Source organism: Kitasatospora sp. NPDC004669, assembly GCF_040609455.1.
Taxonomy (GTDB): Bacteria; Actinomycetota; Actinomycetes; order Streptomycetales; family Streptomycetaceae; genus Kitasatospora.
Genome location: NZ_JBEXKB010000035.1, coordinates 1 through 56533 on the forward strand (window position 1 = coordinate 1; position 56533 = coordinate 56533).

General features: G+C 73.4%; 52 protein-coding genes, 1 pseudogene and 1 riboswitch. Of the genes and pseudogenes, 30 read left to right on the top strand and 23 right to left on the bottom strand.

The window, feature by feature from the left end; translation table 11 throughout:
• Positions 1 to 402: 402 nt before the first annotated feature.
• The 6 genes from ABZW30_RS26375 to ABZW30_RS26400 all read right to left on the bottom strand — a co-directional run bounded on the left by ABZW30_RS26375 (position 403) and on the right by ABZW30_RS26400 (position 7849).
• A complete protein-coding gene (locus ABZW30_RS26375; RefSeq protein ID WP_355673672.1) occupies positions 403 to 1611 on the bottom strand; it encodes a 4-hydroxybenzoate 3-monooxygenase in 1209 nt (402 codons plus the stop codon).
• A gap of 136 nt (positions 1612 to 1747) precedes the next feature.
• On the bottom strand, positions 1748 to 2491 hold the full coding sequence (locus tag ABZW30_RS26380) for a dienelactone hydrolase family protein (protein ID WP_355673673.1): 744 nt from the start codon (positions 2489 to 2491) through the stop codon (positions 1748 to 1750).
• Positions 2492 to 2863: 372 nt separating this feature from the next.
• A complete protein-coding gene (locus ABZW30_RS26385) occupies positions 2864 to 3880 on the bottom strand; it encodes a 2Fe-2S iron-sulfur cluster binding domain-containing protein (protein WP_355673674.1) in 1017 nt (338 codons plus the stop codon).
• Entirely contained in the window at positions 3877 to 5547 is a 1671-nt protein-coding gene (hcp, locus tag ABZW30_RS26390; RefSeq protein ID WP_355673675.1) for a hydroxylamine reductase, read from the bottom strand. The genes ABZW30_RS26385 and hcp overlap by 4 nt, the downstream gene beginning before the upstream one ends.
• Before the next feature lie 341 nt (positions 5548 to 5888).
• Positions 5889 to 6827: a hypothetical protein gene (locus ABZW30_RS26395; RefSeq protein ID WP_355673676.1), complete on the bottom strand. Its 939-nt coding sequence runs from the start codon at positions 6825 to 6827 to the stop codon at positions 5889 to 5891.
• A 110-nt stretch (positions 6828 to 6937) separates the two neighbouring features.
• A complete protein-coding gene (locus tag ABZW30_RS26400; protein ID WP_355673677.1) occupies positions 6938 to 7849 on the bottom strand; it encodes a LysR substrate-binding domain-containing protein in 912 nt (303 codons plus the stop codon).
• A gap of 158 nt (positions 7850 to 8007) precedes the next feature.
• Here ABZW30_RS26400 and ABZW30_RS26405 point away from each other — a divergent pair, with 158 nt between their 5' ends.
• The 3 genes from ABZW30_RS26405 (at position 8008) to ABZW30_RS26415 (ending at position 10898) form a co-directional block, all read left to right on the top strand.
• Positions 8008 to 9318 (top strand): amidohydrolase family protein, encoded by a 1311-nt coding sequence (locus ABZW30_RS26405; RefSeq protein ID WP_355673678.1) that lies wholly within the window; start codon positions 8008 to 8010, stop codon positions 9316 to 9318.
• Between the two features lie 527 nt (positions 9319 to 9845).
• Complete coding sequence (locus ABZW30_RS26410; protein WP_355673679.1) at positions 9846 to 10265, top strand: PASTA domain-containing protein; 420 nt, start codon at positions 9846 to 9848, stop codon at positions 10263 to 10265.
• A 9-nt stretch (positions 10266 to 10274) separates the two neighbouring features.
• On the top strand, positions 10275 to 10898 hold the full coding sequence (locus ABZW30_RS26415; protein WP_355673680.1) for a TetR/AcrR family transcriptional regulator: 624 nt from the start codon (positions 10275 to 10277) through the stop codon (positions 10896 to 10898).
• Positions 10899 to 10957: 59 nt separating this feature from the next.
• Here the strand turns inward: ABZW30_RS26415 and ABZW30_RS26420 are convergent, their stop codons facing one another.
• The 3 genes from ABZW30_RS26420 to ABZW30_RS26430 form a co-directional block, all read right to left on the bottom strand.
• Complete coding sequence (locus tag ABZW30_RS26420; RefSeq protein WP_355673681.1) at positions 10958 to 12280, bottom strand: divalent metal cation transporter; 1323 nt, start codon at positions 12278 to 12280, stop codon at positions 10958 to 10960.
• Entirely contained in the window at positions 12277 to 13644 is a 1368-nt protein-coding gene (locus ABZW30_RS26425; protein WP_355673682.1) for a CBS domain-containing protein, read from the bottom strand. Before ABZW30_RS26425 ends, ABZW30_RS26420 begins: the two co-directional genes overlap by 4 nt.
• Positions 13645 to 13952: 308 nt before the next feature.
• A riboswitch (M-box (ykoK) riboswitch) is annotated at positions 13953 to 14131 on the bottom strand.
• 255 nt (positions 14132 to 14386) lie between these two features.
• Positions 14387 to 14554 (bottom strand): hypothetical protein, encoded by a 168-nt coding sequence (locus ABZW30_RS26430; protein WP_355673683.1) that lies wholly within the window; start codon positions 14552 to 14554, stop codon positions 14387 to 14389.
• A 417-nt stretch (positions 14555 to 14971) separates the two neighbouring features.
• On the opposite strand from ABZW30_RS26430, the gene ABZW30_RS26435 reads away from it, so the two are divergent.
• The 3 genes from ABZW30_RS26435 (at position 14972) to ABZW30_RS26445 (ending at position 18909) form a co-directional block, all read left to right on the top strand.
• A complete protein-coding gene (locus tag ABZW30_RS26435) occupies positions 14972 to 17053 on the top strand; it encodes an alpha-galactosidase (protein ID WP_355673684.1) in 2082 nt (693 codons plus the stop codon).
• A gap of 145 nt (positions 17054 to 17198) precedes the next feature.
• Entirely contained in the window at positions 17199 to 18242 is a 1044-nt protein-coding gene (locus tag ABZW30_RS26440; protein ID WP_355673685.1) for a homoserine dehydrogenase, read from the top strand.
• An 82-nt stretch (positions 18243 to 18324) separates the two neighbouring features.
• Positions 18325 to 18909, top strand: coding sequence for a hypothetical protein (locus tag ABZW30_RS26445; RefSeq protein ID WP_355673686.1), 585 nt, complete (start codon positions 18325 to 18327; stop codon positions 18907 to 18909).
• Between the two features lie 41 nt (positions 18910 to 18950).
• Here the strand turns inward: ABZW30_RS26445 and ABZW30_RS26450 are convergent, their stop codons facing one another.
• Complete coding sequence (locus ABZW30_RS26450; protein WP_355673687.1) at positions 18951 to 19364, bottom strand: nuclear transport factor 2 family protein; 414 nt, start codon at positions 19362 to 19364, stop codon at positions 18951 to 18953.
• A 224-nt stretch (positions 19365 to 19588) separates the two neighbouring features.
• Between ABZW30_RS26450 and ABZW30_RS26455 the strand changes: the two genes are divergently transcribed.
• Positions 19589 to 21535 carry a cellulase family glycosylhydrolase gene (locus tag ABZW30_RS26455; protein WP_355673688.1) on the top strand — a complete coding sequence of 649 codons (1947 nt, stop codon included), beginning with the start codon at positions 19589 to 19591 and terminating at the stop codon, positions 21533 to 21535.
• Between the two features lie 159 nt (positions 21536 to 21694).
• Here the strand turns inward: ABZW30_RS26455 and ABZW30_RS26460 are convergent, their stop codons facing one another.
• The 3 genes from ABZW30_RS26460 to ABZW30_RS26470 form a co-directional block, all read right to left on the bottom strand.
• Entirely contained in the window at positions 21695 to 22894 is a 1200-nt protein-coding gene (locus tag ABZW30_RS26460; protein WP_355673689.1) for an FAD-dependent oxidoreductase, read from the bottom strand.
• Positions 22891 to 23088: a ferredoxin gene (locus ABZW30_RS26465; RefSeq protein WP_355673690.1), complete on the bottom strand. Its 198-nt coding sequence runs from the start codon at positions 23086 to 23088 to the stop codon at positions 22891 to 22893. The genes ABZW30_RS26460 and ABZW30_RS26465 overlap by 4 nt, the downstream gene beginning before the upstream one ends.
• A gap of 116 nt (positions 23089 to 23204) precedes the next feature.
• Entirely contained in the window at positions 23205 to 24404 is a 1200-nt protein-coding gene (locus tag ABZW30_RS26470) for a cytochrome P450 (protein WP_355673691.1), read from the bottom strand.
• A 238-nt stretch (positions 24405 to 24642) separates the two neighbouring features.
• On the opposite strand from ABZW30_RS26470, the gene ABZW30_RS26475 reads away from it, so the two are divergent.
• On the top strand, positions 24643 to 25167 hold the full coding sequence (locus tag ABZW30_RS26475; protein ID WP_355673692.1) for a MarR family transcriptional regulator: 525 nt from the start codon (positions 24643 to 24645) through the stop codon (positions 25165 to 25167).
• A 31-nt stretch (positions 25168 to 25198) separates the two neighbouring features.
• On the top strand, positions 25199 to 26698 hold the full coding sequence (locus tag ABZW30_RS26480; protein ID WP_355673693.1) for a PTS transporter subunit EIIC: 1500 nt from the start codon (positions 25199 to 25201) through the stop codon (positions 26696 to 26698).
• A gap of 231 nt (positions 26699 to 26929) precedes the next feature.
• Here the strand turns inward: ABZW30_RS26480 and ABZW30_RS26485 are convergent, their stop codons facing one another.
• On the bottom strand, positions 26930 to 27178 hold the full coding sequence (locus ABZW30_RS26485; protein WP_355673694.1) for a hypothetical protein: 249 nt from the start codon (positions 27176 to 27178) through the stop codon (positions 26930 to 26932).
• A gap of 100 nt (positions 27179 to 27278) precedes the next feature.
• On the opposite strand from ABZW30_RS26485, the gene ABZW30_RS26490 reads away from it, so the two are divergent.
• Positions 27279 to 27632 (top strand): antibiotic biosynthesis monooxygenase, encoded by a 354-nt coding sequence (locus ABZW30_RS26490; protein ID WP_355673695.1) that lies wholly within the window; start codon positions 27279 to 27281, stop codon positions 27630 to 27632.
• 87 nt (positions 27633 to 27719) lie between these two features.
• Here ABZW30_RS26490 and ABZW30_RS26495 read toward each other — a convergent pair whose 3' ends face one another.
• Positions 27720 to 29081: a helix-turn-helix transcriptional regulator gene (locus ABZW30_RS26495; protein WP_355673696.1), complete on the bottom strand. Its 1362-nt coding sequence runs from the start codon at positions 29079 to 29081 to the stop codon at positions 27720 to 27722.
• A 193-nt stretch (positions 29082 to 29274) separates the two neighbouring features.
• Between ABZW30_RS26495 and ABZW30_RS26500 the strand changes: the two genes are divergently transcribed.
• The 5 genes from ABZW30_RS26500 (at position 29275) to ABZW30_RS26520 (ending at position 33650) form a co-directional block, all read left to right on the top strand.
• Positions 29275 to 30003, top strand: coding sequence for a DUF4232 domain-containing protein (locus ABZW30_RS26500; RefSeq protein WP_355673697.1), 729 nt, complete (start codon positions 29275 to 29277; stop codon positions 30001 to 30003).
• Between the two features lie 70 nt (positions 30004 to 30073).
• The gene (locus ABZW30_RS26505; protein WP_355673698.1) at positions 30074 to 30202 is read left to right on the top strand and encodes a hypothetical protein; all 129 of its coding nucleotides are present in this window, start codon (positions 30074 to 30076) and stop codon (positions 30200 to 30202) included.
• A 295-nt stretch (positions 30203 to 30497) separates the two neighbouring features.
• The gene (locus ABZW30_RS26510) at positions 30498 to 31259 is read left to right on the top strand and encodes a DUF4232 domain-containing protein (protein WP_355673699.1); all 762 of its coding nucleotides are present in this window, start codon (positions 30498 to 30500) and stop codon (positions 31257 to 31259) included.
• Positions 31260 to 31579: 320 nt separating this feature from the next.
• A complete protein-coding gene (locus ABZW30_RS26515; RefSeq protein WP_355673700.1) occupies positions 31580 to 32401 on the top strand; it encodes an alpha/beta hydrolase in 822 nt (273 codons plus the stop codon).
• A 157-nt stretch (positions 32402 to 32558) separates the two neighbouring features.
• A complete protein-coding gene (locus tag ABZW30_RS26520; RefSeq protein ID WP_355673701.1) occupies positions 32559 to 33650 on the top strand; it encodes a vWA domain-containing protein in 1092 nt (363 codons plus the stop codon).
• Positions 33651 to 33797: 147 nt separating this feature from the next.
• Here ABZW30_RS26520 and ABZW30_RS26525 read toward each other — a convergent pair whose 3' ends face one another.
• Positions 33798 to 34370, bottom strand: a complete 573-nt coding sequence (locus ABZW30_RS26525; protein WP_355673702.1) for a helix-turn-helix domain-containing protein — start codon at positions 34368 to 34370, stop codon at positions 33798 to 33800.
• 120 nt (positions 34371 to 34490) lie between these two features.
• Here ABZW30_RS26525 and ABZW30_RS26530 point away from each other — a divergent pair, with 120 nt between their 5' ends.
• Together ABZW30_RS26530 and ABZW30_RS26535 are read left to right on the top strand one after the other, a co-directional pair.
• A complete protein-coding gene (locus ABZW30_RS26530) occupies positions 34491 to 34946 on the top strand; it encodes a nuclear transport factor 2 family protein (RefSeq protein ID WP_355673703.1) in 456 nt (151 codons plus the stop codon).
• 144 nt (positions 34947 to 35090) lie between these two features.
• On the top strand, positions 35091 to 36101 hold the full coding sequence (locus tag ABZW30_RS26535) for a zinc-binding alcohol dehydrogenase family protein (RefSeq protein ID WP_355673748.1): 1011 nt from the start codon (positions 35091 to 35093) through the stop codon (positions 36099 to 36101).
• 150 nt (positions 36102 to 36251) lie between these two features.
• Here the strand turns inward: ABZW30_RS26535 and ABZW30_RS26540 are convergent.
• From ABZW30_RS26540 to ABZW30_RS26550, 3 genes and pseudogenes are all read right to left on the bottom strand, one after another.
• Positions 36252 to 36833, bottom strand: a pseudogene (locus ABZW30_RS26540) (HAD-IA family hydrolase); the annotation flags it as partial.
• Positions 36834 to 36853: 20 nt separating this feature from the next.
• Positions 36854 to 37282, bottom strand: a complete 429-nt coding sequence (locus ABZW30_RS26545) for a hypothetical protein (protein WP_355673704.1) — start codon at positions 37280 to 37282, stop codon at positions 36854 to 36856.
• A 99-nt stretch (positions 37283 to 37381) separates the two neighbouring features.
• A complete protein-coding gene (locus ABZW30_RS26550; protein ID WP_355673705.1) occupies positions 37382 to 38374 on the bottom strand; it encodes an Lrp/AsnC family transcriptional regulator in 993 nt (330 codons plus the stop codon).
• Between the two features lie 138 nt (positions 38375 to 38512).
• Between ABZW30_RS26550 and ABZW30_RS26555 the strand changes: the two genes are divergently transcribed.
• From ABZW30_RS26555 to ABZW30_RS26585, 7 genes are all read left to right on the top strand, one after another.
• Entirely contained in the window at positions 38513 to 39982 is a 1470-nt protein-coding gene (locus tag ABZW30_RS26555) for an FAD-dependent monooxygenase (RefSeq protein ID WP_355673706.1), read from the top strand.
• Positions 39983 to 40248: 266 nt separating this feature from the next.
• On the top strand, positions 40249 to 41214 hold the full coding sequence (locus ABZW30_RS26560; RefSeq protein ID WP_355673707.1) for an alpha/beta hydrolase-fold protein: 966 nt from the start codon (positions 40249 to 40251) through the stop codon (positions 41212 to 41214).
• A 286-nt stretch (positions 41215 to 41500) separates the two neighbouring features.
• Entirely contained in the window at positions 41501 to 42478 is a 978-nt protein-coding gene (locus ABZW30_RS26565) for a DUF4129 domain-containing protein (RefSeq protein WP_355673708.1), read from the top strand.
• Positions 42479 to 42498: 20 nt separating this feature from the next.
• Positions 42499 to 43038 (top strand): hypothetical protein, encoded by a 540-nt coding sequence (locus ABZW30_RS26570; protein WP_355673709.1) that lies wholly within the window; start codon positions 42499 to 42501, stop codon positions 43036 to 43038.
• 110 nt (positions 43039 to 43148) lie between these two features.
• Entirely contained in the window at positions 43149 to 44219 is a 1071-nt protein-coding gene (locus ABZW30_RS26575) for a MoxR family ATPase (RefSeq protein WP_355673710.1), read from the top strand.
• Positions 44216 to 45604, top strand: a complete 1389-nt coding sequence (locus ABZW30_RS26580; RefSeq protein WP_355673711.1) for a DUF58 domain-containing protein — start codon at positions 44216 to 44218, stop codon at positions 45602 to 45604. The genes ABZW30_RS26575 and ABZW30_RS26580 overlap by 4 nt, the downstream gene beginning before the upstream one ends.
• On the top strand, positions 45601 to 46254 hold the full coding sequence (locus ABZW30_RS26585; RefSeq protein ID WP_355673712.1) for a hypothetical protein: 654 nt from the start codon (positions 45601 to 45603) through the stop codon (positions 46252 to 46254). Before ABZW30_RS26580 ends, ABZW30_RS26585 begins: the two co-directional genes overlap by 4 nt.
• A 59-nt stretch (positions 46255 to 46313) precedes the next feature.
• Here ABZW30_RS26585 and ABZW30_RS26590 read toward each other — a convergent pair whose 3' ends face one another.
• Together ABZW30_RS26590 and ABZW30_RS26595 are read right to left on the bottom strand one after the other, a co-directional pair.
• Complete coding sequence (locus ABZW30_RS26590) at positions 46314 to 46709, bottom strand: hypothetical protein (RefSeq protein ID WP_355673713.1); 396 nt, start codon at positions 46707 to 46709, stop codon at positions 46314 to 46316.
• Positions 46710 to 47025: 316 nt separating this feature from the next.
• Entirely contained in the window at positions 47026 to 47607 is a 582-nt protein-coding gene (locus ABZW30_RS26595; RefSeq protein WP_355673714.1) for a TetR/AcrR family transcriptional regulator, read from the bottom strand.
• A gap of 129 nt (positions 47608 to 47736) precedes the next feature.
• Here ABZW30_RS26595 and ABZW30_RS26600 point away from each other — a divergent pair, with 129 nt between their 5' ends.
• The 5 genes from ABZW30_RS26600 (at position 47737) to ABZW30_RS26620 (ending at position 53678) form a co-directional block, all read left to right on the top strand.
• On the top strand, positions 47737 to 48609 hold the full coding sequence (locus ABZW30_RS26600; RefSeq protein WP_355673715.1) for a carboxymuconolactone decarboxylase family protein: 873 nt from the start codon (positions 47737 to 47739) through the stop codon (positions 48607 to 48609).
• Between the two features lie 165 nt (positions 48610 to 48774).
• On the top strand, positions 48775 to 49668 hold the full coding sequence (locus tag ABZW30_RS26605) for a DUF1906 domain-containing protein (protein WP_355673716.1): 894 nt from the start codon (positions 48775 to 48777) through the stop codon (positions 49666 to 49668).
• A 208-nt stretch (positions 49669 to 49876) separates the two neighbouring features.
• Positions 49877 to 50644, top strand: coding sequence for a DUF4185 domain-containing protein (locus ABZW30_RS26610; RefSeq protein ID WP_355673717.1), 768 nt, complete (start codon positions 49877 to 49879; stop codon positions 50642 to 50644).
• 194 nt (positions 50645 to 50838) lie between these two features.
• On the top strand, positions 50839 to 52782 hold the full coding sequence (locus tag ABZW30_RS26615) for a protein kinase (protein ID WP_355673718.1): 1944 nt from the start codon (positions 50839 to 50841) through the stop codon (positions 52780 to 52782).
• A 50-nt stretch (positions 52783 to 52832) separates the two neighbouring features.
• A complete protein-coding gene (locus ABZW30_RS26620; protein ID WP_355673719.1) occupies positions 52833 to 53678 on the top strand; it encodes a hypothetical protein in 846 nt (281 codons plus the stop codon).
• A 22-nt stretch (positions 53679 to 53700) separates the two neighbouring features.
• Here ABZW30_RS26620 and ABZW30_RS26625 read toward each other — a convergent pair whose 3' ends face one another.
• A complete protein-coding gene (locus tag ABZW30_RS26625; protein WP_355673720.1) occupies positions 53701 to 54012 on the bottom strand; it encodes an aldo/keto reductase in 312 nt (103 codons plus the stop codon).
• 236 nt (positions 54013 to 54248) lie between these two features.
• The gene (locus tag ABZW30_RS26630) at positions 54249 to 55211 is read right to left on the bottom strand and encodes a chlorophyllase (protein WP_355673721.1); all 963 of its coding nucleotides are present in this window, start codon (positions 55209 to 55211) and stop codon (positions 54249 to 54251) included.
• A 206-nt stretch (positions 55212 to 55417) separates the two neighbouring features.
• Here ABZW30_RS26630 and ABZW30_RS26635 point away from each other — a divergent pair, with 206 nt between their 5' ends.
• Complete coding sequence (locus tag ABZW30_RS26635; protein WP_355673749.1) at positions 55418 to 56005, top strand: TetR/AcrR family transcriptional regulator; 588 nt, start codon at positions 55418 to 55420, stop codon at positions 56003 to 56005.
• Positions 56006 to 56533 lie beyond the last annotated feature (528 nt).

The window sequence follows — 56533 nt, forward strand, 5'->3', positions numbered from 1 at the left end:
GCGGGGGGGGGGGGGGGGGGGCGGGGGGGGGGGGGGGCCCCCCGCCCCGCCCCCCCGCCCCCCCCCGACCGTCGCAGCCGCGGGGGCGGCGCCGTGCCGGGCCAGCAGCGCGCACAGGCCGCGCAGTGCCAACGGGTCCGGAGGCCGGACCTCGAAGGCGAGGTGCGATTCGTGCCGGTGTTCGCGCTCGTGCGCGGCGAGGCCGGCCTCGCCGCGTCCGTGCCGTTCGGCGAGGCGGCGGCGGACCACGACGCCGGGCAGCAGGAGCGGGAGCAGGGTCGCGGTGTCGTGTTGCCGGACGAATGCGGCGGTCGCGCGCAGGTGGGTCGCGTCGTCCGGAGGTGTCGCCGTCACGGTGGGGGCGTCCTTCGAGGCTGGGGGTGAGGCGCGGGGCCGGGACGGTCAGATGCCGACGTAGTTCTCGGCGAACCAGTCCTGGTGGATGCGCGAGGTGCGCAGCGATTCGATGCGCGAGCGCCGCAGGGATTCGTGGAAGAACGATTCCTCGTCCGATCCGAGCGGGGCGTGCAGCAGTTGGATCATCCAGTGCGAGAACTCCTGGGCACGCCAGATGTGGGCGAGACAGCGCCGGGAGTACTGGTCGAGCGCCGTGGGGTCGCCGTGGGCGAGGTCGTCGATCAGGGACTCGGCGAGGAGTTCCGCTTCCAGGACGGCGAGGTTGGCGCCCTTCGCGGCGGCCGGGGCGGGCAGGCTGGCGGCGTCGCCGGCGAGCAGGAGCGAACCGTGGCGCAGCGGTTCCATGACGTCGGACTGCAGGTCGATGACGGAGCGTTGGAGGATCCGGCCCTGGTGCAGCGGACCGTGGTCGGCGGTGCGCATGCGCAGTCCGAGTTCGTCCCAGATCCGTTCCTGGGACCAGGCGTCGGCGGCGGTGCCGCGCTCCCACTGCAGGTAGTAGCGGGTGACCTCCGGGGTGCGGGCCATGTGTCCGGCGAAGCCGCGCCGGTGCAGGGCGTAGCCGACGGCGTCCAGGCTCGGTGGTGCCTCGGCGAGCAGGCCGAGCCAGCTGACGCCGTGGTCGCGGTGGTGGCGGCGGGCGGTGGCGGGCAGGGAGTGCCGGGCCGCGCCGTGGCGGCCGTCGCAGCCGGCCACGTACCGGGACTGCCAGCGGCCGGGGCGGCCGTCGGCGTCGCGGACGGTCACCGCAGGGCGGGTGCCGTCGGCGTCGTCCACGCGCTGGGCCTCGGTCTCGAAGTGGATCCGTCCGCCTTCCGCGAGGTAGTGCGTCAGCAGGTCGGTGACCAGGTCCTGTTGGGGGTAGACGGTGTGCTGCTCGCCGCGGCCGAGGGTGCTGTAGTCGAGGCGGAAGCTGCCGACCTCGGTGCGGAACTCGCAGGTTCCGTGGGGGAGACCGCGTCGGTGCAGACCGTCGGCCAGGCCGTGGCGGTCGAGGACACGGACGGTGTTGGCGGCGAGGAAGCCGGCCCGGGCCCGGGTCCGGACGCGGTCGCGGTCGGCGCGTTCGAGGACGACGCAGTCGATCCCGGCGGCGAGGAGGAGGTTTCCGAGGGTCAGTCCGGCCGGCCCGGCGCCGAGGATGACGACGTCGGCGGAGCCGTGGGCTGTGGTGCGTATCTGACGGTCGGTCACAAGAAGTGGATCTTAGCCGGGGGTGGATACATCGGTGGGGGAAAATAGCTCGTCGTGGTGAATAAACCTGGGTGGCGGCGCCCCGCCCCGCCCGGCGGACCGGGCGGGGCGTCGCGTCCTGAACGCGGGTGGTGTCTCAGTCGTTGCTCAGGGTGCGGCCGAGGAGGGGCAGAAGACGCTCCCAGTGCAGCCGCAGTGCGGAGGGGTTGAAGGCGTCGGTGTCGGACATGGTGAAGCCGTGGACGGTGCCGGGGTAGATCTCGGAGGTGTAGTCGACACCCGCGGCGTCCAGCTCCCGGTTCAGCTCGCCGAGGGTCTCGGGCGTCATGTCGGTTTCGGCGTGACCGAGGTGGACTTGGGCGGTGAGCCTGGAGAGGAGGCGGCGCCTGTCGGGCCCGTCGGCGCCCACGGGGCCGTGGAATCCGGCGACGGCGGCGACCTGGCCGGGGTGGGCCGCAGCGGTGCGCACCGCCAGGAGGCCGCCTATGCAGTAGCCGATCACGGCGACCGGTCCGGCGCTGACCTCGGGCTGGGTGGTGAGGAACCTGAGGTAGGCGTCGGCATCGCTCAGGACGCGTTCGGTGGTGTGCGCCTTGATCAAGGGCATCAGCCGGGCGACGAGCTCGGGCCGGGCCTCTTCTCCGATGTGCTCGGGGAGCTCGACCACCGGTGCCGGGCCGTGCCGGTGGAAGAAGTTGGGGACGAGTACGTAGTACCCGTGCCCGGCCAGTTCGCGGGCCAGTTCCCGCAGCACGGGCCGGATGCCGAAGGCGTCCGGGTACAGCAGCACCCCCGGGTGCCGCCCGCGGTGGTCGGGGAAGGCGGCGAAGGCGTCGGCCTGGCCGTCCGTGGTGGGAATCAGCGCAGTCTTGCTGGGCAAACGAGTTCTCCTGTCGTGGTTGACGCGTAGAGCCTGTGGTCAACACGACGGAGGCGGAGCCCGCGCGGCAGCGCCGGACCCTCGATCGAACTGCGGGCCCGCACCGGCCCGTACGGCGCTCAGCGGAGCACCGGGTCACCAATCCGTGTGTGGCGCAATGCCGTCCCGGTAGTCATCGCCGCCCAACATAGCCCACCGGCCGAGGTCGATTCCAGCGGCTGATGTCGCTCAGGGGGTGTGACGGCGGCGAAGGTCTCGGCAGTGGGCAGCGCAATGCGCGATCGTGCTCGTCTGCGCGAAGACGCCGAACCCCAATCGTCTGTACGCATGAAACGCATGAACTTCCCACCGCCGAGCGGGCCTTCGGATGGTTCAGGTCGCGAGGAAGCGCTCCCGGTGGACCTGCTCGGGCGGCACCCCGCCCAGTAGGGCGGCCCGGAGGACGGAGTCGACCAGGGGCGGCGGCCCGCAGACGTACACATCCGGTGCGGCGCCCGCGAGTTCGGGAAGGGCGGCGGCGAAGTGGTCCGTCGGCAGGCCGGTCGGTCCGGACCAGCCCGGATCCGGCCTCCACACGCAGACGTCGTACCGGAAGCCCGGCAACTCCGCTGCCACCGCGTTGAGTTCCGGCACCGCGAAGACGTCCTGCGGGTCGTTGACGCCGAGGAGCAGCCGGGCCGGCTGCGGCTCCTGCCACTCGGCCATCCGCCGGACCATCGCCAGCAGCGGGGCCAGGCCGGTGCCGCCGGCCACGAACCACCGCGGGCGCAGGCCGGTTTCGTGCAGCCCGAAGGCGCCCTGCGGGCCGTGCACGGTCAGCCGGTCGCCCGGGCGGGCCCGGTCGGAGAGGTACGACGAGAACTGTCCGGCCTTCCGCAGCCGGATCAGGAACTCCAGGCGGCCGTCCCAATTGCCGGTGTTGGCCGGGGAGTAGGCGCGTTTCACCTCGGTGCCGGGCAGCTGGAGCTCCACGAACTGGCCGGGGTCGAACTGGCAGTCCAGGTCGTCCAGGCGCAGCTCCAGCCGTACGGTGTCCCGGGCGACCGGCTCCAGCGCGGCGACGGTGGCCTCGCGGACCGGGATGCCGCCGTACAGGATCCGGGACTGCTCGTACGGCAGGGTGGCCGACAGCGGCCCGCAGGGGTAGGTGCGGCAGAGCAGGACGCCACCGTGCTCGCGCTCGTCCGGCGGGAGGGCCTGGTCGCTGTGCGGCCCGAGGTCGTACGGGCCGTCGGTGACCGAGGCGTGGCACGAGCCGCAGGTGCCCTGGCGGCAGGAGGCCGGCAGGGTGGCGCCGGCCGCCGCCGCGGCCTCCAGCACGCTCTGCCCCGGGGCGCAGGCGAACTCCAGGCGGCCGCCGTCGGTGGTGGTCAGGACGACGGGGTTCACGCGGCCGTCCGTCCGAGGGCGGCGGCCAGGTCGGCGGCGGGGGCGCCGATCACCCGCAGGCCGAAGCGCTTGACCAGCTCGTCGACCAGCGCGGGGGTCAGGAAGCCGGGCAGCGAGGGGCCGAGGTGGATGTTCTTGATGCCCAGCGCGAGCAGGGTGAGCAGCACCGCGACCGCCTTCTGTTCGGTCCAGGACAGCGCCAGGGTGAGCGGCAGGTCGTCGACCTCGCACTCGAAGGCGTCGGCCAGTGCGGTGGCGATCCTGATGGCGGAGTAGGTGTCGTTGCACTGCCCGAGGTCCAGCAGCCGCGGCAGGCTGGCGATCTCGCCGAAGTCATGCCGGTTGAAGCGGTACTTGGCGCAGCCGAGGGTGAGCACCACGCTGTCCCGGGGCGCGCCGAGCGCGAAGTCGGTGTAGTAGTCCCGCCCGGGGGTGGGGCCGTCGCAGCCGCCGACCAGGAAGAAGTGCCGGATGGCGCCCTGGCGGACGGCGGCGACCACCTGGTCGGCGACCGCGAGGACGGCGTCGCGGCCGAAGCCGACGGTGATGAACTCCTCCTCGGCCGGGGTCTCCGGGAAGCCGGGCAGGGCCTTGGCGGCCTGGATCAGCGGGCCGAACTCGTGGTCGGTGAGGTGCCGGACGCCGGGCCAGCCGACCGGTCCGGCGGTGAAGATCCGGCGGCGGTAGCTGAGGTGGGGCTCGATGATGCAGTTGGAGGTCATCAGGATGGGGCCCGGGAAGGCGGCGAACTCCTGCTGCTGGTCCTGCCAGGCGCCGCCGTAGTTGCCGGCCAGGTGCGGGTGGGCCTTGAGCAGCGGGTAGGCGTGGGCGGGGAGCATCTCACCGTGGGTGTAGACGTTGACGCCCTGGTCCTTGGTCTGCTCCAGCAGGGCTTCCAGGTCGCGCAGGTCGTGGCCGCTGACCAGGATCGCCTTGCCCGCGACCGGGGTGGTGCGGACGGCGGTGGGCTGCTGGGCGCCGTAGTTGCCGGTGTTGGCGGCGTCCAGCAGCTCGATCGCCGCGAGGTTCAACCGGCCGAGCCCGACGGCGCGTTCCAGCAGCTCGGCGGGGTCGGTCGGCTCGCCGGCCAGGTAGGCCAAGGCGTCCTCCACGCCGCCGTACACCTCGGCGCTGTGCCGGCCGAGCACCTCGGCGTGGTGGGCGTAGGCGCAGATGCCCTTGAGGGCGTAGAGGTGGAGCGAGCGCAGCCCGACGACGTCCGGCCCCACGAGGGCGAGTCCGGCGTCCACCCGGACGTCCGGCGCCTGGCGGGCGAGGTCGGCGGCGTCCGCGCCGGGGGTCCAGGCGGCAGGGCCGGTGAGCGTCTCCGGCTCCCGCCCGGCGGCGCGGGCGGCCCGCTCGTACCGCTCCCTGGCGCGGTCGCGGACGGTGGCGGCCTCCTGGATGAGGGCGACGAAGCGGGTGGGGTTGAAGTTGACGTTGGTGAGGGTGGTGAAGACCGCGTACAGGACGAAGGAGGCCGCGTCGTCGTCCGGGTCGCCGAGGGCCCGCGCCTTCGCGGCGTACTGGGCGACGCCCTTGACGGCGTGGATCAGGAGGTCCTGGAGGTCCGAAGTGGCGGAATCCTTACCGCAGTTGCCGATCACGGCGGCGCAGCCGGGGGTGGCGCCGGTGCGGTCGGTCTGTTCGCACTGGAAGCAGAACATGCGGGTCCTCCGGGGACTCGTGGGGGGCGTTCGGTCTGGGGGCCGGGAAGGGCAGACCGTCGCTTCCCCGGGCCCGGACCGGGTGCCGGGAGGAGACGCGGGCCGACCGGGACGGCCGCGGACCGCTCAGGGGTGAGCGGGGCCGCGGCAGGACGTCCGACGGCGTCGGTTGGACGGTTGCTTCCACCCGTCCAGGATCGGAGTGACCGGTGTGGGCGCAGCAGGGGCGGAGGACCCCGATCGCGGGCCGGGCGACCCCATGGCCCGGGTGGGAGTACCCGCACTCGGCCGCCCGGCACGCACGGCCGGCCCGCCGCCGGGGCGGACCGGCCGTGCGCGACTCAATGGGCCTTCGGTCCCTGGCCGCTGTCGGACGGGTTCCTGTCCTCGGAGGGGTTCCTGCCGTCGAACGGGTTCCCTCCGGTGGTCGGGCTCTCGTCCTCGCTCGGGCTCTTGTCGAGCGACGGCGCCGGGCCCGCCTTCGCCACCTCCGCCGGATCCTGGCCGCTCTGCTCGATCCGGCTGAGCAGCCGGGCGACGGAGTCGGTGCGCTCGCGCAGCACCGCGACGTGGGCGGCCCGGTCGGGCTCGACGGGCTGGTCGGCGGGCAGCACCGGGATGCCGCGCTGCCGGGCGGTCGCGATCAGGCTCTCGCCGACCTGGCCGACCACGACCAGGGTGGCGGCGGCGAAGGAGCCCGCGTCCGCGGTGCGCCGACGGCCCAGCAGCCCGCGGTGGACGATCCGGGTCGGGACGGTCAGCTCGTCCAGGCGCTGGTCGACCGAGCCGCGTTCCAGCGCCGCGAGGACGACGGTGGCCAGTGCCTCGCCGGCCTTGGTGACGGCCCACTTGCGGCCGGGCACGGGCGGCAGGAACTCGCGGATCCGGTCGACGTCCTGTTCCAGGGCGGTGGTGGTCAGCACCTCGAAGGCGTTGCGGGTGCGGATCTCGACGACCTTGTCCCACTCGATCTCCTCGCCGTCGAAGCCGACCTCGGTCGACCCCAGGTGCACGGCGCCGAAGCCGTCGAGCAGCCCGAGCAGCTTGTGCGCCACGGCGGGGGTACGGGGGTGACGGCCGATCAGCGTGCCCACCGAGAGCTTCCACGGTTCGGTGGCGGGTACCGGCGGCGGAGCGACGGAGCCGAGGGCGGTCAGCGCCCAGCGCCCGCCCGCCGCCGACCGGCCGCCCCGCAGCACCGCCTGCCGCCCGGCCTCGCCCAACTCGGCCGCCGCCCCCACCAGACGCCCCAGACCGCCCGCCCACTCGCCCGTACGCAACCGCCCGCCCCTCTCTCACAACCGCATCTCAAAACCGCAGGTCCAAGCCACATCCGCGAGCCGCGTTCGGCGACTCGCAGACGCGCCATCGTACGGCCGTTCCACTCGGCTCAGCCGTGGTCGGTGGCCGGGCGGGCGCCGACGGGGCCGGGCGGGGCCGTCTGGAGGGCGACGGCGATGCCGGCGAACTCCTCGATCAGCCGGCTGCGGCGGTTGCGGTCCCAGGCCAGCGCGACCTGGCTGGGCGGCAGTTCGCGGACGGGGAGGTGGGTGACGTCGGGGCGGGTGTAGAAGGTGGCGACCGAGAGCGGCAGGACGACGATGCCGTGGCCCGCCGCGACGTACTCCAGTTTCTCCTCGACGGTGCGGATGGCCTGGACGGAGGGCCGCGCCCGGCCGTCCCGCAGCGCGGCCGCGTCCTGTGGCGGCAGGACGGCCTCGGGGTTCTGCAGCAGCGGCTCGCCGGCCAGGTCGGTGAGGGTGACCTCGCTCAGGCCGGCCAGCCGGTGGTCCACCGGGAGCACCACCACGCGCGGTTCGGTGAGCAGGGGGAGGACGGTCAGCCCGCGCTGGTCGACCGGCAGTCGGAGGTAGCCGACGTCCACCCGGCCGTCGTTGATCACCTGGACCTGGTCGTCCCAGCTGGTGCGGAGCACCTCGACGGTCAGTTCCGGATGCTGCTCCGACATCACCCGGACCGCCGGGGTGACGATCAGGCCGGGCATGAAGCCGACGGTGAAGCCGAGTGGCCCCGACCCGCCGGCCCGGGCGACCCGGCGGCGCACCGCCTCGGCGTTCGCCAGCAGTGGCCCGGCGTCGGCCAGCAGTTGCTCGCCCGCCGGGGTCAGCCTGGTGGTGCGCCTGGTCCGGACGAACAGCTCGACCCGTAACTCACGTTCCAGCGCCATGATCTGACGGGACAGCACCGACTGGGCGATGTGCAGCTCCTCGGCCGCCCGACCGAAGTGCTGCCGCTGCGCGACGGCGGTGAAGTAGCGCAACTTCCTCAGGTCCAGGTCCACCGGGGCCTCCTCCTCAGTTGTGATGCCCGCAGGGTATGACAGCTTCGGGAATGGGTCTTGGACACCGGAAGCCCGACGGCCGCATGGTGGGGTGCAGTCGTTGATCCAACCGGTGGGAGGAAGAGCTGATGATGCGCCTGGAAGATGGGAGAACTGCTGTGACCACTCAGCGGATCCTGGTCCGTGGCGGCTGGATCGTCACGATGGACGCCCGGAACCGCGAATTCCCGACGGGTGACGTGCTCATCGAGGACGGCCGGATCGCGGCCGTCGCCGCCGACCTCTCGCCGGCCGCCGACGCCTCGGTGATCGACGCCTCCGGCACCTTCGTCCTGCCCGGCCTGGTGGACGCCCACCGGCACACCTGGCAGACCGGCCTCCGGCAGTCCGACTCCGAGGCCGCGATCACGGAGTACGTCGGCCGGACCCTGATCGGCCTCGGCGACGAGGTCCGCCCGGAGGACGTCTACGCCGGCACCTTCCTCGGCGCGCTCACCGCGCTCAACGCCGGCATCACCACCGTGCTCGACTGGGCGCACGCGATGAACTCGCCCGAGCACGCCGACGCCGCCGTCCGGGCACTGCGGGACGCGGGCGTGCGCGCGGTGTTCGGCCACGCCTGGCCGATCGGCTCGACGCTCGACTTCGCCGCCACCCACCCGGTCGACATCCGCCGGGTCCGCGAGCAGCTGCTGCCCTCGGACGACGGCCTGGTCACCCTCGCGATGGCCGCCAAAGGCCCGGACTCCTCCGGCATCGACAACGCGGTCAAGGACTTCGGGCTCGCCCGCGAGCTGGGCATCCCGATCACCACCCACCTGTCCACCGGCCGCCCCGGCCCCGACCACCAGGGCATCCAGCAGCTCCACCAGGCCGGCCTGCTCGGCCCGGACCTGAACCTGGTACACGTCAACGGCGCCGAGGCCGACGCGCTCAAGCTGCTCGCGGACTCCGGCACCACCGTGTCGATCTGCCCGCAGATCGAGCTGACCATGCCCGGGTTGGGCGGCAACGTGGCGGTCCGTCGGCTGCGCACCGCGGGCGTCAACCCCGGCCTCGGCGTCGACACCGAGCTGGCGTCCAGCGGCGACCTGTTCACCCAGATGCGCTTCGCGCTGGCGGCCGACCGCGCCGAGACGCCGGACGGCGAGCCCGCGCTGCCGGCCCAGGCCGTGCTGCGGATGGCGACCGTCGAGGGTGCCCGCGCCGTCCACCTCGGCGACCGGACGGGCTCCATCGAGCCCGGCAAGGCCGCCGACCTGGTGCTCGTCCGCACCGACGACATCGACCTGGTGCCGGTCACCACCCCCGCCGAGTCGCTCGTCCTGGCCGCCCACACCGGCAACGTGGACACCGTCCTGGTGGCCGGCCGGGTCGTCAAGCGCGGCGGCCGGCTGGTGGCCGACACCGCCCGCGCCCGCGAACTGGCCCTCGCCTCCGTCGCCCACCTGCGGGGCGTGGGGCGGTGACCGACCGCGTGCCCGCCCTGCCCGGGGCGGGCACGCCGACCGCGGCCCGGCACGTCCTCCGTGGAAGCTCTAACTCGAACACCACTGTTCAAGACGGCGATTCTGCGGTATCCCCTGACCGACATCAACGCCCCGGTCGGCCTGGGCGTCCTCGTCGCGGCCCCCCGGCCGGTCACCGCCTCGCCCGCCCACGAGGGCCGCCGGATCGACCTGCCGGGCGCCGCGGTGCTCCGCAGCGGCGTCACAGCCGGGCATCCGGCCAGGTGGCACCTACAGTCTGACTGACCCACCGTCAGCGACCGCGCGCCCCGGGAGGCATTCCTTTGCCCCAGCTTCCGCTCCAGGAGTCCTCCGCGCCGGCGTCGCCCTCGACCTCCACGCCCGCCGCGTCCCCTCCAGGCGGCGAGGCGCCTCCCGCATCGCTGGGCTGGTCTCTGTCACTCGCTGCCATGTTGATCCTCGCGGGGACGATCGCCGCGATCGGCCTGGTGCTGAGCTCGGCCCGCTCACGACGCTCGGGAAGCCTGGTGCGCAGCTGGATCGCGCTCAGCCTGGTCGCGGGACTGTTGATCTTCTGCGCGCTCGCGTTCGCCCTCAAGGACTCCACCCTGCGCAGCACGTTGATCGGCGCGCTCACCGCGGCCGTGGGTTCGGCGACCGCGTTCTACTTTTCCTCGAAGTCGACCGAACAGGCCAACCGGCTCCTCACCGCTTCCGTAGGCGGTGAGGTCGTTCCCTACCTGAAAGGGAAGACCCAGGCGGACGCGGAGAAGCTGCTGAGCGTGACATCGCTGAAGCTGGTGACGGCGCCCGATTCGCCGCCCCCGAACGGCCGACCGGTGAAGGAACAGGACCCCCCTGCGGGCACCGCGGTGCCCAAGGGAGCCTCGGTCTCGGTGACCTACGAGCCGTCCGAGCCGTCCGAGCCGTCCGAGCCGTCCTCCTAGAATCCGGCCATGGACTCCGAACAGCACGGCGGCGCCGCGAAGGCCCGCGGGGGCGCGTCGGCCCACCCCCGTCGGGCCGACGCCGAGCGCAACATCGCCGCGATCCTCGCCGCAGCCGCCCGCTGCTTCGGCAAGGACCCCAACGCGAGCATGACCGAGATCGCCGCGGCTGCCGGAGTCGGCAGGGTCACCCTGTACGGGCACTTCTCCTCGCGCGAGGAGCTGCTCGGCCGGCTGATGGAGCGTGCCCTGGCCGAGGTCACCATCGCCATGGAGGCCGCCGACCTCGCCCACGGACCGGCCGACGAGGCCCTGCTGGCGTTCGTCCGGTCCTCCTGGCAACTCCTCGACCGTGGCCTGCGCATGCTGCACGCGGCCCGCCGCGCGCTGCCGGCCGAAGCCGTCAAGGACCACCACGAGGGCCCCCTGTCGGCGATGGACCGGCTCATCGCCCGCGGGCGGCAGGACGGCACGATCCGGGACGACCTCCCCACCGGCTGGCTGGTCGACACCGTCTACGCCCTGGTCCTGCTCGCCGGCGACCAGGTCGAGGCCGGCCGTCTCACCTCCCGGCAGGCCCTTGCCGCGCTGGAGACGACCCTGGCCTCCCTGGTGCGCCGCCCGGCTCCGTAGACACCGCAGGGCCTGCCGTCCACGGACGGCAGGCCCTGCGGTGGAGGCCGGTGGCGGGGTCAGTCGATGCCGAACCAGCCCAGGACGGTCTGGACGAGCAGGATCGTCGACATCGCGGCCACCCCGACCACCACGACGGTGGCCGCGATGCGGTAGCGCGGGCTGTTGGCCGCGTCGCCGAGGACGGAGCGGCGGTTGGTCAGGACCAGCAGGTAGACCAGGACGATCGGGCTGATCAGGCCCTGCAGCACCTGGGTGCCGATCAGCAGCTGGATGACGTCCACCGGGGTCAGCGCGACCACGGCGCCCAGGACGATCTGGGCGGTGAACAGCCCGAGGAACAGCGGGGCGTCGCGGAAGCTGCGGGAGACGGACCGCTCGACGCCGGCGGCCTCGCCGATCGCGTAGCTCGCCGAGAGCGGCACCACCGCGCCGGCCAGGGCGGAGGCGCCCAGCAGCCCGAAGGCGAACAGCAGCTCGGCGCCGTGCCCGGCGACCGGCTTGAGGGCCTCGGCGGCCTGCGCGGCGGACTCCAGCGGACCGGTGCCGCCGATCGCGGCGGCGGTGGCGATGATGATGGTCAGGCTGATCACGCAGGCGAACACGGCGCCGAGGACGGCGTCGGCCCGGATCAGCTTGTAGTCGGCGGGCTTGGCACCGCGGTCGACCACGCCGGCGGCGGCGTAGAACTGCATGTAGGGGCTGACCGTGGTGCCGATCAGGGCGACGGCCAGCAGGATGAAGTCCTTGCTGGGCTCCACGTGCGGCACGACCAGGTGCTCGCCGACCTGCCCCCAGTCGGGGTGGCCGAGCACCATGGCGACCGGGTAGGCGAAGAACGCCAGCGACATCACCAGGAAGATGCGTTCGGCCCACTTGTACGAGCCGAACAGCACCAGCGACCAGAGCAGGACGGCGGACGGCGGGATGACCGCCCACTTGGGCACGCCGAGCAGCTCGAACGCGGCGCCGATCCCGGCGAACTCGCTGACCACCAGGCCGGTGTTGGCCAGCAGCAGGCAGAAGACCGCGAGGGCGGTCAGCCGCAGGCTGAACTGCTCGCGGATCAGCGCGCCCAGGCCCTTTCCGGTGTGGGCGCCGAGCCGGACGGCCATCTCCTGCACCATGACCAGGGCGACGGTGACCAGCACCATGAAGAACAGCGTGCCGTAGGTGAACTGGGAGCCGGCGCTGGCGTAGGTGGCGATGCCCGCGGCGTCGTTGCCGGCGTTGGCGGCGACCAGGCCGGGGCCGGCCACCATCGCGAGGGCGGCCAGTCGGCGGAGGCCTCTTCGGCGGCCGGAGCGCCCCGGGTCGGACGGCGCGGACGCCGCGGCGGCGGCGTCCGGTCCGGTGTCGAGGGTGTCGAGGTCGCGGGTCACTTGAGGAGCCTCCGGAAGTGCAGTCGCCCACGCTCGGGCAGGAGCGAGTCGAGGATGTCGTCGGCCAGGACCCGGCCGAGCGGGCGCCCGGAGTCGTCGACCACGAGCAGGGAGGTGGCCCGGGCCGCGACCAGCTGGTCGGCGGCCTCGGCGAGCCGGGTGTCGGGCCGGACGGTCACCGGCGGGCCGAACTGGTCCAGCCAGGAGACGAGATCGCCGATCACCGTGCTGTCCTCGGCCACGGCCAGGTCGAACAGCGGGATGTCGGCGATCAGCCGGCCGTCGTCGTCCAGCACGGTGACCGCGTCGATGTCGGTGCGGTGCTCGGCCTGCGCGGCGAGTTCGGCCCGCACCTGGGCGACGGTGTGCGCGGAGCCGGCGGTGACCAGCAGGGTGGTCATCGCGCCGCCGGCGGTGCCCTCGCGATGGGTGAGCAGGGAGCGCAGCTCGGCGGCCTCGGGCTCGGGCATCCGGGCCAGCAGGGTCTCGCGCTCGCCCGGGGCGAGGTCGCGCAGGGCGTCGGCGGCCTCGTCCGGTTCCATCTCGTCGACGAGCCGGGCGGCGTGCTCCGGGGGTACCTCGCGCAGCAGGTTCTCCAGCTCGGCGGGTTCCATCTCCTCCAGCGCGTCCGCGGCGTGCTCCGGCTCCAGCCAGCCCAGCAGCTGCTGGCGCTCGTGCCGGCCGAGGTCCTCCAGGATGTCGGCGAGGTCGGCCGGGCGCAGCCGGTGCAGCGCGGAGCGGGAGGCGCGCAGCCGCACCTCGGCGGGCCCGTGGGTGGCCTGCTCGCCGAACGGGGCGACGGACTGCCAGTCCAGGACGCGTTCCGGGGTGGGGCGGATCTGCCAGCGGCGCGGGCCGAGCCGGCGCAGCAGGGTGGGCAGCGAGACGTCGACCCCGACCAGGACGGTCCGGGCGGCGAGCGGGGCCAGGTAGAGGTCGGCGGCGCGGGTGACCTGGACGCCGTCGACGTCGACGAGCTGGTGGTCCAGCACGTCGCGGGCCAGCAGCACCTCCCCGGGCCGGCGGTTGAACTCGCGAAGGTCCACGCGGGCGGTGCGCAGCCGGACCTGCCCGGTCTGGATCCGCTCGACGGCGTCGGCGGCGATGAAGGTGCGGCGGCGGCCTATTCGGATGATCAGTCCGGTGACCGGCGGGTACGGCTCCGCCCCGTAGAGGCGCGCGACCACGTCGACGACGCGGCCCACCTCCTCGCCGGCCTGGTTGGTGGCCGGGCCGCCGACCAGCCCGGCGACGGAGACCAGCGACGAACGGACGGTCCGGGAGACGGCGGTACGGCGCTCGGCGGCGACGGTGCGGTCGCGCAGCCGGGCCGTGGCGGACGTGAGCAGGGTGGTGGCAGCCATGGTGGGGACCCCCTCGCCCCGACAGGACGGGGCAGCGGGCCGCCCGGCGGCACGTCACCGCCGACCCGACCGCGGCGCCGGTTCCAGGCATGCGCCGGGGCCTCCCGCGTCAGGACGGACGGGAGGGCGGAGCGGCCGGACCGGATCGGTCAGGGAAGGAGGGAGCGCCTCGGGCGGCGGAAGGACGGCGAGGACGACATCGGGAACGGCTGACTATGGCCAGGACTTCCGTCCATCACGCCTCCTCCCGGTCTCGGCCGCGCATCGTGGTCGCGGCGGCACGGCAGGGGGAGACCGACGTCACCGCCCGTGCACCCCCACTCGTCAGAGCTTTGGCACTCCACGGCGTGTCCCTGGTCGATCCCGACGGGAAGCCACTTGGGGTCACCCCTTGAGCCGGGGAGACCTGTCCTGATCCGGAGCGTCTCTCGACGGGTGGGATCAGTGGCCTGTGTCCGTGAAGACGCCTCACCGAACGAGGTGTCTGTTCAAATCGGCCCCAGGATAGGACCTCGCGGTGCTCGCGGCGTAATCCTTGACCCGAGCTTGACCCCGGCCTGACCTGCGGGGGAGCCGCCGGGGCGCACGGCCGGGCGCGCGCAGCGGTGCTCCGGCCGACGGCCGCGGGGCCGAACTGTCCTGTGGCCGACCCCTGGTGACGCCGCGTCCGTCCGGTGCGGCGTGCGGCCGCACCGGACGACGAACCGGGTGTCGATCCCGGTCGGGAGTCCGTCCCCGAAGGTCAGCGGCGGCCGAACAGCCGGCCGAGCCAGCCGCCGGACGCCCGCTCCTTCGGTGAGCAGGCGCACCGCTGGGACTCGGGCACCCCGGCCAGCACCTGTTCGACGTGCATCCCGCACCCGGCGTAGGTCGATTTTCCGCAGGTGCGGCAGGCGACTCGACGGCACATGGCGTGCTCCCTTCCTTGGCCCCCCGGTGAATGGACTGACATGCCCCAATATACCCCCACCGGTATTTACCCTTCGGGTCTCGCCGGCGCCGACCTTTCGGGGCGTTTTCCCGGCGCGCATGAAAACCGTCCGAGGCCGTTCCGGCCCGGTGGGTGCGGGCGGGCGCCCGGCTCTCCGTCGGAGGCGGGGAACAGCAGCCGCCCGTGCGCTTTCCGTTGACGACACCCCGGCGCGGCATGTGAAATGGCACATGTCACCGATCACATGGGTCGAGGCTCATGGGTCGAGGTTCGAACCCCGGCTTTCGGCCGTGACTTTGAACGTTCAAATCGCCGGGTTCAACCCCACGATCGGCCGACTGCCCCCGAACCACGTGACGCAACGTCATTCCCCCACACCCCCCCACAGGAGCGCACGTGCGCCTACTTCCCCACCGCCTCGCGGCACCCCTGCTCGCGCTGGCACTCGCCACCACGGGCCTCGGAGCCCTCAGCCTCGGCGCGGCCGCCCCGGCCGCCGCCCTGGGCAACGGCAACGCCCTCACCCCGCCCATGGGGTGGAACTCGTGGAACTCCCTCGGCACCGAGGTGACCGAGGACCAGGTCGTCCAGACGATCGACTTCATGGCCGCCAACGGCCTGGTGGCGGCGGGCTACAACACCGTCACGATCGACGACGGCTGGTCGCTCTGGCACCGGGACGGCCAGAGCACCGACTTCGTCCGGACGCCGGACGGCTCGATGCAGCTGTACGATGCCGCCGGGAAGCCGGTCACCGGGACGGACGGCACCGGCAACGACCCCACCTCCGGCCACCTGATCCCGCGCCCCGACCACTTCCCGTCGCAGACCGTCGACGGCCGGACCGTCAACGGCATCCAGTTCCTGGCCCGGTACGCCCACAGCAAGGGCCTGAAGTTCGGCCTCTACGCCACCGACACCTACGAGACCTGCCAGATGCACCCGGGAAGCCTCGGCCACGAGAGTACCGACGCCGGCGACTTCGTCTCCTGGGGCGTCGACTTCGTCAAGTACGACGACTGCCCCTACGGCCCGCAGATCACCGGCCCTGACGGTCACAACTACTACACCCAGGGCGAGGGCAGGGAGCTCACCCGCTCCATCTACGCCCGCGTGCAGACCTTCCAGCGGGCCCTCGACGCCGCCTCCGCCGGCCAGGGCCGCCCGAAGGTCACCCTCAGCGTCTCCGCCCAACCCGCCCACACCGGTGTGCCCTACCTCCTCGACCCGGCCGACCCGGCCCGCACCGACCCGGTCGTCCAGGCCGCCGGGACCGCGCCGTTCACCGCGCCCGGCTACGCCCCGACGGGCGTGTGGTGCGGGCAGGTGGCCAACCTGTGTCGGATCGGCGGGGACCGCGACAGCGAGCTCGACGGCGTGCTGTGGAACGGGCAGCTGCAGACCGCCCTCCAGTATCCCGGCAACGTGCGTCCGGGCAGCTGGAACGACCTCGACATGATGTTCACCGGCTGGAACGACGTGTACGGCCTCTACGGCACCAGCGACACCTGCACCTGCCACAAGCCGTTCACCGACGACGAGTCGCGCACTGAGACCTCCGTCCTGTCCATGCTCGCCGCCCCGTTGATCTCGGGCGCCGACCTCCGTACCGCCGGGCAGTCGCAGCACAGCGCGAACGGCTACACGTGGTCCACGGGCATCGGCGCGTCGAGCCTCGCGATCCTCAAGAACGCCGACGTCATCGCCGTCGACCAGGACACGCTCGCCAAGCCCGCGACCCTGGTCGGGGCCAGGCCGGCAACCGCTACCGCGCCGGTGGTGCTGAAGCGGCAGCTGGCGAACGGGGACACCGCCGTGCTGCTGGTGAACCAGGACCCGAACAACTGGCAGACGGTCGGCAGCGACCTCACCTCGCTGGGGCTGACCGGCGGATTCACGTACAAGGAGCTGTGGACCGGTGCCACCGGCACGGTTGCGGCCGGCGGCGCGGTCGGCGGCACCTGGGTGGCCCCGCACGGTGTCGCGATGTTCCGGCTCACGCCGCAGGCCGCGACCGCACCGGCGGCGGTCGTGGGCGACGGAAAGTACCACGCGCTGAGCGCGGGTGGTACGGGAGGCCTGGTCCTGGAGGTCGCCGGCACGTGCGGATCGCCGCTCACCTCGGCCGCCGACGCCAACACCTGGTCGCCCACGCACACCTCCGAGCAGTGGACGTTCACGAGCAATCCCGACGGCACCGTGCGGATCAGCGACAACTGCGACACGGCCACCCAGGTCCACACCGTCCTGGCGGCGGGCACGTCGGCGGGCAACAGCGCCTACCTGCTGAACTACTCGCCGGGCAACCCGTGGCAGGAGTGGCGGGTCGGCCAGAACGCCGTGACCGGCGCGCTCACCATCACCAACGTCGCCACCGGGCTCGCCCTCAACGCCGGCGGCGGCACGGCGGGTTCGACGGTGACGACCGACGCGGTGAACGGCGCTGCCGCGGGCCAGAGTTGGAGTGTCGTCTCGTAATCCCACCCGGGCGCGTCGTGAGGGCGGCCACCGATGCCATCGGCGGCCGCCCCCACGACGCCGCTACTCGGGTGCCGAGGGCGCGGGCGGCCGGGGCGTGCGCCCCCGCGCGCGAAATCCCGGGGTCGCTCGGTAGTCTGCCGGGATGCCTTCATCGCACGGTAGGACCAGCGCGCCGCCCGACCCGGCGGATGATCGGGCGGTCGTGCTGTCGGGCTTCGGTCCCGTCGGCCGGGCCTACGCCGAGCGGCTGCTGACGAGGGGCGACGAGATCGCGCGCGACCACGGGGTCCGGCCAAGGCTCGCGGCCGTGCGCGTGGGATCCGCGCAGGTCCTGGTGCGCGACGGTGAGCCGGTACCGCCGCGAGCGGTGTGGGACCCGCTGACCGCGTTGGAGCACACCCTCGAACAGACCGGCGCGCACGCGCTGGTCCAGGCGCTCCCCTCGTCGCCGCAGGCGCAGCGGCAGGCCGCCGAGGAGGCCGCTCTGGCGCTGCGCCGCGGGGTCCACGTGGTCACGGCGACCAAGAGCCATCTGCTCAGCCACTGGCGGGAACTCGGCGACGCCGCGCGGGCGGGCGGCAGCCTGATCAGGATCTCCGGCGCCACCGGCGCCGCCCTCCCGACGGCGGACCTGGCGCGAACGGGCGTGCGCGGTCTCGGCTGCCGGTCGATCCGGGCCTGCCCCAACGGGACCGCCACCTTCGTCCTCGACCGCCTGGCGGTGGGCGACTCCCTGGACGAGGCGGTCCTTGAGGCGCAGCGCCGCGGCATCGCCGAAGCCGACCCCTCGGCCGACCTCTCCGGCGGCGACGCGGCGACGAAGGCCCGGCTGCTCGCGGCCCTGCTCTGGGGCTGGGACCCGTCGGCCGTGCGCGTCAGCACGGAGGCGGTGGACGCGCGGGCCGCCCGGGAGGCGGTGGCCGCGGCCGCCCGCGGGCAGCGACTGCGCGCCGTGGCGACCGCGAGTGCGGACCGCCCGCTGGTGGTCGAGGTCCGGCTGGAACGGACCGTCCCCGGCGACCCGTTGTACGCGCTGACCGGTCCGGAGAAGGCGGTCGTCTACGGCTGCTCCGACGCCGGGGACATCACCGTGAGCGGCGGCCGTTCCAGCCCGCTCGGCGCGGCGCTCGCGATGCTGCGGGACACCCTCGACGTGCTGGCGCCCCGCCGGCTCGGCTTCGGCTGAGCGGGGGCGCGGCGCGGGCGGTCTGTGGGCTTCCCCGGCGGGGCCGTACCCGGGACCATGGCGGGTGGGGAACGGGGGAGCGGTGTACCTGAGGGATCCGAAGACCAGGGCGGGGCGGTGGTCGCTGGCGCCGGTCGCGGCGCTGGCGGGTCTCGTGATGATGCTGGCGGGCGCGGCGCTGACCGCGGTCTGCGTGCTCACCATCGCCTACCCGCTGCGACTCGCCGGACAGCCGGGCCTGCTGACGGTCACCGGATGTCTCACCGAGGGCACCGGCAGACAGGCGCACACCACCTGCTACGGCAGGTTCACCGCCGACTCGGGCGCCGTGGTGGACCGCCCGGTCCCGTACGACGGCAGTCTGCGGGTCGGCGCCCGGCTGCCCGTGCAGTACGTTGCGTCCGAGGACGACTGCTACCGGGTCGGCGTCGCCTACACCGGCGTCCGGGTGCTCGGCATCGCGGTCGGGCTGTTCGGCACGGTGGCCGGCCCCGTCGGCATCGCCCAGGCCGTCGAGCTCGCCGCACCCCGACGGGCGGCACGCCGGCGCGAGGGCCGGCTGCTGCGGGGGGTGTGGCGGGTGCTCGTGGTCCTGTTCAAGAGCCTCGCCGCGGTCGCGGTGGTCTCGGGGCTGATCAGCCTGGCGACCTATCTGCTGACGGACTGATCAGGGGCACGGAGCGCGGGCCGCGACCGCGCGTCGGACCGTCAACCCAGCAGCGTGGGCGAGAAGTAGTCGCGCAGCCGGGCGATCTTCCCGTTACGGGTGCGGAAGATCTGGACCAGCGACACCACGACGTCCCCGCCGTCACCGTCACCGTCGAAGACCGTGTCGATCTCCGCGATGAACACCTCGGGGTCGGCGGTGGTGTGCAGCACATAGCCGGACTTCCGCAGGTTCGGCTTGCGGTCGTCCTTCGGCTGCCGCTCGTAGTAGGCGGCCATCGCGGTGCGGATCGCCTCGCGGCCCACGATCCGCCGCGGGAGGGCGGCGCCGTCGGGCATGAGCGGTGCCTCGAAGACACCATCCTCGGTGAAGGTCTCGGCCAGGGCGTCGGCATCGCGGGTCAGCGGTCCGGCGTGGACGTAGCTCTGGAAGATCTCCTGCGGGGTGCGGGACACGGCGGCCTCCCCGGGCTCGGTTGGAAGAAGAGGCCCATCCCATCACACCGTCGGGACTGCACGGCGAGCGCCAACCGGCTCTGGCGCCTGCCATCCTGACAGGGCGTACGCTCCGCCCTTACCATGCACACCTCAGGCCTGTCGTCGGACCGTGCCTTCGGCGGTCCGACGACAGGCCCGCGCATGCGCGCACCCCACCCTCACCACCACGTCCGGGAATGACCATGAGACGACCTGTGATCCGCGCCCTGGCGGCGGGAACAGCCCTGTTCGCGTTCGCCATGACAACCGTCGGGGGTGCCACGACGGCATCGGCCGACACCACGGCCATCGGCGCCACACCCACCGTCCTGACCGGCGCGCAGCTGGCGGCGTCCTGGGACGGCCCGCTCAGCACCCGGGGCCGGTACATCGTCGACGCCTCCGGCAACCGCTTCAAGCTGAAGGCGGGCAACTGGGCTGGCGCGCAGGGAACGTGGGAAGGCAGCGGCTCGACCACCGACCCGGCGAACAACCAGGCCGGCCAAGTCTCGTACAACCTCCCGCTCGGGCTGGACCGCGCGCCGATGGGTGAAATCCTCAACGGATTCCACCGGTTGGGCATCAACAGCATCCGGCTGCCGTTCGCGAACGCGCTGATCCACGACACCTCGACGGTGCCGGACGTGGCGGTGGCGGCCAACCCGCAGCTCAAGGGCAAGACCCCGCTGCAGGTCTACGACGCCGTGGTGACGGCGCTCACCGCCGACGGCTTCGCGGTCATCCTCAACAACCACACCACCAGCTACCGCTTCTGCTGCGGCCTGGACGGCAACGAACGCTGGAACAGCGGACAGAGCACCCAGCAGTGGGAGGACGACTGGGTGTTCATGGCCGACCGCTACAAGGCGAACAAGCGCGTCGTGGGCGCCGACCTGCGCAACGAGGTCCGCCGCGACACCTGGGACGACCCCAACTGGGGCATGGGCGACAGCCATGACGAGAACGCCGCCTTCGAGGAGGCCGGCAACAGGATCCTCCAGGCCGACCCCGACATGCTGATCATCATGGAGGGCATCAACTGGTACGGCATCCCGTCCGCCCTCTTCTCCCACGGCCGCCCGATGCTCACCCCGGTCGCCACGCTCTCCAACACCCTGATCAACTCCGGCAAGTTGGTCTACGCCGCCCACTTCTACGCCTACACCGGCCCGGCCAACACCGGCGCCGGCAGCGGCCCGGGCTCGACCAGCGACCCGCGTTACGAGGACTTCACGCCGGACCAACTGGCCTCGGTGGTCAACCAGGAGGCGCTGTTCGTCACCCAGGCCGGCCAGCACTTCACGGCGCCGGTGTGGGTGAGCGAGTTCGGCGCGGGCGGGCGCGGCTCGACCGACGCCAAGGAGCAGACCTGGTTCCGCAACTTCACCGACATCCTGGTCGCCAACGACACCGACTTCGCCGTCTGGCCGCTGGTCGGCTGGCAGAAAGACGGTGTGCCGCAGGACAGTTGGGCGCTGCTCTCGTACGACGCCAAGGGCGGGCAGCTGTCGTTGGAGGACCAGGGCGACTGGCGGGCCGGGGACTGGAACAAGCTGGTGAACGCGCCCTCGTACACCGGCCAGGTGGCGCGCTCCGCGCACTGGAACCAGCTCGACCTGGACCACGGCGACGACAACGTGTCGGCCCGCATGACGGCGCTGCCCGACTGGAGCGGCGGCAACCGCAAGGGCAACTGCCCCGACGGTGAGCGCCTGATAGGCCTCGGCCGCAGCGACAGCCGGGGCCTGTGCACCGACGCCGGCGAACCGGCTACGGGCGCCGGGGACTGGGTGACCGTCACCGACGAGCGGTACGTCACCGCGGGCGACTGGGCGTCCGGCTACAACAAGCTGCAGTGCCCGGACAACACCTTCGTCGTCGGATACTCGGTGCACAGCAACGCCATGTCCGCCCTGCTGTGCGCCCCGTCCGCCGCGAAGCTGCCGCTGAACGGCCGCGACGTCTGGTTCGACCACGCCGACAACCGCCCCTCGGCCTCCACCGGCTCCGACTCCGCGGCGAGCGACTGGGCGCCGGGCTACTACAAGGGCCAGTGCGCCTCCAACGAGTACGTGGCGGGCGTCGGTTACACCTGGCGCTGGCTCCACTACGGCGTCCCGGACGTCCTGCTCTGCCGCCCGCTCGGCTGAGTACATGACCGAATGGTGGCCGGCCTGCATCTCGCCGACCGCCACCCGGACGGTGGCCCGCACCCCCGTCGCCGAGGCCGCCGCCCGACCGCCGACGCGGAGGAGCCCGCCGCCCCGCCTGGCCGGCGGTGGGGCGGCGGGCACCTCGGTAGCCCCGGTTCACTCCGCCGCGGGCGGCCACGGGCTGTGCGCCGCGACCTGGGCGCGCAGCCCGCGCAGCGCCCGGGCGGAGGCGATGCCGACCGCGCCGCCGACCAGGCCGTCCCGTACACAGACGGCGGCGAAGCGGTGTTCGGCGAGGCTGCCGTCGACCACCTCGAAGCGCTCGGCGCCGCCGGGCCGGCCGAACACCTGGATCCGCAGCCCGTACTGGTCGGTCCACAGGTAGGGGACCGGCTCGTAGGCCTGCCGGGCGCCGTCCGGGCCGGCCAGCAGGTTCCGGGCGGCGTGCATCGCCTGCTCGGTGGCGTTGGTGCGCTGTTCGAGGCGTCGGCGGCGGCCGGTGCGCGGGTCGGGCCAGGAGGCGGCGTCGCCGGCCGCCCAGACGCCGGGGCCGGCGGCGCAGTAGGCGTCGCAGACCACGCCGTCGTCCAGCGGGACGCCGCTGTCGGCGAGCCACTCGGTGGCCGGCTCGGATCCGATGGCCATCAGCACGGCGTCGGCGGCCAGGTCGGAGCCGTCGGTCAGCCGCACGCCGACCGCCCGGCCGCGCCGTTCGAGCAGTGCCGTGGCCACGCCCCGGTGGATCCGCACCCCGTGCTCGCGGTGCAGGTCCGCCAGCAGCGCGGCCGTCTCGGTGCCCAGGACGGCGGCCAGAGGTGCGGTGGTGGAGGTCAGCCAGGTCACCTCGGCGCCGAGCCCGACGGCGGTGGCCGCCGCCTCGGCCCCGAGCAGCCCGCCGCCGACCACCAACAGCCGTACGCCCGACCGTAGTTCCTCGCGCAGGGCGAGGGCGTCGGCGAGGGTGCGCAGCACGTGGGCCCCGGGCAGCGGCGCGTCGGGGCCGGGGAGCCGGCGCGGGCGGACCCCGGTGGCCACGATGACGGCCTCGCAGCGCACCCGCCGGTCGTCGGACAGCTGCACGGTGCGCTCCCGACGGTCCAGGCCTTCGGCCCGTACCCCCAGGCGCAGGTCGAGCCGGAGCTCCTCCAGCGCCCGGGGGCCACGCAGGGTCAGGCGGTCGGGCTGCCACTCGCCGCCGAGCAGGTGCTTGGACAGCGGCGGGCGGTCGTACGGGAGTTCGTCCTCGGCCCCGATCAGGGTGAGCCGGCCGTCGTAGCCGGACCGGCGCAGCGCTTCGGCGGCGTGCAGACCGGCCGCGCCGGCGCCGACGACGGCCACCTCCCGAAGAGCGGTCACACCTGTTCCAGGCGGATCGCCGCGGCCGGGCAGACCGCGGCGGCGTCCTGGACGGCCTGGTGGAGTTCGGCGGGCGGTTCGGCGTCGAGCACGACGACGATGCCGTCCTCGTCGCGCTGGTCGAAGACCTCGGGGGCGGCGAGTACGCAGTGCCCGGCGCCGCAGCACTTCTCCTGGTCGATCTGGATGAGCATGGTCTTCCCTTCGGGACGTGGCCGGTCGGGGCCCTGGTGGGGGCTGACTCCGGTGGATGTTAGGCGCGTCGGGGTGCTTGCCACTCGGCGCTCGGTCGGGGCCCGGTAGGGTCGGGTCACCAGGCGATCGGCAGCTCGTGGACGCCGTAGACGAGCATCTCGCCGCGGAAGCGGATCTCCTCGAACGGTACGGCCAGGCGCAGTTCGGGCAGTCGCCGCAGGATGGTGTCGAGGGCGATCTGCAGTTCCAGTCGGGCGAGGGGCTGGCCCAGGCACTGGTGGACGCCGAAGCCGAAGGCCAGGTGGAGGCGCGCGTCGCGGGACAGGTCGAGCTGGTCGCCGTCCGGGAACTGCCGCTCGTCCCGGTTGGCGGTGTTGATCACGCAGACGACGCCCTCGCCCGCCCGGATCCGCACACCGGCCAGGTCGACGTCCTCGACGGCGACCCGGGTCAGGCCGGAGTGCACGATGGTCAGGTAGCGCAGCAGCTCCTCGACCGCCGCGGGGGTGGTCTCGGGGTGCCGGCGCAGGTGGGCGAGCTGGTCGGGGTTGCGCAGCAGGGCGAGGACGGAGAGCGCGGTCATGTTCGCCGTGGTCTCGTGGCCGGCGACCAGGAGCAGCCGGCCCATCGCGCCGATCTCCTCGGTGCTCAGTTCGCCGCGGGCCACCAGGCGGCTGAGGATGCCGTCGTCGGGCCGGCTGCGCTTGGCGTCGGTGAGCTCGACCAGGTAGTCGGCCAGTCGGGCCTGGGCGGTGGTGACGTCCTCGGCCGAGGAGTCGCGGCGCAGCAGGACGCGGCTGCACTCCTGGAAGAAGTCGTGGTCCTGGTAGGGGACGCCGAGCAGCAGGCAGATGACCAGGGACGGCAGTGGCAGGGCGAACTCGCGGACCAGGTCGGCGCTGGAGCGTCCTTCGGTCATGCGGTCCAGCAGGTCGTCGGCGATGCGCTGGACCTCGGGGCGCAGTGCCCCGACCTTCTTGATCATGAATTCGCCGGTGAGCATCCGGCGCAGGCGGGAGTGCTCGGGGTCGTCCATCCGGATGAAGGTGGGCTGACCGGAGTTCAGCTGCCGGGCGCCCGCGCTGATGAACGGGAAGCCGGGCCGGGTGGAGTCGGAGCTGAAGCGGGCGTCGGAGAGGACCGCCTTGATGTCCTCGTGGCGGGTGACCAGCCAGCTGGTCGAGCCGTCCCAGAGGGAGACGCGGCTGACCGGTTCCTCCTGCCGGGCCTGCCGGTAGGCGGGCGGCGGGGCGAACGGGCAGGCGCCGCGGGCGGCGGGGTGGGTGAAGCGTGGGGTCTTCGCGCCAGTGGCCATCAGGGGACTCCCCTTCTCGGAGCTGGGTGGGGGCCGGCGGTGCCGGTCGGGTGGGCCCGCGGGTGTGGTGGGGCAGGGCCCGGGCCATTTACGTGCCAAAAGCAACTAACTGAACGTCACGCTAACTCGCGTTCCGTGGCGATGAAAGGGCGCATCGGGGGACGGTCCAATCTGTCCGAAATCCGGTCACCGCTGCCCGCCACCGCCGCGGGCCGCACCGGATCGCTACAGTTCCCCCATGCCGGACGCCGAAGACGATCGGACCACCGCCTCCGACCTGGAGGCCGTACTGGCCTCGCTGGCCTACCTGCTGACGCGTTCGCAGGAGCACGAACGCCGTACCGCCCGGGCGGGCATCACGGCCGCCCGCTCGGACGTCTACCTGCTGCGCGCGCTCGCCGAGGCCGAGGGGGCCAGCCGGGTGAGCGACCTGGCCGACCGGCTGATGGTCAAGCCCTCCCACGTCACCCGGCAGATCGACCGCCTGCAGGGCCAGCGACTGGTGGAACGCACCCAGGACACGCTGGACCGCCGGGCCCGCCAGGTGGCGATCACGGACGACGGGCGGCAGACGCTCGACCGCCTGAAACAGGCCAACATCGCCGGACTCGCCAGTGCCCTGGACGGCGTCCCGGAGCCCGACGTCGCCGCCACGGTCAGCGTGCTGCGCCACCTGGTGGACCGCTACGTGCACCGGGTGCGCACCACCCTGCTGTCCGAGGACGACCCGCTCCCGGAGCGATCCGCGCCCGCCGCCGGTTGAGCGACGAGACCATCCGGGTACGTCCTTCGTCATGTCGGACGAGAAGAACCGCGCCGTGGCCGAGGCGATCCTTCCGCTGGTCGGCGGCGCCGCCAACATCCGCTCGGTCGCCCACTGCATGACCCGGCTGCGGCTGGGCCTGGCCGACCGCTCCCTGATCGACCACCAGGCGCTCAGCGCGCTGCCGGCCGTCCTGGGCACGGTCGAGGACGACACCTTCCAGATCGTCCTCGGCCCGGGCGCCGTCGCCGGAGTCACCGCGCAGCTGCGTCGGCTCCTGGACTCCGACGGCGGGACCGAAACGGGGAGCGCCCCCACCGCCGAGGCCCTCGCCGGGCGCGGCGAGCGGATCCGGGCGGAGGCCCGCGTGCGCAACGCGACCCCGGCGAAACGGGCGCTGCGCCGGATCGCGAACATCTTCGTCCCGCTGATCCCCGCCCTGATCGGGTGCGGGATCGTCGCCGCCCTCGCCGGGGCGCTCGCGAACCTCGGCTGGGCACCGTCACTGGTCACCGCCCTGGGGCCGGTCTCCGCGGGCTTCATGTCCCTGCTCGCCGTCTTCGTCGGCTACAACACCGCGAAGGAGTTCGGCGGTACGCCCGTGCTCGGCGGGGCCGTGGCCAGTGTGATCGTCTACGCGGGCGTCGCCAAGGTCGAGGCGTTCGGCCACCACCTCACCCCCGGGCAGGGCGGAGTGGTCGGGGCGCTCGGCGCCGCGCTGCTGGCCGTCCAGCTGGAACGGTGGACCCGGCGGATCCTGCCCGGCGCCCTGGACGTCCTGGTCACCCCCACGATCACCGTCCTGTTCGGCGGCCTGGCCGCCCTGTTCGGCCTGATGTTCGTCGCCGGGGAGATCTCCACCGCCATCGGCCACGCCGCCACCTGGCTGCTCGCCCACGGCGGCCTGCTCGCCGGGCTCGTGCTCGGTGGCCTCTTCCTGCCGCTGGTCATGCTCGGCCTGCACCAGGCCCTGATCCCGATCCACACCACCCTGATCCAGCAGCAGGGCTCCACCGTCCTGCTGCCGATCCTCGCCATGGCCGGCGCCGGTCAGGTCGGCTGCGCCGCGGCCGTCTACCTGAGGCTGCGCCACAACGCCTCCATCCGGGCCGTCATCAGGTCCGCGCTCCCGGCCGGCCTGCTCGGCGTCGGCGAGCCCCTGGTCTACGGGGTCACCCTGCCGCTGGGGCGCCCGTTCATCACCGCCTGCGTGGGCGGGGCCGCCGGAGGCGCCTTCGTCGGTGCCGCCGGCCAACTCGGCGGCGCGGTCGGCTCGACCGCCATCGGCCCCTCCGGCTGGGCCCTGTTCCCCCTGCTGGCCGGCCCGCACGGGATGGCCGCAAGCGCCGCCGTCTACGGCGGGGGACTGGTGACCGGCTATGTCGTGGGCTTCCTGGCCACGTACTTCTTCGGCTTCACCCGGGAAACGCTCGCCGAGTACAACGCCCGCGCCGCGGACCCCGCTGCCGCATCACGACGCTCGGCCCCTCCCGGGCGAACATCAGCAGCGCCTTCCGGCCGAGGTCGATGAGTGCCGCCCCCTGGCACAGCACGTCGTCCAGCCACCAGTCGTCCACCCGCAGGCCCCGGACCATCGAGAGCACCGCCGCCGGCCCTGCCAGCAGGTCCAGGTCGATCCCCACGGCACCGAACCGGGACAGGTACAGCTCGTACTCGCCGCTCTCGCGGACCACGACGAAGTTCGCACGATCAGCCACACGCCCACAATGGCCAACACCGGAATCGGGCCGCCACCGAATTGCTACCGGTCGGGCGCGGCGGTCTCGATGGCGGCGAGCAGGTGGGCGTGGACGGCGCCGGCGGCGTCGCGGGTGGCCGGGTCGGGGTCGTCCAGTTGGCCGGCGATCAGCTCGGCGGCCGCGGCCAGCACCGGGACCGGCACCGTGGCGGTGCGCAGGTGGAGCAGCTGGGAGGCGGCGCGCTCGCCGGCGGTGGTGGCGCGCGAGGTGGGGATGAGGTGCTGGAGGCCGCGGGGGAGCTGACTGGTCATCGGTCCATTGTCCCGGCTCCGGCGCGTTCTCCGATCCCTCACGCATTCCGTTCAGGGAGGAAGCTGGCTCGCTGGGCGCGTCCCGCCTTACGGTGGCGCCATGAGCGATCACCCGGAAGCGCCTGTCACGCCCGTCGAAGCCTATGAACCCCCCTACTACATGGCTGTCTTCACGGCGGTGCGAACCCAGGACCAGAGTGGGTACAGCGAGACCAACGCACGCATGGAAGACCTGGTGAAGGACATCCCCGGGTACCTGGGGATGGACTACGCGCAGACTCCCGGAGGGCTGGCCATCACCGTCGGGTACTTCCGCGACGCCGAGGCCCTCACGGAGTGGCGGTGCAACGCCGAGCACCGCGCGGCCCAGAAGCGCGGGCAAGCCGAGTGGTACCAGAGTTACACGCTGCACGTGGCGAAAGTGGAGCGGAGCCACGGGTTCATGCGAGCGTAGGTCCCGCAGCGCCCGAGGGCAGCGGTCGGGGAGCGGCGCGAGGGGGTCGCCGGTGCCCGACAGCGGTGCCGCGTGACGTGGCCACCCCTAGCCGTCCGTCCGCTTGATCCACTCGCTGCCGCCCAGCGGGTAGTCGTAGCCGGGGCGGTTGACATCGGCGCTGGTGCGGAAGGGGGTGCCCGCGTTGTCGATGCGGATGGTGCCGCGGCGGTTGCCGCTGGACCAGTCCAGCGTGAGGTCCCATCGGACGTCGTGCGCCTTGGTGTGCGCGGTGACGTAGAAGACCTCGGGATCGGACTTGCTGACCTTGTACGGGAAGTCGCGCTGGCCGCCCTGGACGGTGATCACGGGACTGCCCCTGTCGAGATCGATGTCGAAGGACTTGGTGCCGACCCCGCCGCCGCAGCCGACGCCCATCGAGTAGTCGTTCCAGGCGAGCGGCGCGCCCTTGGCCGTGATCCGTACGTGCAGCGCCTCCAGGACGACCGTGTCCGCTCCGGTGCCCTGGACGGTGAGGGCGACCTCCTGCTCACCGGAGGAGACCGCGCCGTAGGCGGCGGCCCAGCGTGGGGCGTCGCGCTCGGTGGCGGGCGGCCCGACCTGGGCGGGCGCGCTGTTGACGAGGAAGTGCTGGCTGCACGGGTCGGCGTAGACGTACGGGCGGGTGCCGACGGTGAGCGGCGCGGGCGCGTCGCCGGGCGGGGTGGAGGTGGGGGTGGGGGTGGCGGTCGGGCTCGAGGTCGCCGTCGCGTCGGTGCTTGCCGCGTCGGTGCTTGCCGCAGCGGTGCCGGTCGGGGGCGCAGTGTGGGCGGTGGGGGCAGTGGGGGCAGTGGGGCCGGGGACGGACGGCTCCGGTACGGCCCTCGGGTCCGTCGTCGTGGAACCGGCGACCGGCTGGCCGCCCGAATCGTTTCCGCCGCCCGAGACGGCGGGACGCATGACCACCACTAAGGCGGTCAGCAGGGCGACGGCCGCGGCGGAGGCGATCAGCGCGCTACGGCGGCGCCGTGGCGGAGCGGGCTCCGCCACCACCCCGACGACCGGCTCCCCGCCCGTCCTCCCCGTGGGGGGTTCCATCGCCGGGGCCGTCGATTCGGTCCGCGGCTGAGCGACTGGAGCCGGAGCCGGAGCCGGAGCCGGAGCCGGGGCCTGGGCCAGCGCCGTCTCCGGGGTCCGGTCTGGCCGGCGTCCCCGGGCCGCGTCCGCCAGGATCCAGCTCCGGTGCAGTTCCACGAGCTCTTCCGGGGTCGCCCGGCACACCCGTGCGAAGCGCTCCGCCGACATGTACTCATGCGGCAGCGCCGTGCCGTTGCAGTAGCGGTGCAGCGTCGACGTGCTCGTGTGCAGTCGCTTGGCCAGCGTTCCGTAGCTCAGCCCCGAGCGGGCCTTGAGCTCGCGCAGCAGCCGCGCGAACTCCTTCGCCTCCGCGGCCCCCGTGCCCTCCGACACCCGTCCCCTCCGTTCCCCCGGCGTCCCGTTCCAGCGTTCCAGGCCCGTTCCACTCCCGCTGGTCAGAGCCTCATTCGCCGTTCCACCCTACCCGTCGTGCCGCCAGGCCTGGCGGCTGGGACGGATCGCTCCGCAAGCTTCGGTCATCCGATCGACCCACCGTCCGAGCGAATGCCGAAAGGGGCACGACCACATGTTCGTCCGCACCTCCCGCACCCGTCTGATCACCGCTGCCGCGAGCGTCGCGCTCGCCGCCTTCTCGATCACCGCGTGCAGCGACAGCGGGGACATCAAGACGGCGACCGGCCCGTCGCTCAGGGCCACCGTGCCCACCGCGCCGGCCCCGACGTCCGCCAACACCACCGCCACCACCGGCGGCAGTGCCACCGCCTCCACCGGCAAGGCCCCTGCCACCGCGCCCCAGTCCACCGGCCCCAAGTCCGTCACCGGCACGCCCGCGCCGAAGGCCCCAGCAGCTCCCTCGGCCGCCAAGCCGACCACCTGCGAGGGCTCCAACACCAAGACCACCGCCGCCCCGCTGAACCGCCCCGTGAACCACATGCTGCTCACGGTCACCAACACCGGTTCGGGCACCTGCTACCTCTACGGCTATCCGGCCGTCCGGTTCGGCGAGGCCCAGTCCGTGCCCCCCGTCATCACGGATTCGAAGCCGCGGGCCGTCGTCACGCTCCAGCCCGGCGAGTCCGGTTACGCCTCCGTCAACCTGTCCTCCACCGACGGCAGCAACGGCTCGCACGGCTACACCGCGATGTCCCTGGCCGTCTACTTCCACGGCCCCTCCGGCAACGAGAGCGTCGGCGCCGCCGCCAACCCGCCGCTGCCCGCCAAGGGCGCCTACGTGGACGACTCCCTCAAGGTCACCTACTGGCAGCAGTCGATGGACGACGCCGTCTCCTGGTGACACCCGCACCGACCCGAGCTGAAGAGCCACCGCCAGCGCCCCGGCCCGGACGACAGAAAGGCACCCCACGATGCGCACCACACCCCGCAGGATCGCCCGGCTCCTGGCCGTCTACGCCGGCACGGCCTTCCGGATCCTCGTCCTGGGCCGTCCCGACGACCCGGACTTCGCACGGGACGCCGGCCTCACCCGACGCTGACGCCCCACACCCCCGTGCCCGGCCGTCAGCAGCTCCGCCCCGTCCTGGGGGCGTCCCTCGGACCGGGCGACCTTCGGATGGGGGTGATACCCCGGTAGGGGTTCCGGAGTGGATCCGGGCGCGTCCCGCCAGTGCCGACCGGCTGTCAACCGCGCCGTACCCGATCGAATGTCACAGTCCCGTCCCTGTCATGTCCTGGCGATTGTGACGCCGGAGATGCCACCAACTGCCTTCCTTCTGCCGTCCTTTGATCTGTTCGAGCACATCAGTGCGCACCGTCATCCAGGAGTCCATCATGTTCGTCCGCAACCGTCGTCCGCTGTTCGCTTCCGCCGTCCTGGTCGTCGGGGCGGGGCTGGCGTTGACCGCGTGCGGGCCCGACAACGCTGACACGGCCGGTGGCTCTCCGGCTCCCGTCGCCACCTCGGCGGCCGCCAAGCCGTCCACGGCGGCGTCCGGCCCGGCCTCCGGTGCGCCCACGGGGAGCAAGCCCACCGCAGGTGGTGCCTCGCACACCGCCACGCGCCCGGCGAAGACACCGCCCGGTGCGAGCCCGTCGGGCGGCACCCAGCCCGGTGGCAGCGGCGACGGGGGTGCCGGCACGGACGCCCGGCCGTGTGACATCCAGAACCTCACGGTCCAGGCCACGGCACGCTCCGGGGCCGCGAGCCAGTGGGTGATCGAGGTCCGCAACACCGGTACGGGCGTTTGCAGTCTGAGCTCCACCCCGGGCGTCGACCTGGGCAACTCCGAAGCCCGCGACCAGAGCAACAACATCAAGCCGATCCTCGCCGCCGGCACGCTGCGCTTCCCTGTGGCGTCGGGTCACAGTGCCTACGTGGTGATCGACCTCGACCCGAGCGGCGCCACCACCGGTACCACCCCGGGCATCAACGAACTCAACGTCCTGGTCGACGACGAGGGCACCAACATGCCCCTCGCCAACACCCGCAACTTCCCCCTTCCCAACGGCGTGCACGTCCTCGACCCGCAGATGGGCATCTACCGCTCCACCGTCGCCGAGGCCGTCACCTCCATGACCAGCGCGGGCAAGTAGCCCCGACCACACGTCGCACGGGTGGGCTCCGCCGCACCGCGACCGCCCTCAGGGCGAGGTGGACGCCTGCGAGCGTCGGCCGGATACAGCCGGTGTCACCCTTGGTGCCGCGGGTGTGGCCGATGTTGACGTGGATCTCCTCGGCGCCGAGGTCATGCCACCGGACCGAGGTGTACAACACGTCGACAGGCCGTCAACGGGTGCGTTGACGGTCGGCCCCAGGCCGTGCGTGCCGTGCCCGTGCGTGCCGTGCTCGTTCGTCGTCGGGATATCAGTGGTCTGCCGGTGACATGAAGGTGGGCGGGTGCAGGCTGGTGGGCATGACCGAGCTTCGCGCGTTCTCCGACGACGGCCGTCCCGTCACCGCCCTGGACGACGGGTCCGGGCCGGTCCTGCTGGTGGTTCATCCGGGGGGTGGGGACGCGACGTCCTGGGACGGCGTCGTCCGCTGCCTCGTCGACGACTTCCGCGTCGTCAGGGTCCGGCGGCGGATCTACGGCCCCGGCGCGGACATCGCCCTGCCGCACTCGATGGCCGTCGAGGCTGCCGACGTCCTCGCCGTCGCGGACCTCCTGACGCCGCCGGTGCTCCTGGTGGGGCACTCCTCGGGCGCCGTGGCCGCGCTGGAGGCCGCCCTCCTGAGGCCGTCGGCGTTCGCCGGACTCGTCCTCTACGAACCACCCATCCCGACCAGTCGGTTGGTCGCAGGACCGGCGGGAGCGCGGGCCCGCGCAGCGCTCGAGGCCGGCGACCCGGTCGAGGCGACGCGGATCCACATGGGGGAGATCGTGCGTGTGCCCGCGTACCTGGTCGATGCCATGTTCGCCGACGGGCACCTGCGGGAGACACTGTGCACGTACGCGGCGGCGCAGATCGCGGAGGACGAGGCACTCGACGCCCTCGGCACCGGTATCGACCGGTTCGCGGCACTCGGAACCCCGACGACCCTGATCGAGGGCGACCTCAGCCCCGACCACCTGCGCGAACGCCTGGCCGACCTGGCCGGTGTCCTGCCGCAGGCGCGGGTCGTCACCCTTACCGGCCAGGGGCACTCCGCCCACCTCACCGCCCCCGACGCGCTGGCCGCCACCATTCGGGACGCGGCGGCTCGAAGTGGGCCTTCGTCCGACGCCGACTGCTAATCGCCCGTCAATACCCGCACGTTCTTGGAGCGCAGGCGGTCGGCCTTCGTGGAACCCCAGGTCAGGGCCGATTGTCAGTGTCTCCTCGTAGTGTGGAAACAACGCTGGAGGGAACGCCGGAAAGGCGTCGAAAGGGCGTTGGAAAAGGGGTAGAGGTATGTCTGCGAACAGGATCAAGCACAAGGTCAACCACGTTTCGCTCGTGGTCGACAAGTCCGGCTCGATGCGTCAGCACGCGGCGCAACTCGTCCGTGTGGTCGACGAGTTCGTGAAGGGTCTGCAGGAGGAGTCCGACCGGCTCGGCCACGAGACCCGCATCAGCCTGTACGCCTTCGACCACGAGGTGCAGAACCTGGTCTGGGACATGGACGTCAAGCACCTGCCGTCCCTACGGGGCCTCTACAAGGTCGACAACGGTGCGACGGCGCTGATCGAGGCGGCCGTGAAGTCCGTCGACGACCTGAAGAACATCTGGGAAGGGTACGGGGAGCACTCCTTCCTCCAGGTCGTCGTCACCGACGGCGAGGAGAACGCCTCCGGCTGCTCGGAGAGCGGCCAGATGCACACCCGCATGAACGCCGGCAAGGGCACCGCCGTCCTGCGCAGTTGGATCAGCCGCATCCAGGGCGCCATGGACGACCTTCCCGACCACTGGACCTCGGCGATCCTGGTCCCGAACTCCCTGGCCAAGCGCACCGCCCAGGAGTACGGCTTCCCGGCGGGCAACATCGCGATCTGGGACGCGGACTCCAGCCAGGGCGTCGAGGAGGCCATCGGCACCGTCAAGTCGGCCGCCACGAGCTTCCTGCGGGGCCGCGAGCAGGGCGTGCGCGGCACCAAGAACCTCTTCGCCATGGGCCAGGACCTGAACACCGCCGAGGTGAAGGCCAACCTCGACGCCCTGGACACCGGCAAGTACATCCTGATCCCGGTCGACCAGCAGACCTCGATCCGCGAATTCGTCACCAGCGCCGGCCACACCTACAAGACCGGCTGCGCCTTCTACGAGCTGTCCAAGCGCGAGAAGATCCAGGGCAACAAGCAACTCGCCGTGGCGGAGAAGGACCCGGCCACCGGCCGGATGACCGGCAGGGTGTTCTCGGGCCCGGCGGCCCGTCAGCTCCTCGGCCTGCCGAATGCGGAGGCCACGGTGAAGCCGGGCGAGAACCCGTCGTACACCCTGTTCGTCCAGTCGACCTCCGTCAACCGGAAGCTGGTGCCGGGTACCAAGCTGCTCGTCATGCTGTAACCGGGAACCGGGAACCGCAATCCGGTCACGGATTCGGCGGAGGCCGCCGACTCCATGCCCTCACGCCGAAAGCCGTCTCCCGCCTTCCATGGCACCCATCCGGAAGGCCGGGCGCCCGTGACCCGCCGTGGGACCGGCCCGACGGGCTCAGCGCGGCCGCAGCCCGTCGAAGACCACCTCGAAGATCCGCTCCCGCGCCGCCGGTTCGTCCCCGAGCTGCTCCATCGTGGCGCCCGTGCCGACCAGCAGGGCGATCAGCTCGGGCAGGCCCAGGTCCGGGCGGACGGCTCCGGCCCGCTGGGCTTCGGCCAGCAGGTCGGCCAACTGTGCCCGCATCGCCGCGCTCGACTCCTGCAACGAGGCGTGCACGTCCACCCCGGCTGCGGCGAGCGTCCGCGTGAACTCGCCCTTGCCCGCGGACTGCTCGACCACCAGGCGGAAGCACGCGAAGAAGGCCTCGGCGGGCTCGGCCCGGGCGATCAGCTCCGCCGTGCGGGCCGTGATCGTCTCCAGCCTGCGCACCACCACGGCCTCCAGCAGCGCTTCCTTGGTGGGGAAGTGCCGGAACAGCGTGCCGACCCCGACCCCGGCGGCGCGGGCGATCTCCTCGGTCGGCACCCCCGCGCCGCGGGTGGTGAACACCTGTGTGGCGATGTCCAGCAGCCTGGCCCGGTTGCGGGCCGCGTCCGCCCGCAACGGCTTCTCCTGAGCGCCGCTCATTCGGCTCGTCTCCTCTCCCGCTCACGGCGGATCCACCCCTGGACAACCGGAGTGCCCAGTCCGTATCGTTGAATCGGACTCTCCAGTCCGATTCTAGTCGCAAGTCGATAGGGGTTGATCATGGCCGGAACGCCGTCGCCGCGTGACGTCTTCCTCAAGTTGCTGGAGGGCATCACCGCAGGGAGGTTCTCGGAGCTGGCCGAGCTCTACTCCGAGGGTGCCGTGGTGGAGGTCGCCTTCCAGCCGGTCGGGCCGCGCCGCATCGAGGGGCGGGCCGCGCTCGCGAAGCGGTTCGCCGAGGTCGCCGCGCATTCGCCCCTGGAGCTCGCCGCGACGAACGTGGTGATCCGCGCGACCGACGATCCGGAGGTCGTCGTCTCCGAGTTCGACTACCGGGTGCGCCACCGGACCACTGGACGGACCTTCGAGGCCGCCAACATCCAGGTGCTGAGAGTCCGCGACGGCCTGATCGTCCACAGTCGCGACTTCCACGACCACCTGGCCCTCGCCGCGGCCGGTGGCGGCCTGCCCCAACTCGTGGCGGCACTCGAAGGAGATGGATGTGAACAGCCGTAGCGGCGGTGAACGCCGCGCATTCTTGCGGGGGGCCTGCTCTTGGCGGGGGACGGGCTTCTGGCTCCTTTTGTAACCCTTACGATTTGTCAGAACGGTTAGTGGATTAGGGTGGTCGCCATGACCCGTGAGATCCGCAGGACCACGATGCCCGCCGTCGCCTACCGCAAGAGCCTGCCGATCGACGACCCCGAGAGCCTGGTCGACGTCGAGCTCCCGATCCCCGAGCCCGGCCCGCGCGACCTGCTGGTCCGGGTCGAGGCCGTGGCCGTCAACCCGATCGACTGCAAGGTCCGGCACAACACCGACCCGGCCGGCGAACCCAAGGTGCTGGGCTGGGACGCGGCAGGCACGGTCGTCGCCGTCGGCAGCGACGTGCGGCTGTTCCGGGCCGGCGACGAGGTCTACTACGCCGGCGCCATCGACCGCCCCGGCGCCAACTCCCGCTACCACACCGTCGACGAGAGCCTGGTCGGGCGCAAGCCCGTCTCCCTTTCGTTCGCCGAGGCGGCAGCGCTGCCGCTGACCTCGCTCACCGCCTGGGAGGGCTTGTTCGAGCGGCTCGGGCTGCGCACCGGCGCCCTGGAGCAGACCGGCACGCTGCTGGTGACAGCGGCCGCGGGCGGCGTCGGCTCGATGGTGGCCCAGCTGGCGCGTGCCCTCACCAGCCTCACCGTGATCGGCACCGCCTCCCGCCCGGAGACGGCCGCGTTCGCCCGTCGCATGGGCGTCGACCATGTCGTCGACCACATGAAGCCGCTCGCCCCGCAACTCGCCGAGGTCGCGCCCGGCGGCGTCGACCACGTCTTCAGCACGACCGGGACGGAGGGCAACCTCTCCGTCTACGCGGAGGTGCTCAAGCCGTTCGGCCGGATCGTCGCCATCGACGACATCGACTCCCTGCCGATGGGCCTGCTCAAGGCGAAGAGCATCGCGTTCCACTGGGAGTCGATGTACACGCGCTCACGGTTCGCGACCGTCGACCGGGCCATGCAGCACCACATCCTCACCCAGGTGGCGCGCTTGGTGGACGCCGGCATCCTCCGCACCACCGCCACCCGGGACCTCGGGCCCGTCGACGCCGCCAACCTCCGCGAGGCGCACCGGCTGCAGGAGTCCGGCGCCGCCGTCGGGAAGACGACGCTCACGTGGTTCTGAACGTCCTTCAGGTGAGCAGTGTCGCCTGATGCGGGAGTTGCCGCTCCCGACCGCGCGGGCCGCCGAGGGCGCCGTCACCCCGCTGCCCGAACCCCCCGGGCGGGTGCGGGCCGGCGGCAGGAGGTACTGCCTCAGCTCTGCCAGCGAGGACACCCACGCGTCCGCGCCGGCCAACCGGTCGGCCGCGTGTGTCGTGGTGATCCCGATGACCGTGCAGCCCGCCGCCTTGCCCGCCGCGACGCCGGCCGGGGCGTCCTCGACCACGACGCACCGTGCGGGCTCTGCCCCGAGGCGGGCCGCAGCCAGCAGGTAGGGCTCCGGGTGGGGTTTGGCGTTCTGCACGTCCTCGCCGTAGACCTGGACCTCGGGCAGTGGGAGGTCGGCGCGGCCGAACCGCTGGTGCACCGGCCGACGGCTGCCCGATGTGACGATCGCCCAGGAGCCCGGCCGGAGTGCGCCGAGGAGGTCGCCGGCGCCCTCGACGGCAGGGAAGGCGTCACCCTCCCCGCGCATCAGCTCGTCGAGGACGTGCCGCTCCGCGACGGGATCCAGGTGCGGGGCGACCTCCCGCACGGTGTCCTCCGGGCGACGGCCGAACGTCCGCCGCCAGACCTCGTCGGCATCCAGGCGGCGGAGGTTCGCCCAGGCGGTCCAGATCCGGTGGTGGGTGGCGGCGGAGTCGAGCAGGACACCGTCGACGTCGAACAACACGGCAGCGAGCTTCACGGTCATCAGGTCTCCTCCCCCCGTGGTCAGGCCGTACGCCGGGCCGCCGCGACCGCGCCCTGGACGGCGTCGATCCGCAGGTCGATGAAGGACTGCCGGGGATCGTTGAAGTTGGTGAACGGCTGCGGGATGAACCGGCCCAGCGCGCGGTACTGCTCCAGCGCCTCGGTCGGCCGGCCGGTCCGGGTCAGGGCGTAGGCGAGCCACCCACGGGCGTACCGGATGCGGGGGTGGTCCGGGTCGGCGGCCGCGACGTCGGCGAGCGCGGCGTCCAGGGCGGCGCCGACCTCCGGCCGCCGCCAGGCGGTGAGCTTCTCCCGGTCCTGGCCGAACTGCTCGAAGTACGCCTCCAGCTTGATCGGCGCGAGCAGGCTGCCGGCCGGCGCGCGGTCGTTGCATGGTGAACAGGTGTGCGATGGATGGAGATCGTAGCGGCCCGTCGGAGGTCGGCGCACCAGGGTTTGCGCCCGCCGTACCCCGCTCCCACCTGCGGGTTCGTGAGGTTTTCCGATTCGTGTGGACTTGACGATATTCAGCCGGCCCACCCGGCCCGGTTACACCCGGTTTGCAGCCTGCTTGACGGTCCTGATCACCGGCGCCGTCTCGACGTGCGTGACGGCCGGCAGCGCGGCGACCCGCGTGGTCAGGTACCGGTACAGCGCCCGCTGGTCCGTGCAGACCACGGTCGCGTACAGGTTCGTCGGCCCGGTCGTGGCGGCGGCGAAGGCGACTTCGGGGTGCCCGGCGAGCGTCTCGCCGACCTCCTCCAGGTGCGGGGGAGCGACCGAGAGCCACAGCAGGGTCCGGGCGCCGATGCCGAGCAGGCGCCGGTCGCAGTCGACGTCCAGGTAGAGCACCCCGTGTTCGCGCAACTCCGTCATCCGGCGCCGGACGGTCGTCGGCGACCAGCCGGTCACCGCGGCCAACTGCTCGAACCCGGTGCGGCCGTCGGTGGCGAGCGCGGCGAGCAGTCTGCGGTCGCCGTCGTCGAGCCGCACCGGTCCCAGCCGGTGCGGCAGCGGGGGTGGGCGCAGTGCTGCGACCGCCTCCGCGTCCAGCGGGCCGAGCTTGGCGATGAGGCTGTCCGGGCCGCCGTAGAAGGCGTGCAGCACGGAGTGCGCGCTCACCCCTTCCACGCGCGGGGTGCGGGGGAGACGGGCGAGCAGCAACGCCTCGCTGTCGGCCTCGTTCTCGGTGCGGACCGTGCAGGTGATCTCGGTGCCACCGGAGGTGAGGCTCACCCAGGAGGTGTCGGGGCGTCGGGCCAGCGCCTCGGCGACCGCGACCGACGCGGAGGGCGCGCAGCGAACCCGTAGGAGCCACAGCACCGCGCCCAGCGCGGTCGGGTCGACCCCGCCGAGCACTCGCACCGCGCCGGTCGAGCGCAACCTGGTGTACCGGCGGGCGACGGTGCGGTCCGACACCCCGAGGACCCCGGCTATCGCGCTGAAGGGGGCCCTGCCGTCGACCTGTAGGGCGTGGACGAGCCGACGGTCCAGCTCGTCGTAGCCGGAGGAGCCGGGGTGTTGGGAGTAGTCGGATTCCACCGCGCCGAGCGTAGTCGGTGTCGGATACCGGCACCATCGAGCCGGTCACTGGCCCAACAACCCCCGGCAGGAAGAGCGTTGATCCCGTTCCCGGCGCAACTCACCGGAACGACCGATCGACGCAACCAGGGAGAAACCATGAACACCGACGTACTCGTCGTCGGCGCGGGCCCGACCGGGATGACGACGGCCAACGAACTGCTGCTGGCGGGAGTGGCGACCGTACTGGCCGACAAACTGCCCCGGGGCAGCGCACTGTCCAGGGCCGGCGGCGTGCAGTCCCGCACGCTGGAGGTGCTCGACCAGCGCGGCCTGCTGGAACCGCTGCTGGCCGCCGGCGACCACCCGGTCGGGGCCGGCCACTTCGCCGGCATACCGCTGTCGCCCGACTTCGCCCCCCACCGCCTCCCCCCGCGCTCCGTACCGCAGGTCGCGCTGGAGGGCTTCCTCGAATACCACCTCGCCGCGCACGGCCTCCGTGTCCGGCGCGACCACGAACTGGTCGCCCTCGCCCAGGACGAGGACGGGGTCACCGCGACCTTCGACAACGGTCGTACCGTCCGCTCCCGCTACCTCGTCGCCGCCGACGGCGGCCACAGCACGGTGCGGTCGCTGCTGAAGGCCGAATTCCCGGGCCGGGCAGGCACGGTGACCACGGTCGCCGCCGACGTGCGGCTGGGCGGCGCCGATGACCTGGCGACGCACACCCGCACCGCGGACGGCCACTGGGTGGGAGTGTTCCCGCTCGGCACCGACGGCCGGGGCAGGCCGCTGCGCAGGCTCGCCATGGGCGGGCCGGGCCGGTCGCTGCCGAGGGACGTCCCGGTCACCGAGGACGAGATCCGCGACGGCCTGCACGCCGTGTTCGGCGAACGGGTGCACCTGCTCGAACTCCGCTACGCCCGCCGCATCACCAACGCGGCCCGGCAGGCCGCACGGTACCGGCACGGGCGGGTGTTCCTGGCCGGCGACGCCGCCCACGTCCACCTCCCGCTCGGCGCCCAGGGCATGAACACCGGGATGCAGGACGCCTTCAACCTCGGCTGGAAGCTCGGCGCCGCCGTTCGGGGCTGGGCACCGGAGGACCTGCTCGACAGCTATCACACGGAACGCCACCCGGCCGGTGCCGCGGTGCTGCGCAACGTTCAGGCGCAGAGCCTGCTGATGGACTGGGCGGGCACCTGCGACCCGGACGTGGCGGCCGCCCGGGAGCTCTTCACGACCATGGCCCAACTGCCGGACGTCCAGCGCTATCTCGGCGACCTGATGTCCGGGATGGCCACCCGCTACCCGATGCCGGACACCGGACCCCATCCGCTCCTCGGCCTCCCCGCACCGGACCTCGACCTCGGCCCGGCCCGCCTGCACGAACTCCTGCGGTCCGGACGCGGAGTCCTGATCGACCCGCAGGACACCCTCGCCGGGGCCGTGGCCCCCTGGTCGGACCGCGTCGACCGCACCGGCGGGGGCGCCCCGACCGGGCCGATGCTCGTCCGCCCGGACGGCTACATCTGTTGGGCCGGCACCCCGGACACCCTGCAACCCTCCCTCACCCGCTGGTTCGGCGCCCCGGACCCCACCGCCACGCCGACCATCCGCCCACGGTGAATCGCGGGCGGAACCAGATGGTCCGATTCCTCGTCCACCACGGTGATCGTTTGCTGGAGCCGGCCGACTGGGGGAAACGTGCCGATATCTGACCGTCCGCCTGCTCTCGGCCAGGCTGCCACGCGGGTCCGCTCGACCGGCCCACTGCCGCTCCTGTGAACTGACGCGCCCGCCCGTGGCGCACAGTGACCGAGCCCCGGAGCAGTGCCCGCGCCCACACGCGCCCGCCCGCCCCCACGAAACCGAATGGCGAAAGGCCGACAGACATGACCGCGGACATCGACAGTGCCACCGAGCAGCCCGAGCAGCCTCCGGCGGACCCCGCCGACCGCGCGGTGTCACGGCGCCGGCTGCTGCGGCTCGGGGCCGGTGTCGTGGGTGGCGGTGCCCTGCTCGGGGCTGCGGCCGGGGGCGGGATGCTCGCGGGCTGGTTGCCCGGTGGGGTCGGGCTGAAGAAGGTGCTGGGGCTGACCGGGACGGACGGCACGGTGCCGGACGTGGCGCCGGGAGCGGTGCACGTCGAGCAGGTGCGCTCGGCGGCGCGGAACCGCGAGGTCACGATGGTGACCATGCTCCCGCCCGGTGCCACGGCGAGCACGAACCTGCCGGTCTGCGTGATGCTGCACGGGCGCGGGAACGACGCGAACGGCATGGTGGTGCTCGGCGTGCCGCAGTTCCTGGCGGCCGCGGTCACGGGCGGCGTGCCGCCGTTCGCCGTCGTCGCGGTGGACGGCGGGGACGCCACGTACTGGCACCAGCAGGCCGCCGCCGGCGACGACCCGCAGGCGATGCTCCGCGAGGAACTCCCCGGCTGGTTGCACGCCCGCCAACTGCCCACGCCGCGCGCCGCGATGGGGATCTCCATGGGCGGCTCGGGCGCCCTGCAGTACGCCATCGGGCGCACCCAGGCCGGCCGCAACCTGGACGCCGTGGCGCTGCTCAGCCCGGCCGTCTTCCGCACCTGGGCGGACGCCCGCACCACCGGCGGGTACGCCGACGAGGCGGACTGGCAGGCCCACGAGCCGACACTCCGTCTGGACCGGCTGCAGGTCGGCACCCTCGGCGTGTGGTGCGGCCAGGAGGACCCGTTCTGCCCGGCCGCCCGCGAGGTCGCGCGGCAGGCGCGAGCCCGGGAGCAACACTTCCCCGACGGGGAGCACACGGACGGCTTCTGGCGGCGGGTGATGCCCGACGCGATGTCGCTGCTGGGGCACGCGCTCACCACCGCGTAGGAACCCGTTCTCCCCGGGTCCTGCTGTCGGCGCTCGTGCGTAGGGTGCGACCGCAACGTGGGCTTCGACGTGGGGAGGATCCTCGGGGGCCAGGACCGGTCTGCTCGTGTACGCGGACGGAGAGGTGCCTTGCCGCCCGTAGCGGGCGGGCGAGGCGCGCCCGTGCCGCCGCCGGGCCGCCCGTGACGGCAGGTGACACCGTGACGGTTGGTGTGCGACGCTGCACCTCGCGCGCCGTCGCGCGCGTGGGGACGCGGGGGGACGCGTGGGGAACCGGGGGGTTCGCATGAGCGGTGGAGCGCCGTCGCGTACGCGCGGGCGGAGCGGCCGGCCGGTGGGGGTGCTGCTGGTCGTCGTCGGGCTGCTGTCGGCCGCCGCGGCGCTGCGGCCCGATGGCGGGCTCCTGGGGACGGCGGCGACCGGGCCGGTGGCCGGCCTCGGGTTCGTGGTGCTGCTCGGGCTCGGGTGGGCCGCGCTGGTCGGCAGGTTCGCGGTGCGCTTCCGCGAAGAGGTCCGCCACCTCGACGGGCCGACACCCCGGGCCGAGCGCCTGCGGGGGACGGCCATGCTCCTGCTGCCGTTGGCCGCCGCCGCGGTCCCGGTCCTGCTGCTGGTCCTGCACGGCCGGGCGGGCTCCGGACCGCCCCACCCGCACCGGGTGGTGTCCGGCCTCAGCCCCGAGGCCATCCCGTCCGCCACCTCCGATCCGGGCCCGCCGGCCGTCGGCGAGGGGCTCGGGGTGCTGTTCATCGGATCGCTCGCCCTGGTGGCCGTGGTCGGGCTCGTGCTCGGCGCCGTCCTCGTGCTCCAGCTGCGCCGGCTGTGGGCCCGCCGCCGGGACGTGCCCGCGGTGCTGCCCGCCGCGCCCGCGTACGCGAGCCCCGAGGCCGCTCTCGCCGAGGCCGTCGCCTCCGGCCGCCGGGCCCTGGAGGGTGCGGACGCCCGGGCGGCGGTGATCGCCTGCTACGCGGCGATGGAGGGCTCGCTGGCCGCCTCCGGCCTGCCCCGACACGCGTGGGAGAGCCCGACGGAGCTGCTGCGCCGCGCGCTGTCCGACGATCGGATCGACGCCGCCGCGGCACGGGAGCTCACCGAACTGTTCCGCGAGGCCCGGTACTCGACTCACCGGATGGACGACAGCCAGGTGCGCCGGGCCCGTACGGCCCTGGACGCCATCGCCGCCCGGCTCGCGGACGCTGCCCCGCCCGCGGCCGCCGCACCCCCGGCGGCCACCGGGACGCACGCTGCGGGGGAGCACCTATGACCGGCGCCGGGAGGCCACCGATGAGCAGCGCGGCGCCGCGACACGACGGGCCCGCGGACGGGACGGACCGCGAACTCGCCCAGCCGGGCTCGGTGCGCCACAGCCTGATCGAGCTGGCCGTGCCCGCCGTCCTCGCCGAGGGCCTGTTCGCCCTGGTCGGCGGCTGGCCCGGGGCGGGGGTCGGCGCGGTTCTGCTGGGCGTCACCGGCCTGCTCGTCGCCCGCCGCGTGGCCGGAGCGGGAGCCGAGACCTTCTCCCTGCGCCGACAGCCGCGGCAGATGGCGGTGTACGAGCCGGGCCTCGGCGACTGGCGCTGGACGGTCCGTCAGGGCCTCGACCCCCAGGGCGACGCCGCGCCGCTGCGCTCCCGGCTCCAACGGCTGTACGCGGTACGGCTCGCGGAGGTCCACGGCCTGAACCTGTGGGCCGATCGCGACCGGGCCGCCGAACTCATCGGGCCCCGACTGTGGCCGTGGATCGACCCCTCGGCGCCCGCCCCCGCCGAGGTCTTCCCGGCGGAGGTCCTGCGTCGGCTCGCCGACCGGCTCGACTCCCTGTGACCCACCTCCTTTGACCCACCCCCTGTGACCCACCGCGCCCCAGGACCCGGGGCGGGCACGCAGCCCAGTACCGATCCCCTCACCGACCGAATCGTTTGCGCAGGAGTGTCATGCCCGACCTTTCCACCAGCCTCCACGGCCCCGCCCACCCCGCCGACCCGGGCACGGCGCCGGGGGCCGTATCGGCAGTCGTCCCCGCAACCCCGCCGGCGCTGACCCCGCAGCAGGCCGGAGAGCGGGCCCACGCGGTGATCGGGGAGATCGAACGGGCCGTGGTCGGCAAGCCCGAGGCACTGCGCCTGGTCATGCTCGGCGCCCTCGCCGGCGGACACGTCCTGATCGAGGACCTGCCCGGGCTCGGGAAGACCCTGCTGGCCCGCTCGTTCGCGACCACCCTCGGCCTGGACTTCCGCCGGATCCAGTTCACCCCCGACCTGCTGCCCTCGGACGTCACCGGCGCGCCCTTCTACGAGCGCAACACCGGCGAGATGGTGTTCCGGCCCGGCCCGTTGTTCACCCAGCTGCTGCTGGCCGACGAGATCAACCGGACCCCGCCCAAGACTCAGGCCGCCCTGCTGGAGGCGATGGCCGAGGGCCAGGTCTCCGTCGACGGCGCCACCCGCCGCCTGCCGGACCCCTTCCTGGTCATCGCCACCGCCAACCCGATCGAGTACGAGGGCACCTACGCCTTGCCCGAGGCCCAGCTCGACCGCTTCCTGCTGCGTGTGCGCATGGGCTATCTCCCCACCGCCACGGAGGCGGCGATGCTGCGCGCCAGGATCGACCGGGCGGCCCCCGAGCCGGTCCTGGAGACCGTGGCCGGCCCGGCGGAACTGCTCGCCATGCGGGCCGCGGTGGAACGGGTCGAGGTCGACGACGACCTGGTCGACTACGTCATCGCCCTCGTCGACGCCACCCGCAACGACCAGCAGATCCAGGTGGGCGCCTCGCCCCGCGGGGGCCTGGCGCTGATCCAACTGGCCCGCGCCCACGCCATGTTGGAGGGCCGTGACTACCTGACCCCCGAGGACGTCAAGGCGCTCGCCGGTCCCGCCCTGGCCCACCGCATCACGCTCAAGCCGGAACTGTGGGTACGTCAGATCGAGGCGGACGACGTGATGGCGCGGCTGGTCGCCTCCGTCCCGGCGCCCCAGACGCTGCCCGGCGCGGTGACACCGTGAACCCCGCTCCGGCCGAGCCGGACGCCGACCCCGCCCCGAACGCCGCCGGCGCCGACCGCCTCGACCGCCGCGTCCGGGCCCTGGCCGTCGCCCGCAGCGCCCGTGCCAGCGCCGCCGGCCTGCCCGACAGCCCGCCGTCACCGCACTGGCGGCCCGGTGAGCAGACCCTGCGCCTGCTCACGGTGGCCACCGTGGCGGCCGTCGCCGCCCTGCTCACCGGCCACGCCTGGCTGCTCGCCCCGGCGGCCTTCGCGGCCGTCCTGCTCGTATTGGCGGCCCCCGGACACAGCCGCCCCACCCGGCTGTCCGGCGAGCGCACCGTCCGGCCGCAGCGCTGCTTCGAGGGCGAGCCCGTCACCGTCCACGTCACCGTGCACCACGACGGCCGGATCGGCCCGCCCGAGCCCACCGTGGCGCTCGGCCCCGGCATGGCCCTGGACGCCCTGACCGTCACCCCGACCGGCGTCGACCTCGTCCTCCACGCCGACAGCTGGGGCCGCCGCCACCTGGGCGTCGTCGACCTCGACGTGCCCGACGCCCGGGGCCTGACCCGTCGTACCGTCCGCACCGACCTCGGCACCGTCGACGTCTTCCCCGTCCCCGAGACCGCCCGGCTCACCCCGATCCCGGTCCGCCTGCCCGAACGGATCGGCGAGCACACCACCGCGCACGAGGGCACCGGCATCGAGGTCGTCGGCGTCCGCCCGTACGTGCCCGGCGAACGGCAGCGGCGGATCCACTGGCCGTCCACGACCCGCCGCGACGCCGTCCAGATCAACCAGTTCGCCGCCGAGCGCGCCGCCGACGCGGTCGTCCTGCTCGACACCCTCGCCGACTACATCGACACCACCACCGGGCTGCGCAGCCTGGACGAGACCCTGCGCGCGGCCACCGGTCTGACCCGCGCCTACCTGCGCCGGCACGACCGGATCGGCCTCGTCGCGGTCGGCGGACGCCTGCGCCAGCTCACCGCATCCACCGGGGACCGGCAGCTCTACCGCATCGTGGAGAGCGTGCTGGAGGTCCGTCAGGACCGCCCCCACCGCGGCCCCCTCCCGCCCCTGCCGCTCGCGGCGCTGCCCGGCCACGCCCTCGTCTACGCCTTCACCCCGCTCGCCGACCAGCGCATCCTCGACGTCCTCGGCCAGGTCCGCGAGCGCGGCAACCCGCTCGTCGTGGTGGAGATCCCGGCCGGGGAGCCGACGGCCCGCCCCGGCGACGAGGTCGACGCCCTCGCGCTGCGCCTGTGGCACGCGGAACGCGAGGCGATGCGCGCCACCCTGCGCGGCCGCGGCATCCCGGTGGTCCGCCACGCGCCCGGCGAGACCCTGGACCTGGCCCTCGGGCCCCTGCTGCGCCGCCGGATCACGGGAGCCGCCCGATGACCGTCCCGACGCGGGCCGCGACTCCGATCCCACCGGCCCACGACTCCCGTACGGCCCACGACTCCCGCACGGCTCACCGCGCCGACCGGGCCCCGCGCCTCGAACGCGCCGTCCTGCGCGGTATCGGTATCGCCCTCGCCCTCGCCGCCGCGGGCACCGGAACCGGCACACTCACCGACCGGTGGGGGCCCGTGTGCCTCCTGCCGGTCGCCGTCGGCGCCCTCTGGGCCGCCGTCCCCGCACCGGACGGCCCGCCCCCCGCGACCTGGTACGCGCGACTGTCCGCCGCCCGCACCACACTCCTAGCCGCCGGATCCGTCCTGCTCGCCGCCCTCGGCGAGCCGTCCTGGTGGCGGGCGCTCGCGGTGACCGTCCTGCTCGCCGGCCACCTGACGCTGCTCGACGCGTTCGGCCCGCGCCGCCCGAGCATCCGCCCGGCCTCGGCGGCCGCCGCCCTCGCCGCCTCGCTGCTGGTCCTGCCGTCGGCCTTCGCCCCCACCACGGCGGGCGAGTGGTCCCGCCCCCTCGCCGTGCTGGGCCTGGTCACGGCCGCCGTCGGCGTGGGTCTGGCCCTGCGCCCGGAGCGGACGCCTCCCCGGACCCCGGCGGAGCAGCCCTCGGACGGGTCCCGAAGGTCTGACGACCTGTGAACAGGAGAGTGGGGGCGGCCGTTCGTGCAGGCCGCCCCCACTGCGGTGTCGCTCGGTGCCTACCTGCCGTCCCGGCGCAGTTCCTCGAACAGCGCGGACTGGCCCTCCAGGAGGCTCTCCAGGAACCGGCCGTGCTTGGTGAGCGTGCTGCTCTGGGTTTCCAGGGCCTGGGTCTGCGCTCGCAGGAGCATCGTCTGCTCCGCCTGGTCGGAGACCATGACGCCGACGGCATCGGCGAGGCGGGTCATCGACTGGGGCTGCTCGGCCTGGTTCGGACGGACCGCGTTCGGCACCCGGGTGCGCTCGGGCGCCGAGGAGCGGGCCTCCGCGCCGTCACGGTCGGTCGGCGCCGCCGGCGCGCGGGTCGCCGCGGACTCCTCGCGCAGGCGGTCGACTTCCGCTTCCAGCGCTGCTAGCCGTGCCCGCAGGTCGTCCAGCTCGCCCTTGTTCTTCACTGTCCTGTGCCCTCCCCGGCCGTCCACGGCCATTGACGTGCTGCTTCACCCTAGTCAAGGGCCTGCCCCCCGAAGGGCCTGCCCCCCCGGGCGAGGCCGTCCGACTGCTCGGCGACCCGCGCGCCCCTCACGCAGCGGCGGCCGACAGTCCGCTGTGGTCGAGCAATGCGTGGAGCCGTTCGACGGACGGCGACGGATCGGCGGCGACACCGCGCAGCCACGGCTCGGGGAGGGGCGAGGAGGACATCGGCACATGGTGGCAGCGACCAAGGTACTCCGTCGACACGGGCCGTCCTCCGCCGTGGGTCTGCGGGCGTCAGGCGGGGCGCAGACCTTCCAGGACGGTCTCGACGAGGAGGGGGCTGCGCAGGGTCTCCTCGGGTCCGGCGCCGAGCAGGATCCGGTAGTAGACCGAGGCGTAGAGGATGTCGACCATCGTGCGGGTGGGTAGGTCGGCCCGGAGCTGGCCGGCGGCCACGGCGGCGTCGAGGCGGCGGACGCACCGCTGGATCCGGGGTTCGAGGAAGGTGGCGCGGAGGGCGGCGGCGAGGTCGGGGTCGCTCTGGGACTCGGCGATGATGCCGCGGTAGAGCGCCCCGGTGTCGCCGGTGAGCATGGCGGCGACGGCGGTGAGCTGGGCGGTGAGGTCGGCGGTGATGTCCCCGGTGTCGGGGAAGTCCATGGAGTCGCCGATCCGGTCGTTGACGGCGTCCAGGGCGATCGCGCCCTTGGACGGCCACCAGCGGTAGATGGTCGGCTTGCCGACGCCCGCGGTCGCGGCGATGGCCTCGATGGTGGTCTTGCCGTATCCCTTGGCCCCGGCGACCTCGAAGACGGCGTCCAGGATGGCGCGGCGGGCGCGTTCGCTTCGGCGTTCGGGTTTCGGCTGGGGGGTCATGGCCCGAGTCTAACCCAGACGTGACGTTACGTTTCGTTTTGACAGTGGACGTGGGTCGTCCTAGTCTCGTGGCGTTACGAAACGTTCCGTAACGCCTGATCCTCTTCGCGAGCCGCAAGGAAGACCGCCATGACCGCTGTCGCAGCCCCCTCCCTGTCCGTCTCCTCGCCCGTCTCCTCGCCCGTCTCCCCGTCCACCGACCGGTTCTCGCGGGGCCTCGCCCTCCTGTGCGAGATCGCCGGCCCCGAGGGCTCGGACATCCTGAACGGCCTCGGCGACATAGCCCCCGACCTCGCCCGGCTGACCGTCGAGTTCGGCTACGGCGATGTGTACGCCCGGCCCGGCCTCACCCTCGCCCAGCGGCAGCTGATCAACGTCGCCGCCCTGACCGCGCTGGGCACCGCGGCCCCCCAGCTCCGCTTCCACATCGACGGCGCGCTCAATATCGGCGTCGAGCCGGCCCGCATCGTCGAGACGGTCCTCCACATGGCGGTCTATGCCGGGATCCCGGCGGCGCTCAACGGCATGGCCGTGGCCAAGGCCGCCTTCGCGGACCGGCCGGAGCTCGACTTCACCCCTGCGCGAAGCGACACCGACGGCACGCGGACACTGGGGGAGCGGCACGAGCGCGGGCTCGACGCGCTCGCCCGGATCGACGGGGAGGCCGGGGAGCGCGTCGTCGCCTCGCTGGCCGACATCGCCCCGGTCCTGGCCGACTACATCGTCGACTTCGCCTTCGCCGACGTCTACTCGCGTCCCGCCCTCGACCTGAAGACCCGTGAGCTGGCCACCGTGGCCGCCTGCACCGCGCTCGGCACCGCCGCCCCGCAGCTGCGGGTCCACCTGCACGGGCTGCTCAACGTCGGCGGCACCCGGGAAGAGGCGATCGAGACGATCGTCCAGATGGCGGTCTACGCGGGCTTCCCGGCCGCTCTCAACGGGATCGCGGCCGCCCGCGAGGTGTTCGCCGAGCGCGACGCGGCAGGTCGGGTGGGGGAGTAGGCGCCATCAACCGGGAACGGGCATTCGACGGCCACCCCTTGGGGAGTGCTGAGACGCCGTCACGGCCCCGGGTGGGCGGGTCGGGGATGCGGATTCCGGGTGAACGGCTGCGGCGCGTCGCCACGATGGCACGGGAGGCGCGCGGTGGGCGGCTAGGACGGAGGGATGCGCCTTCTGCCTCCGACCGCCCTCCTGGCGGCTTCGCTCGTCATGTTCCCCAGTGCCGTCCACGGGCACGCGCCCGGCAGGTGGGAGCCGGCCGCCGCACGGGCGGCCGCACCTTCGACCGTCCGTCCCGCGCCCCTCGCCGCACCGCCCGACGGTTCCGCGGACTCGCTGCCGGAGTACCGGTTCACCGGGGCCGGGTTCGACGCCTGCACGGCCCCGCCGGCGGAGGCCCTGCGCGTCTGGAGCACCGCCTCGCCGTACGGTGCGGTGAACATCTACAGCAGTGGCAGCCAACGCGGCTGCCAGCAGCCCCGGTTGACGCCGCAGTGGGTCGCCACGGTCCGGGCGATGGGGTGGCAGCTGGTGCCCACCCACGTCGGGCTCCAGGCGCCCTGCGCCGAGCGCGAGGACAAGCCGCTGCGGATCGACCCGGACCGGGCCGAGGAGCAGGGCGGGCAGGAGGCGGGGGAGGCGGCGGCGGCGCTGCAGGCGCTGGGGCTGGGGCCGGGCAGTCCGGTGTACCTCGACATGGAGGCCTACCCGACGGGCGACGCGGAGTGCAGCCGAGCGGTGGTCGACTTCACCGTCGGCTGGGCCCGGGCGCTGCGGGCGGCCGGGTACCGGTCAGGCTTCTACTCCAGCCTGGACTCCGGCATCGCGGACATCGTCGCCGCCGCCCGGGCCGGCCGCGCTCCGATGCCCGACGCGATCTGGTACGCCCGCTGGGACCGGCGCCCCACGACCAGCGGGCAGGCCGGGCTGCCCGACGACCTGTGGACCGGCCACCGCATCCACCAGTACCGGGGCAGCGCCAACGAGACGCACGGAGGGGTGACGCTCAGCGTCGACCCCGACGAGCTGGACGGCCTGGTGGCCGGCGGGGCGGCCTGAGCCACGACGGACCTTCCGGGAAGGGCCTCGACAGACCCACCTCGGGAGCGTGAACCCCCTTGGGGCCTACCTCATGTGAGTGAAGGTCTGTCCACCGATCGATGGTCCGGCGGCGGGTCGCCGTAGCCTCAGTGCGACCCGTCGCCACTGAGGTGTGCGATCCCCGCGAAGCCGCGGAATCCGTCGACCCGGAAAGGCCATCGACAGAATGACCCACTCATCGGGCGGGAGCGACGAGACGACCGGCGGGCCCTCCCGTCGCCGGCTTCTCAAGATCGGCATCGGCGTCGCCGTGGGGGCTGGGGCGATCGGTTCGGGTGCTCCCGCCGCGATCGCCAACGGCCCGTACGATCCGACCGGTCCGACGATCGCGACCAAGGTGAAGAACCTCAGCGGCCCGGTCGAGACCGGGCCGTTCGCCTCGCCGTGGACCGACCTCGGCATCCCCGTGCGGTGCCCGGACGGCACCATGCTCTTCGTCTGCGGCGACACCTTCGACGGCGACCAGGTGGGCGCCGCCGACTGGCGTGCCCCGATCGGCCTCCGCTCCAGCAGCGCCGACCTGAACAACCTCCGCATCGACGGCAGCGTCGGTGGCGGCCGCGCCGACAGCCTCGTCGACGAACCGCACAACCCGGTCGGGGACAAGTTCACGACGGCGATCCCGTCCGACGTGTTCGTGGTCGACGGTGTGATGTACATGCACCTCATGCGCGGCGTCATCTACGACACTGACCCGCTGTCGATCAGGGCGATGGTCTTCCCCCTCCCGACCTCGGACCTGACCGGGACGCTGGAGCAGACCATGATCCTTCCCGACACCCCGGGCCAGGAGGCGGCCAACCTCGTCGCCAGCCCGTACGGCGGCTTCGTCATCCCCGGCTCGACGTTCGGCGACTTCCACATCGTCGTCAGCCAGTGGTACGACCCGAAGAACTACCGGATCATGCAGTACCGGATCAACATGCTCTCCTGAGCCCGCACCGCCTTCGCGGGGGCCGGCACGAGGCCGAATGGTTGGGACGCTGTGCGAATCACCCGAATCGTGACCTCCCGGACCGACGGGCCCGCAACCCGCCGCTCACGGGCTGCGTCCCAGCCATCGGCCGCGGTGCCGTAAGGTGCGTCGCCGCGAAGCCGAGCAGGCAGTGACGGGAAGAGCGCAAGGCGATGGACGACAGACAGACCGAGGGCGACAGACAGACCGAGGGCGACAGACAGGCCCAGGACGGCGGACCGGCCCAGGACGGCGGACCGGCCGGGGACGACACGGCACCCGCCGCGGGCGGTGCCCCGACGCCCGGGGACGAACGCCCCTGGGAGCTCCCGGACTACCTCCACGAGCGGGAACTCGGCGCCGGCGCGAGCGGCCGGGTCGTCCTGGCCCGCCACCGGGAGACCGGCACCCCGGTGGCGATCAAGTACCTGCGCGCCTGCGCCAGCACGCCCGCGCTGCGCGCGGAGGCGCAGGTCCTCGCCAGGATCGACTCCCCACACGTCACCCGGCTCTACGAGTACGTGGAGGGGGAGCGGGGCTCGGCCATCGTGATGGAGCTGGTGGACGGGATCGCGCTGCGCGAGTTGCTCCGCGCGGAGGGCGCCACCACCGCGGAGGCCGCCCTGGTGGTACTGAAGGGCTCGTTGCTGGGTCTGGCCGCATCCCACGCGGTCGGCGTGGTGCACCGCGACTACAAGCCCGCCAATGTGCTGGTCGACACGACCGCCACGTCGAAGCTGGTCGACTTCGGCATCGCGGTGGCCAGCGGCGCCGACCGCGACGTCTCCGGCACCCCCGCCTACATGCCGCCCGAGCAGTGGGCCGGCCGGCCCGCGTCTCCGGCGGGTGACGTCTACGCCGCCACCGTCACGTTCTTCGAGTGCCTCACCGGCGCCCGCCCCTACGCGGGCACCACCATCGCCGAACTCGCCGTCCAGCACACCGAGGCCCCGATCCCGGCCGAGCTCGCCCCCGACCCGGTCCGGCCGCTGATCCTGGCGGGCCTGGCCAAGGACCCACAGGCCCGGCCCGACGGCGCGGCCGCGTTCGTCGAGGAACTGGAGGCGGTCGCGGCGGCCGGCTACGGGCCGCAGTGGGAGGAGAAGGGACGCCGCGATCTGACGGCCCTGGTCGCCCTGCTCGCGCTGCTGCTGCCCGGCGCCCAGGGCGGGGCCGCCGGCGGCACCTCGCTGGCCCACACCACTCTGGGCGGCGCCGACGGCCCCTCCAGCTCCTCCGGCACCGAGGTCAGCGCCGTCCCGGCCGCCGACACCCTCCCGGCCGCCGCCCAGCGGACCCTGACCGGCCGTGGTGCGCGCCTGGGCACCCGCAGCAAGGTGCTCGTCGGCGTCGCGGCCGGCGCCGTCACCCTGGCCACGCTGGCCGGCGTGGCGATGGCGGGGGCCGCCGACGGCGGTGCCCGTACGGTCGTCGGCGGCGCCTCCCCGGAGGCGACCACCAGCCTCGCCGCGCACGACCAGGCCGGCCCCTCCCCGACGCCGAGCGGCGCCGACACCCCGAGCCCGACACCGTCCGCCTCGGCGGACCCGACGGCCGCCGCGCCGACGACCCCGGGCACCCCGAGCGGCAGCGCCACGGCCGCGCCGACCGGCAAGACGGCCCCGGCGCCGGGCACGCCTTCCGCCGTCCCCGCCACCGGCCCGAGCCCCGCACCGCCCGGCCCCGCCGGAGCGCCGGCGGCGCCGCCTGCCGCCCCTGCCCCCACCCAGGCCGGGCCGAGCCCCGTGACCAGCCCCTCCGCACCGAGCCCGACCGTGGCCCCCGCCACCATCACGGTCAGCACGGTGAACCTGGACTCCCTGGTCTGCGGCGGCCGCTGGAGCCTGACCGCCACGGTCACGGTGGCCGCCCAGGGCGCCGCCACCGGAACGCTGACGCTGAGCTGGTACCACAGCTCGGGCGGACGCGCGGTCACCGTCGCCACCGACACGGTGGCGGTCCAGAACGGCCGCGCCACCATCACCCGCACCCACGACTTCGGCTCGGCCGACACCTTCCCGACCTGGGGGGTGCGCATCGGCACCACCCCGGCGGCGGCGCAGCCGGGCCGGACGTCGGCCGAGATGAACGCCTTCCTCTGCAACCCGCCCCGCTGACCCCTGCCGCGCCTGCCGGTCCGTCACCCGCCCATCGTCCTGGAGAAGCCATGCCCACGCCCCGTCCCGACTCCGCCCCCGCCCCGGGCGCAGACCAGACCGTCCGGCTCGGTCCGGGCACGGGCGACGGCGAACAGACGCTCCGTCCGGAGCCCGGCCCGGCGGGGGAGGCCCGGACCGTCCGCTTGGACCGCGGGGCACCGGATCCCGAGGCCACGGTTCGCCTCGACGGCCACGAGGCCGAGAGCGCGACCTTCCTCGACCCGCGGGTCTGGGGCAGCGCGCCGCGCCCCACCCCGCCGTCACCCGAGGTGGACGCGGACGCCGCCGCCACGGTGCGGCTCGGCGCCACGCCCGCGTCCGGCACGACCCTCGTCGATGTCACCCCGGACGAACAGCCGCTCGCCCCGGGAGAGTTGCGCCGCTTCGGCCCCGGCGTCCCTCCGCAGGCCGCCGCCGCATGGCGCGGCGAGACGGCACCGGAGGTGCCGCAGTCGCGACGGCCCCGCCGGATCCAGCGGTGGCTGGTACCGGCGGCCGTGCTCCTGGCGATCCTGGCGCTCCTGTTCTGGCGCCTGCACACGCCGGCCCTCGCCGTCACCGCCGCCGACGTGACCACCGACCCGGCCGGCCCCGGCTGCGCCGGTACCGCCGTGATCACCGCCGCCGTGGAAACCAACGGCGGCACCGGCACCCTCCGCTACCGCTGGCTGCGCAGCGACGGCACCACGTCCGCCGAGATCGCCCAGGACCTGCCTGCCGGCGCCCACCACACCGACCTGGTCCTGCGCTGGACCTTCGAGGGCCATGGCTCACTCCAGGCCACCGCCACCCTGGAGATCCTCTCGCCCGCCTCCCGAACCGCAGCCACCTCCTTCGCCTACCACTGCCCCTGATCCCCCGCCGGGGGGCGGGGGATCAGGCCGCGGCGTCCAGCCGTCGGCGCTGGTCCTCGTCGAGCACGAGGTCCAGGGCGGCCAGGATCTCGGCCGACTGCGCGGCCGAGCCGGCGCCCACCACCGGGACGGTCGGGACGGGGTGGCCGATCAGCTGGGCGAGCACCACCTGGTCGACGGTCGCCCCGAGCTCCCCGGTCACCTCGGTCAGAACGGCCGACTGGGCCTTGGCCACCGGCCATTCATTGTCGGGACCGTATGGGGCGTGGTCGTCCTCCCAGGCGTCGTCGGCCTTCTCCGGCGGGAGTTCACGGCCCTCCTCGAACCCGCACATCAGCCGGGTTCCGCAGCGGTGAGTGCCGCACCCGGGCGCGCTCCCACTCCCTGTGGGCCACGGCTCCGCACCTGGGCCTGACCGCGGCTTCGACGCACGACGGGGCACGTTCCGCCAGGTGACGTATCCGTTCGAGGCGGAGCCGCAGCCGGACGGCGAGCTGGGCGGCGGTGAGGTGCCGCCGGACGCCGGTGACGACGGCTCGGACCGTCCGGTGGCCGAGGCCTGCGGGCGGGCTACTTGGACTCGACCCGTCCGACCGGGTCGGCGCCGGCCGTCAGTGCCTCGCGTGCGGTCTGCCAGGCGGGGTCGCCGGGGTGGAGTTCGGTGCGCAGGTAGGCGGCGGTGAGTCGGGCGAGGGCGGCGACCCGTTCGGGGTTCTCGTCCGTGGTTTCGGCGGCGTCGTATCCGGCGATTCCGCCGAGTCCGTGCTCCGCGTCGAACAGGGTGAGCAGGGTCTTGCTGCCGGGGGCGAGGGTGTACGGATCGGCGTGCCAGTCCGGACCCATGTCCGTGAAGTGCCGGGAGTCGTCCTTGTCGCCGGCGACGACCAGCGCGGGGGTGGTCATGGTGGAGAAGTCGATGCCCCGCAGGATGGGCCACTGCTCGGCCATGGGGCCGTTCTGGACGTCGCCCCGGCCGGGCGCGGCGAGGAGTACGCCCGCCTTGATCCGGTCGTCGGCCAGGTGCGCTTGCTCCCCGGTCTCGGGGTCGGTGAGCCGGGCGCCGAGCAGCAGGCTCGCGGTGAAGCCGCCGAGTGAGTGTCCGGCCAGGGCGACCTTGGTGTGGTCGATCCGCCCGGCGAGCTGGGGCACGGCGTTCTCGACCGCGTCGAGCCGGTCGAGGATGTGCGTCATGTCCTCGGCGCGGGAGCGCCAGAAGAAGGGGGCTCCGGGGGCGTCGGCGACCAGGTGGGTGAGGGTCCTGGAGGTGAGGTGGGTGGGCTGGATGACCACGAATCCGTGTGCTGCCCAGAAGTCGACGAGCGGCGCGTAGCCGTTCAGCGAGGAGAGGTTGTTGGAGGGGCCGTGGCCGTGGGAGAGGAGGAGGACGGGCAGGCCGCTTCCGGTCACGGGCGCGGAGACGCGGATCCGGAGGTCCACGGGTCGTCCGGGTACGGGGAGCACGAGCGGGCTGAAGGAGAGGACCGGGACGGGCGTGCCCAAGGCGTCGGCGGTGGTGGCGGTGGATGTGCTCACGATGTGGGTTCCCTTTCGGAGGCGCCGGCCGTTCGCCGGTCTCGTGCGGCCGGTCGTCGGTCTCCTGTGACCGGCGGCGGGCAGGGTGATCTGCGGCGGCCGGTTCGGCTAAGCTGAACCGGAACGCTGCTCCACTTAATATCCGGATCAGCGTTCCGTTTTGTCAAGCGGTGCCGAAGGAGCAAGTGGTGTCGAAGGAGAACGTGATCCCCGCCGAGGGCCCCGTCGGGGAGCCGCCGACCCCCGGCAAGCGGGCCGACGCCCAGCGCAACCGGCGGACGGTGCTCGCCGCCGCCGCCGAAGTGTTCGTCACCTCCGGCGTCGACGCCCCGATCCGGCAGATCGCGGCCAGGGCGGGCGTCGGGATGGCCACGATCTACCGCCACTTCCCGACCCGGGCGGATCTCGTCACCGCCGTCTACCGGCATCAGATCGAGGCGTGCGCCGAGGCCGGCCCGAACCTGCTGGCCGACGTCGACTCCCCGTTCGACGCGCTGCGCCAGTGGATCGACCTCTTCGTCGACTTCCTGGTCACCAAACACGGACTCGCCGACGCCCTGCAGTCCGACAGTGACCGCTTCGCCGCGTTGCACACCTACTTCCTCGACCGCCTGCTGCCCGTCTGCGCCCAGTTGCTCGATGCCGCGGTCGACGCCGGCGAGATCAGGCCCGGTACGCAGCCCTACGAGCTGATGCGCGGCATCGGCAACCTCTGCATCGGACGCGACACCGACTCCCGCTACGACCCCAGGCGCTTGGTCGAACTGCTCCTCCAGGGGCTGCGGCGGCCCTGACCGGCCTGACGGCGACACCCGACTCGTCCGGGCGCGGGGGCAGCCGCCCGGCCGGCCCCGCATGACTCGACTGCGGCCCGGCACCCCCGGGTACGCCGACCTGCGCACCGCACTCGGCCTGTGACCCGCCGCCCGCCACCGCAGCGGTCGGCGGGCGGCGCGGCGGTCCGCAGCGCTGTCAAAGTCCTGTGAGCGGCCAACCGAGCGTGCTCGCGGACGAGCTCAAGGAGATCGATCCACCTGCCTTCGACAACCACATCGGCCACCTCCGGGCCGACTTCCTCGACCGATGGCTCCGGTAGTCACCCCCCAGCCCCACAACGCCCGAGCCACCGCCCTTCGTGACCGTCGTGTCGAGCCGCCTCCGTTACCAGCCGGCCGCTGCGCGGATCGGGCGGCGGCCGGCCTCAACCGCGCGGGAATCGCACCCGGGGTATCGGATACGTGGCGGTGCCGCGTTCCATCCCGTGTCCGGTACTCGGCCGGCTTCCACTGCTTCCCGGGGGCTGCTCCACCCGCGTGGAGTCG

Excerpts from the sequence above, each read along its gene's own strand:
- hcp (WP_355673675.1), bottom strand. The coding sequence starts at position 5,547 with ATGTTCTGCTTCCAGTGCGAACAGACCGACCGCACCGGCGCCACCCCC.
- ABZW30_RS26415 (WP_355673680.1), top strand. The coding sequence starts at position 10,275 with ATGGACTCCGAACAGCACGGCGGCGCCGCGAAGGCCCGCGGGGGCGCG.
- ABZW30_RS26425 (WP_355673682.1), bottom strand. The coding sequence starts at position 13,644 with ATGGCTGCCACCACCCTGCTCACGTCCGCCACGGCCCGGCTGCGCGAC.
- ABZW30_RS26430 (WP_355673683.1), bottom strand. The coding sequence starts at position 14,554 with ATGTGCCGTCGAGTCGCCTGCCGCACCTGCGGAAAATCGACCTACGCC.
- ABZW30_RS26440 (WP_355673685.1), top strand. The coding sequence starts at position 17,199 with ATGCCTTCATCGCACGGTAGGACCAGCGCGCCGCCCGACCCGGCGGAT.
- ABZW30_RS26455 (WP_355673688.1), top strand. The coding sequence starts at position 19,589 with ATGAGACGACCTGTGATCCGCGCCCTGGCGGCGGGAACAGCCCTGTTC.
- ABZW30_RS26465 (WP_355673690.1), bottom strand. The coding sequence starts at position 23,088 with ATGCTCATCCAGATCGACCAGGAGAAGTGCTGCGGCGCCGGGCACTGC.
- ABZW30_RS26470 (WP_355673691.1), bottom strand. The coding sequence starts at position 24,404 with ATGGCCACTGGCGCGAAGACCCCACGCTTCACCCACCCCGCCGCCCGC.
- ABZW30_RS26475 (WP_355673692.1), top strand. The coding sequence starts at position 24,643 with ATGCCGGACGCCGAAGACGATCGGACCACCGCCTCCGACCTGGAGGCC.
- ABZW30_RS26480 (WP_355673693.1), top strand. The coding sequence starts at position 25,199 with ATGTCGGACGAGAAGAACCGCGCCGTGGCCGAGGCGATCCTTCCGCTG.
- ABZW30_RS26485 (WP_355673694.1), bottom strand. The coding sequence starts at position 27,178 with ATGACCAGTCAGCTCCCCCGCGGCCTCCAGCACCTCATCCCCACCTCG.
- ABZW30_RS26490 (WP_355673695.1), top strand. The coding sequence starts at position 27,279 with ATGAGCGATCACCCGGAAGCGCCTGTCACGCCCGTCGAAGCCTATGAA.
- ABZW30_RS26500 (WP_355673697.1), top strand. The coding sequence starts at position 29,275 with ATGTTCGTCCGCACCTCCCGCACCCGTCTGATCACCGCTGCCGCGAGC.
- ABZW30_RS26505 (WP_355673698.1), top strand. The coding sequence starts at position 30,074 with ATGCGCACCACACCCCGCAGGATCGCCCGGCTCCTGGCCGTCTACGCC.
- ABZW30_RS26510 (WP_355673699.1), top strand. The coding sequence starts at position 30,498 with ATGTTCGTCCGCAACCGTCGTCCGCTGTTCGCTTCCGCCGTCCTGGTC.
- ABZW30_RS26515 (WP_355673700.1), top strand. The coding sequence starts at position 31,580 with ATGACCGAGCTTCGCGCGTTCTCCGACGACGGCCGTCCCGTCACCGCC.
- ABZW30_RS26520 (WP_355673701.1), top strand. The coding sequence starts at position 32,559 with ATGTCTGCGAACAGGATCAAGCACAAGGTCAACCACGTTTCGCTCGTG.
- ABZW30_RS26525 (WP_355673702.1), bottom strand. The coding sequence starts at position 34,370 with ATGAGCGGCGCTCAGGAGAAGCCGTTGCGGGCGGACGCGGCCCGCAAC.
- ABZW30_RS26530 (WP_355673703.1), top strand. The coding sequence starts at position 34,491 with ATGGCCGGAACGCCGTCGCCGCGTGACGTCTTCCTCAAGTTGCTGGAG.
- ABZW30_RS26535 (WP_355673748.1), top strand. The coding sequence starts at position 35,091 with ATGCCCGCCGTCGCCTACCGCAAGAGCCTGCCGATCGACGACCCCGAG.
- ABZW30_RS26555 (WP_355673706.1), top strand. The coding sequence starts at position 38,513 with ATGAACACCGACGTACTCGTCGTCGGCGCGGGCCCGACCGGGATGACG.
- ABZW30_RS26560 (WP_355673707.1), top strand. The coding sequence starts at position 40,249 with ATGACCGCGGACATCGACAGTGCCACCGAGCAGCCCGAGCAGCCTCCG.
- ABZW30_RS26565 (WP_355673708.1), top strand. The coding sequence starts at position 41,501 with ATGAGCGGTGGAGCGCCGTCGCGTACGCGCGGGCGGAGCGGCCGGCCG.
- ABZW30_RS26570 (WP_355673709.1), top strand. The coding sequence starts at position 42,499 with ATGAGCAGCGCGGCGCCGCGACACGACGGGCCCGCGGACGGGACGGAC.
- ABZW30_RS26575 (WP_355673710.1), top strand. The coding sequence starts at position 43,149 with ATGCCCGACCTTTCCACCAGCCTCCACGGCCCCGCCCACCCCGCCGAC.
- ABZW30_RS26585 (WP_355673712.1), top strand. The coding sequence starts at position 45,601 with ATGACCGTCCCGACGCGGGCCGCGACTCCGATCCCACCGGCCCACGAC.
- ABZW30_RS26595 (WP_355673714.1), bottom strand. The coding sequence starts at position 47,607 with ATGACCCCCCAGCCGAAACCCGAACGCCGAAGCGAACGCGCCCGCCGC.
- ABZW30_RS26600 (WP_355673715.1), top strand. The coding sequence starts at position 47,737 with ATGACCGCTGTCGCAGCCCCCTCCCTGTCCGTCTCCTCGCCCGTCTCC.
- ABZW30_RS26605 (WP_355673716.1), top strand. The coding sequence starts at position 48,775 with ATGCGCCTTCTGCCTCCGACCGCCCTCCTGGCGGCTTCGCTCGTCATG.
- ABZW30_RS26610 (WP_355673717.1), top strand. The coding sequence starts at position 49,877 with ATGACCCACTCATCGGGCGGGAGCGACGAGACGACCGGCGGGCCCTCC.
- ABZW30_RS26615 (WP_355673718.1), top strand. The coding sequence starts at position 50,839 with ATGGACGACAGACAGACCGAGGGCGACAGACAGACCGAGGGCGACAGA.
- ABZW30_RS26620 (WP_355673719.1), top strand. The coding sequence starts at position 52,833 with ATGCCCACGCCCCGTCCCGACTCCGCCCCCGCCCCGGGCGCAGACCAG.
- ABZW30_RS26625 (WP_355673720.1), bottom strand. The coding sequence starts at position 54,012 with ATGTGCGGGTTCGAGGAGGGCCGTGAACTCCCGCCGGAGAAGGCCGAC.